Raw genomic sequence first — 41,785 nt, 5'->3', positions numbered from 1 at the left:
TTGAACACATTTTCTATGGAAAAGTTAAAAAATCTTACATTTTTCCCTTATATTAAAAATGCTTTATTGGGGTAATTTTATAATGGTTTTGGTATAAGATAATTACTTCCATTCTTATCACCTATAAAGGTTTTTAATTTTATTAAATCACAAAGTTAGTAATTACTAATTTAAAGAATATTTCTTTGATAAAAGCCATTTTCCTCAGAAAGAATACCTTTTAGTGTTAGCATAAATAAAATCTGCATAACTTCTTCATAAGGAATTTCTGCCTTTTGGACTATCTCTTCAATATGCATAGGATTTTTTATAATATCTAAAATCTTTTTCTCTTTATCTGATAAATCGGTAAAATCAATATTCTTATAACCGGAAAATAAAAATGGTATATGCTCTTTGAAATCCTTCGGAGATAATAATATAGAAGCACCTTCTTTAATAAGCTCATTATTTCCAACAGATGAAGGATTATTAATATTAGCCGGAACTGTTAAAACTACTCTTCCATAATCATTTGCATATCCAGCAGTTATTAAACTCCCTGATTTAGAAGGAGCTTCTACTACAAAAACAGCCATAGATAAACCTGCAATTAATCTATTTCTTTGAGGAAATGTATATTTAGTTGGTTTTGTTCCAAGTGGAAATTCGGATATAACTGCTCCATTTTCAATAATTTTAAAAAAGAGATTTCTATTTTCCGGAGGAAATATAATATCTAAACCATTACCGAGAACTGCAGTAGTAAAACCTCCATTTTCAATACAAACTTTATGGGCTATCGTATCTATACCGGTAGCCATTCCTGAAACTATATTGATACCATTTTCTGCAAGATATTTACAAAAATGTTCTGCCACAAATTTGCCATATTGGGAATATTTTCTTGTTCCTACTACTGCTACTGCATTTTCCGGAATAGGCAATATGCCTTTATGATATATATATAAAGGAGCATCCGGTATCTCTTTTAAATTTCTCGGATATCTATCATCGGTAATAGGAATAATATTTATTTTATTCTTATCTGCTTTTCCAACCTCTTTTTCAGCCTCTTCTTTCAACAACTTAAAATCAGAATTTATAATATTATCTGCTACTACTTTACCAAATTTATCTACTATCTCGTTATAAGAGCTTTCAAATAAATAAGTTATATTTTCATATTTTTGAATAATCTCTCTTGCCCTTATATTTCCAATGCCTTTAATCTTTGAAAGAATGATAAAATCTACAATATCCATAAAAAATATTATAAACTAAAATTTATGATAAAATAATATTTTCAGTTACTTTGAGGTAAAAAATCATGAGAGGCAAAATATTAATTGAGGCACTACTAAAAAATTATTTTTCAGATGAGGAAATAGACCGGATAAATCATTTTAAAGTAGATGAAGAAAAAATAAAGCATTTGGAAAAGATAATAGATAAAATATTAGAAAAGTATGCTAACAAAGTTAAAATAAAAGAAAATCTGAAAGAAAATATAAAAAATTTATTTATAAAAATAATGGTAAATCCTATAACTCCTGCATCTACAAGATTTGTTCATTTAACCGGTGGAAGATTTTTTTATGAAAAAATACCGGATATTTTTATAGCAAATTTATATAAAGATATAAAATACGAGCTATATTCTATTTTTAAAGATGAAAATCATTTATTTTTAAAAAAATTAGATTTTTATTTTCTTGTTTTAATGAAACATTATATAGATTTTATGATAAAAGATGAAATGTCTAAACTTAAATTTTCAGAGTACTCAAAAACATCAATAATAAATTCCTTAAAGGAAGCAAGAGATGAACATATAAAATTTACATCTTCTGTTATAAGGGATTTAATAGAAAAAGGGTACATTAAAAAGATAAATCCGGAAGAATGTTCATTTGGGAAATGGCTTTATTTGGAAGAAAAGAATATCTTAGGTGAAAATTTTAATTTAATAGAAGAGATGCATAATGATTTTCATAATAAAATAAATGCTTTGATAGATATAAAGAACAACACAGATAGTATTGATTTTTATCTTGCAATAAAAGATTTAAAACTGGATTCTCTACAGCTTATCAATACAATAGATAAAATAATATCTGATATATCTACAAAAATGATGATGTTAGACAGCCTTACAGAAATACTAAATAGAACATTTCTTAATATTATATTAGAAAAAGAAATAAAAAAAGCCCAAAGATATGCAATAGATTACTCTATCTTAATGCTTGATATAGATGATTTTAAAAAAATTAATGATACTTACGGACATCTTGTAGGTGATATAGTTTTAAAAGAGGTTGCAAAAGCTATAAAATCCATATTAAGAGAGTCGGATTATATATTTAGATATGGTGGTGAAGAAATTCTTATTTTACTTCCATATATTGATATAGAAAAAGCAAAAATTGTAGCAGAAAAAATTTTAAATAAAATAAGGGAAATAAATATTTCTTCTATTCCAAATCTAAAAATTACAGCAAGTATAGGTATTGCAAAATTAGAAAATTATGAAAATCCATGGCAAGATATAGATAAAGCTGACATAGCTTTATATCAGGCTAAAAGAGCAGGAAAAGATAGGTATATGGTTTATAATATATAATATGGAAAAAATTTTAAAATCTCCGGCAAAAATAAATTTGGGTTTATGGGTCATAAATAAAAGGATTGATGGGTATCACAATATATTTACTCTTATGCATACAATAGATTTATATGATAGGATTTATATAAAACCATCTGCTGTATTAAAAGTTAGCAGTAGCAATCCTTTTATAAAACAGGAAGACAATATTGTATATAAAACTATTAAATTGTTTGAAGATTACACAGATATAGAAGTTAATTATGATATTTATATTGAAAAAAATATACCGGTAGGAGCAGGTCTTGGTGGTGGTAGTTCCAATGCTGCTACAATACTTAAATTTTTAAATAAAGAGTATTCTTATCCTTTATCTGAAGAAAAAATGATAGAGATATTATCCAAGATTGGTTCTGATACCGTTTTCTTTTTAAAAGGTGGTTTTGCAGTAGTAGAAGGAAAAGGTGAAAAAGTAAATTATTTAGATATTTCTTTTGATAGAGATATATTTATCATCTACCCAAATATAAATGTTTCTACCAAAGAAATCTATAGCAGAGTAACCGACAGAGACTTGACAAAATATGAAGAGCTGGATATAATATTTAATCTGTTAAGGGATTTTGATAAATTAATTGATAATATCCAGAATAAGCTGGGAGATATAGCTGAGGAGCTTTATCCTCAGATAAAAGAAGTTAAGAATACATTAAATTATTTAGGATATAAAGCTTTTGTAACTGGCTCTGGAAGTGCTGTTGTGGCAATAGGACAGCCTTCTGAAAAGGTTGAAACAATTTGTAAATTAAAAAATTGGAAATTAATAAAAACAAAGCTCTCTAACACTGGGGAGTAGTTCAGCTGGCAGAACATCGGTCTTTGGAACCGAGTGTCGGAGGTTCGAGTCCTCCCTCCCCAGCTAATATCAAAACTTTTTTCTTAATCCGGAGGTTTCTCAAGTGGCTAAACATCTTAAAATTATCAGCGGAAATGCAAATCCATCTCTTTCTAAGGAAATTGCAGAATATCTTCAAGTGCCTTTAGTTGATACCTTAGTTACAAGATTTAGTGATGGAGAAGTAAGAGTTCAGATAAATGAAAATGTAAGAGGAGCAGATGTATTTGTAATTCAATCATTAACTTCTCCGGTAAATGATAATATAATGGAATTATTACTTTTATTAGATGCATTAAAACGTTCTTCTACCCATAGAATAACAGCCGTAATTCCTTACTTTGCTTATGCAAGACAGGATAGAAAAGATAAACCGAGAGTTCCTATAAGTGCAAAATTATTGGCAGATATAATTCAAAAAGCCGGTGCAAATAGGGTTTTAACGGTTGATTTACATTCTGCCCAAATACAAGGTTTTTTTGATTGTCCTGTTGATAATATTTATGCATTACCGGTAATTTATGAGTATATAAAAGCTAAAAATATAGAAGATTTAGTTATAGTATCTCCTGATGCAGGTGGTGTTGAAAGGGCAAGAATGCTTGCAAATAGACTCGGCTGTGGAATAGGTATTGTTTATAAAAAAAGACCTGCTCCTAATGTTGTAGAAACCTTAGATGTTATAGGAAATATAGAAGGGAAAAATGCAATAATAATAGATGATATTATAGATACAGCAGGAACAATAGTGGCTGCTGCCCAGATGCTTAAATCAAAAGGAGCAAAATCTGTAATAGCAGCCTGCACCCATCCGATATTATCAGGACCGGCAGTAGAAAGATTAAAAAATTCAGAGATAGAAGAAGTAATAGTAACAAACACTATTCCTACAGAAGGAAAAGAGTTTGAAAAATTAACCGTATTATCAATAGCAGATTTACTCGGAGAAGCGATAAAAAGAATAAATATAGAAAGTTCAGTAAGTTCTCTATTTTTATGATATAATTATTGTTTCTAAAATTGTAGGAGGTTGTGTGAAAGATGATTCAGACAATAGAGTGGAAAGCTATTCCAAGAACAATAGGTAAAAAAAGTGAAGTAAAAGAATTTAGAAAAAAAGGTTATCTTCCAACAGAAGTTTATGGAAAAGGACATGAAAATATCCATGTTTATATTCCAAAAAAATTATTATTATCAAGACCTCACGGAAACTTCCTTATTAATTTAGTTATAGAAGGTGAGCAAGAACCCAAAATATGTGTTTTAAAAGATATCCAATATAACTATCTTGGAGATGAACCTATACATGTAGATTTATATGAAGTTTCTATGGGTGTTGAGCTTGATGTTGAAGTTCCAATAGATTTAATCGGAAGACCTGTAGGTTTAGAAAAAGGTGGATTATTAGAGCATCATTTACATACAATAATGGTTAGAACTGTTCCAAGAAATATACCTGAAAAAATAGAAGTTGATATATCTAATCTTGATGTTGGGGATGTTTTACACGTAAGAGATATACCTGTACCAGAAGGTGTAAAAATATTAACACCTGCAGATGAAGTTGTTGTTGTTATATCTGAACCTGAAGTAGAAGAAGTAGCAGAAGAAGAAACAGCTGCATAATAAATGATAAAAGCTTTGATAGGACTGGGTAATCCAGGAGAAAAATATAAAAATACAAGGCATAACATAGGATTTATGGTGGCTGATGCTGTTGCATCAGCTTTAAAATGTAATAAAAAATATAAAGAAAGGGCATTTTCACATATTTATGAATGTGAAGATTATGATTTAATTATAGCAAAACCTCAAACATATATGAATAACAGCGGAATAGCTGTAAAAAATATAATGGAAGATTATAATATTAAAAATAATGAAATTCTTGTAGTTTATGATGATTTAGATTTGGCACCGGGAGTTGTAAAACTGAGAACAAAAGGCTCCAGCGGTGGACATAAAGGAATACAATCTATTATTAATTATATAAAAACTGAAGAATTTCCAAGATTAAGAATAGGAATAGGAAGACCGGAAAGAAAAGAAGAAGTTGCTGATTATGTTTTATCACCTTTTTCTAAGGATGAAAAATTATTAATTGAAAAGGTGATAGCCCATTCAACAGAATGTATATTAAATGTGTTAAAATATGGTATAGAAAAATCTTTAAATTTTTGCAATAGGAATATAGTTTAATCCTTGCTTCTTGGTAATATCCAAGAGGCTATTATAAAAAAGCCAAAAGGAGGTATCTGTATGAGACATTATGAGCTTGTATTTGTTTTAAAGCCAACTCTTTCTGAAGAGGAAATCTCTTCAAAAGTGGAAGCCGTTAAAAATCTCATTACTCAAAACGGCGGAGAAATTTATAAAGAAACAAAATGGGGAAGAAGAGAGCTTGCCTATCCTATCCAAAAGTTCAATTCCGGTTATTATTTCATTCTCAATTACAAAACAGAAAATTCATCACTTCCGGCAAAAGTTGAGTATAACTTAAGAATTGATGAATCTGTAATTAGATTTTTAAATAGTAAAATTCATGTAAAAGAACCGGCCAATGTTACGGAAGGTGAGTAATTATGCTTAATAAAGTTTTTATTATCGGTAGATTAACAAGGGAGCCTGATATAAGATTTCTTCCTTCCGGAATGCAGATTACTTCATTTACAATTGCAAATAATAGAAGATATAAAGATAGAGATGGAAACTGGAAAGAAGATAGCTATTTTTTTGATATTGAGACATTCGGAGCACTTGCTGAAAGGGTTGGAAGACAACTTGAAAAAGGTACCCAGATACTGATAGAGGGTTCTTTAAGGCAAGATAAATGGGAAAATTCTGCCGGAGAAAAAAGGTCAAGAATCAAAATAGTAGCCGACAGAATATCTATTCTTTCTAAGGTGGCTAAAAAAGAAGAATCTTCCAGTATGGAAGAATCCGTAGAAGAACCAATAGAAGATTTTTCTTCTGATGATGATGTTCCACTTTAATTTAAAAAGGAGGTAATGAAATTGGCAAATCAACAACAGCAAAAATTTTTTGTTCAAAAAAGAAAAAAATATTGCAAATTCTGTGCTGAGAAGAAAGAACCGGATTATAAAGATGTAGAAACATTAAAAGAGTTTATCTCAGAAAGAGGTAAAATAATTCCAAGAAGAATATCCGGAACCTGTGCAAGACACCAAAGAAAATTAACTGTTGCTATAAAGAGAGCAAGACAGTTAGCACTTCTTCCGTATGTAATAATGTAATCAGGAGGTAAGACAGAATGAAGGTTATTTTAGCTAAGGATGTAGAAGGTTGGGGAACAATAGGTGATATTATAGAAGTAAAAAGAGGATTTGCAAGAAATTATCTTATTCCAAGAGGACTTGCTTACGAAGCAACAGAAGAAAATATAAAACATATTCAGGATATATTAAACCAAAAAGCAAGAAAACTTGAAAGGGAAAAACAAAAAGCATTGGAACTTGCTAAAAAATTAGAAGGTGTTGAGATAGAACTTGAAAAAGAAGTTGGAACAACAGGAAAATTATTTGGTTCTGTAACGACTTCTGATATTGCAAATGCATTAAAAGAAAAAGGAATAGAAATAGATAGAAAGAAAATAATGCTCAGAAGTCCAATAAAAGATATAGGAACATTTACAATAAATATTAAATTACATCCACAGGTAAGCTCTTCTATTAAGTTACATGTAAAACCAAAATTATCTTAAAATGGAATCCTTAGACAATCTCCCTCTCCCTCACGACGATGAGATGGAGAGGGCTTTACTTGGTTCAATATTCTTAGAAGAATCAATTTTTGATAGCATACTTAATATCCTAAAACCACAAGATTTTTTTAATCCAAGACATAAAATCATCTATGAATATCTTATAAAATATAATGATGAAGCGGAAGTATTAGACCCAAATCTATTTGTAGATTATCTTGATAAACATTCAGTCTTAGAAAAAGTAGGTGGTAAAAGCTATATAAATCTTATAATAGCCGATGCTACACCGCCATCTACAGCCTTATCTATGGCAAATTCCCTGAAAGAGAAAGCACTTATCAGGGAACTTGTATTAACTGCAAATGAGATTATACAAAAAGCAAAAACAACAAAAAATATAAATATCCTTCTTGAAGAAGTAGAGTCTGCCATATTTAAAATTGCAGAGACAAGACAAATAAGCAGTTATTATTCTATTGGGGAAGTTTTAAAAGAAACATTAAACATTATAAATGAGCTTGCAAAAAAAGAACATGTTGTTACCGGTTTACCTACCGGATTTTATGACCTTGATAGATTAACAACAGGATTTCATAAAGGAGATTTGGTAATTGTTGCAGCAAGACCTGGAATGGGTAAAACCAGTTTTGCCTTATCTATACTATATCATATATCTATGATAGAAAATAGACCTTCTGCCTTTTTCTCCTTAGAGATGTCAAAGGAACAGATAGCAATGAGATTATTATGTGAAGATACCAGAATACCACTAAAAAAAATAAGAAGTGGATTTTTAAATTCAGATGAACTGGGATTGATAGCAGATAGTGCAATAAAAATGATGAAAGCTCCTTTATATATAGATGATACAGCATCTTTAAAAATGCTTGATTTAAAAGCAAAAGCAAGAAAATTAAAAAAAGAAAAAGAGATAGAAGTTTTAGTTATAGATTATCTTCAACTTCTTACAACAGATGGAAAAAGAGAAAATAGACAACAGGAAGTAGCAGAAATATCAAGGGGTTTAAAAGCTCTTGCAAAAGAGCTAAATATTCCAATAATTGCATTAGCACAGTTATCAAGACAGGCAGAAATGAGGGCAGATAAAAGACCACAACTTGCAGATTTGAGAGAAAGTGGTAGTATTGAGCAAGATGCAGATACAGTAATATTTATCCATAGACCTGAATATTACAAAAAAAATCCGGCTCCTCAAGAAGAAGGCATAGCAGAAATTATAATAGCAAAACAAAGAAACGGACCAACCGGAACAATTAATCTTGCATTTGTAAAAGAGATTACAAAATTTGAAAATTTAGCTCAAAATTATGATAATATAGATACATTCGTTGAAGAAGAGGAAGAATTAGAATATTTAGGGGAAGATAACGTTGATACTTAATGGCTTTATAAATTTTATATATCATGTAGGTAATATAACATTATTCTTTTTCAATACATTGCTTTCTATCTTAAAAAAGCCGCCGAAGCTGAAATATATCTTTAAAAATATGGAAGATATTGGTGTAAACGCTGCTTTACTTATTATTTTAACCGGATTTTTTACCGGTGGTGTTCTTGTTGTTGAAACATATCCTACATTTCATAAATTTAATGCAGAATTTTTGATTGGTGCTCTTGTTTCCTTATCTTTAACAAGAGAGTTATCTCCAGTTCTTGTAGCTTTGCTTGTAACTGCAAGGTCTGGCTCTGCTATAGCAGCAAATATCGGGACAATGAGAATAACGGAGCAGATAGATGCTCTTGAAGTTATGGCAGTAAATCCACTTGGGTATCTTGTAGCACCCCGTATTATCGCAGCTTTAATAATGGTTCCGGCATTGACCGTATTATCTATAATTGCCGGTATTATAGGAGGATATGTTGTAGGTGTTTATCTATATCATATAAATCCGTATCTTTTCTGGCAAAAAATGGTAACTCTTACAGAGCTAAAAGATATTTATGGAGGGCTTTTTAAAGCTTCGGTTTTTGGTGTTATATTAGTATTAATTGCTTCTTATTTTGGTTATCATGCAAAGGGTGGGGCTGAAGGAGTTGGCAGAGCTACAACTACTGCCGTTGTTGTTGCTTCTGTTACAATATTAATTCTTGATTATTTCTTAACAGCTCTTATTTATTAATCTTTTTGCAATTTTTACAGCATATAAAAAAGAAGATTCATCTGCTATGCCTTTTCCTGCAATATCATATCCGGTGCCGTGGTCAGGAGATGTTCTTATAAATGGAAGTCCAAAGGTCATATTTACAGCTTTTCTAAAACAAAGCATTTTCAAAGGTATTAATCCCTGGTCATGATACATCGCAATATATATATCAAAATCTTTTCTATTTATAAATGCAGTATCCGGAGATAAAGGACCTATCAGATTTATTCCTTCATTTTTTAACTGATTTATAGCCGGTATTATAATTTTTTCTTCTTCATCTCCTATATTTGAGTTATCGGAAGCATGAGGATTAAGTCCAAGAACTGCAATTTTTGGATTTTTTATACAAAATTTCTGTTTTAATTCTTCATTTATCAATCTTATTTTTGATATAATTTTTTCTTTTGATATGTTTTTTGGAACATCTTTAAGAGGAATATGGGTTGTTATCAATCCTACCTTTAATTTATTACAAAATAAAATCATTGCATATTCTTTTATATTTGATACATCTGCTAAATAATCTGTATGACCGGCATATTTAAATCCTGCTTTCATTATCCATTCTTTTGATATAGGCATAGTTACCAATGCATTCAGCTTTTTATCTAAAATATCTCTTACTGCATTTTGTAAAAATAAAACAGAAGCTTTACCGGATTTAACAGATGGTTTTCCAAACTGGATATCTTCATCAAAAAGGTCTATTATATAAAATCCTTCTTTTTTTGCTTCTTCCGGTTTATTTATCTGAATTAAATCAAACTTTTCATTTAAAAGAGTTTGGGCTTTTTGGATAGCTTTTGATGAACCGTAAATTATATATATAGCTTTTGGTAATTTTTTTACAGATTTAACTAAAATTTCTGAAGATATACCGGCTAAATCCCCGTGGGAAATACCTATCTTTACCATACAACTACTTTGTTTGCTTTTTCTATAATATCAATAATATCCGAGTAATCTATTAGTTTATCTTTGGGGATTTTTATTCCTCTTGCTATTACATCTTCTTTGCAGGCATACCATTTGTATGTAGATGGCTGTCTTAAAATCCCATCTTGAATAAGAATAATAATATCATTTTCATTTATTAAATCTGCTGCCGGAAAATCTGCCGGTTTTCTCACTATCCATACTGTATTTACCATGTAATTACAACCTCTGCATTGGATATAATTTCCGAAATCTTTTCTTTTGGCTCAATGAAAATTTTTGTAGGAAGTTGTTTTAATATAATTCCTCTTTCTCTTACAGATTCTTCTTCCACTACTATTTTTGCTTCAAGCATGCCAAGGGCTTCTATGGATTTATCTGAAGAAGGAATTCCAATCATTGGAAGATTATTTTCTGTAAAAAGATAAACAGCATCTTTTATAAAGATAACAGTTACCTTATGGTCCATAGCCATTCCGACAGCTTGTCTTAAAGCTTCAAATGTTTTCCAGCTAAATGCTGATGATTTTATGATAGAAACTACATTTTTCTTTGCCATTTTTCTTCCTTATGTTAAAGATATAACTTTATCTGCTTCTGCTATCAGCTTAGATAATCCATACATACTGCTACTTTCTGCCCAGCTTTCAACTTTTATCTTTCTTTGCTCTGCATTATGGGCACAATAATATATTTTGGCTCCTTTCTCTGCCAATTGTTTAATTTCATCTCTTAATAAGCACCATTCTCCATTTGACATAAAAAATATTGATAATTTATGATTTTTCTCCAACGCTGTATTTGATAATTTTATCAATGTATTAAAATCCGCAGAGTAAGGATTACTTGACATTAATATCAATAATTTCATTTTACTTTTCTCACTATAACTTCCCAAAGATTGTTATCTAACTGATTTACAGCTATAACTTCCTGTCCTTCTTCTTTCATACTTTTTGGCACATTATCAACAGATGGTTTATAATCAAGGATTATTTTTAATATTTCTCCTTTATTCATCTGTTCTAAAATTAATTTACTTTTTACAAATGTAAATGGACAAACTTCTCCTTTTAAATCAAGTTCTCTTGTTATTTCCATTAGAAATGCACCTCACAGGATTGTTCGTATTCTATAAGCTCTTTAATTGTTGGATTTTCTCCACAGAGATTACATTTTTTATCTTTTCTTAATTTTACGGTTCTAAATTCTGTAGTAAGTGCATCAAAAACGAGCAATTTACCAACAAGTGGCTCTCCTATATCAAGAATAAGTTTTAAAGCTTCATTTGCCTGTAATGTTCCCATTATACCACCTACTACACCGAGTAATCCGGCTTCTTGACAGCTTGGGACAAGTCCCGGTGGTGGCGGTTCAGGAAATAAACATCTATAACAAGGTGAATTTTCTTTATTTCTGTAATCAAATGTTGTTAACTGCCCTTCAAATCTAAGTATTGCTGCAGATACAAGAGGTTTTCCGAGCATAAAGCATGCATCATTAATTAAAAATCTTGTAGGGAAATTATCAGAACCATCTAAAACAATATCATAATCTTTTATTATATCTAAAACATTTGATTTATCTATTTTTTGGTTGTAGGTTATAACTTTAACATCCGGATTTAATGCTTCAATAGTCATTTTTGCAGATTCTACTTTTGGAACACCAACCCTTGAAGTGTTATGTAAAATCTGTCTTTGTAAGTTAGAATAATCAACGACATCAAAATCAACTATTCCGATAGTTCCTACACCGGCAGCAGCAAGATAATATAATGAAGGAGAGCCAAGCCCACCGGCTCCTATAACTAAAACCTTAGCATTTAATAATTTTTGTTGTCCTACTCCACCAACTTCCGGTAGAATTATATGTCTACTGTATCTTTTAATCTGTTCTTCTGTAAATTGAAAAGACATCACTCACCTCTCAAAGAAAATATTAAAAATATATGATATATAATTTTATAACTTTTTGCAATAAGAAATTTGTTGGAATATTTGACATTATTGAAACTATAATTTTTTCTTAAAAGCCTTTAAGCAACTATTTATATATCAAGTATTAGCAGGTTTTTAAACAGCCTTTACAAAGCATTGATAAATTTATTCACCGGATATATACTATTTTTAACTCTTAAAAAATAAAGGAAAGCATAGTGTATAATCTATCTATTGATGAAGTTAGTTTTGCAGTTATAGATATAGAGACAACCGGATTAAAACCAACTACCGGAGAGATAATAGAAGTTGCCGCAATAAAGGTAGAAGGTGGAGTTATAACTTCCAAATTTTCTTCACTTGTAAAACCCGATATACAAATCATACCACCACATATAACCCAGCTAACAGGCATAACAACTGCTATGGTAATAGATAAACCAAAAATAGAAGAAATTTTTGATAAATATATGGATTTTATAGGAGATTCAATTATCGTAGCCCACAATGCTTCTTTTGATTTATCTTTTCTAAATCTTGTAAATAACAGATTATATGGAAAAAATATACAAAATCCTACAATCTGCACATTAAAACTTGCAAGGAGAATATTTCCGGAACTTCAAAGCAAATCTTTATCAAATTTAGCATACCATTTTAATTTATCTTTTCAACAAAGACACAGAGCATTATCAGATGCTTATGCCACTTATGAGATATTTAAAAGAATAATTGATATTTTACAAGATTATAAAATAAATAAAGTTTTAGATATAATAAAACTTGCTAATGGAAAAGAGATAAACCTTATAAATAAAAGGAGAAGATATGTTTAGAGTAGGGATAATAGGCACCGGAAATATGGGAGAAGCACTTATTAAAGGTATAATTGAAAAAACAGATATAAAAAGCACCCAAATAATAGCCTATGATATAAATAAAGAAAAGTTAGATTCTATAGTAGATAAATACAACATAGCCGGTGCATCAGATAGTAAAAAAGTTGTAAAACTTTCTGAATATATAATATTAGCAGTAAAACCAAAAGATTTAAAAGAAACCCTACAACCTTTAAAAGATTTATTTAATGAAGATAAAGTTATTATATCTATATTAGCCGGAGTAAAAATAGCAAAAATTAAAGAGATTTTAGCAAAAAATATACCAGTTGTTAGAATTATGCCAAATACACCGGCATTAATAGGAGAAGGAACCATAGGAATATCCTTTGATGATATTATTAAAGATGATAAAAAATTATTTATTACAGAGCTATTTTCCATAATGGGAGAAGTATTTATAAAAGATGAAAATTATATGGATATAATTACCGGACTTGCCGGAAGTGGTCCTGCTTATGTTTATATATTTATTGATGCCCTTGCACAGGGTGGTGTAAAAATGGGATTATCTTATGAAGAAGCTTTACAAATGGCTATACAGACAGTTATAGGTTCGGCAAAATTATTAAAAGAAACAGGGCTTCATCCGATGGTAGCAAGGGATAAAGTCACATCTCCGGCAGGGACAACAATTTACGGAATAGCTACCCTTGAAGAAGAAGGATTTAGAAATGCTGTTATAAAAGCAGTAGAAAATGCTACCAAACGAAGCAAAGAGCTTTCAGATTAATTTTGAAACAATATAATTTATAACCATTAGACCCTTTCTTGTCAAAATAGCCCTATTATTTTTTATATAAAGTAAATTCTCTTTTTCTAAATCTTTTAGTATCTCCATTTTATCTTTTAAAATATCCAAGCTAACACCTTCTTTAAGCCTAAAACCAAGAAAAATTTCTTCTTCTTTTATCTTTTCTTCATCTAAAATTTCTTCATATTTTCCTATTCCTTTTCCTTCAATATATTCATTTAAATTTTTTGTATTTCCAAATCTTCTATTTCCGACAAACGACCAAGCAGAAACACCTATTCCTATATACTCTTTTCTTTGCCAATATAAAAGATTATGCTTAGACTCAGCCCCTTCTTTTGCCCAGTTTGACAATTCATATCTTAAAAATCCTTTATTCTCTAAATATTCATCAATTATATAGAACATTTTAGTAGCTAAATCTTCGGAAATTTCATTATATTTGTTTTCATTTACAAGATTTGCAAGAGCTGTTCCTTCATAAACCGTAAGCATATAAGCAGATATATGTAAAATAGGCAAAGATGTGTATATTTTTAAATCTTCCTCTAAATCTTTTATTGTTTGGGAAGAAATTCCATAAATCAAATCAAGATTGATATTATTTATTCCGGCTTTTAATGCCGATTCTATGGTTTTATATGTATCTTCCGGAGAATGATTTCTCCCAAGTATTTTCAGATTTTTTTGTAGAAATGATTGGTTGCCTATGCTTACCCTATTGACACCAATATCTTTTAATATTTTAAACTCTTCATATTTATAAGTTTTTGGATTTACTTCAATTGTTATCTCTTCTATATTTTTATGATTATTTTTTACAAATTCAATCAGCTTTACTATATATTTTGGATTTAAAACAGAAGGGGTCCCACCACCAAAATAAACCGTCTTTAAATTCCAGTCTAAATCTTTGTAAAGGTTTAACTCTTCAAACAATCTATCAATATATCTTTTATGTATATCTTCATCTAATATTGTTATAGATGTAAAATCACAATACGGGCATTTTATACTACAAAAAGGAATATGAATATATAATCCTTCAACCATAAAAATCTCCTTTTTAATAATTTATGCTTGAAAAATTTTTTTCACTATTTAATATTACATTATATGATAAAAATCATTTTTATTAATATTAAGAATCGTTATTATTAAGTTGTAAATAAATTTATTAAGGAGGTAGTAAAAATGGAAGAAGTAAAAGAGCTTCAAAGTTTACCAAGAATTGGAGACCAAGCTCCATCTTTTCAAGCAATGACCACTTTCGGGCCTATTTCTTTTCCTGATGATTTTAAAGGTAAATGGATAGTGTTTTTCTCTCATCCTGCTGATTTTACTCCGGTTTGCAGCACAGAGTTTCTTGCCTTTGCAAAATTAAAAGATGAATTTGACAAAAGAAATGTTCAACTTCTTGGACTAAGTATTGATAGCAATTTTTCACATATTGCTTGGGTAATGAATTTAAAAGAAAAAACGGGAGTAGATATTTCTTTCCCAATTGTTGCAGATGCAGATGGAAAAGTTGCAAAATTATACGGAATGCTTCATCCTAATGCAAGCTCTACTGCTACAGTTAGAGCAGTTTTTATCATTGACCCTGAAGGAAAAATTAGAGCTATAATTTATTATCCTTTAAGCAATGGAAGAAATATGCGTGAAATTTTAAGATTAGTTGATGCATTACAAACAACTGACAAGCATGGGGTTGCAACTCCTGCAAACTGGGTACCTGAGCCACAAACTTGGGAATTTACCGAAGAAAATACTAAGGTAATAGTGCCTCCTCCAGCAACTTATGAAGATGCATTAAAAAGACTCCAAGAAGGATATGAATGCATTGATTGGTATTTCTGTAAAAAGCCAATTAAATAATAATATTTAAAATAAATCTATCAAGGAGGTAGTAAAAATGGAAGAAAAAGTAATCTTAGTTGGTCAGCAAGTTCCTGATTTTGAAATGGAAACTTACGACCCATCAACAGGAAAATTTGGAAAGTTTTCATTAGCAGATGCTAAAAAAGAAGGAAAATGGACAATTTTATTCTTCTATCCGGCAGACTTCACATTTGTATGTCCAACAGAATTAGCTGATTTGGCAGAAAAATACGAAGAACTTAAAAACCTCGGAGCAGAGGTTATATCTGTATCTACTGATACCAAATTTGTCCATCTTGCATGGCAAAGAGATGAAAAACTTCTTGAAAATGTAAACTATCCAATGGGTGCAGACCCAACAGGAAAAATTTCAAGAATGTTTGGAGTTTATGACTGCAACACAGGACTTGCATTAAGAGGAACATTTATAATTAATCCTGAAGGAAAACTTGTTTCTTCAGAAGTTAATTTCTACAATGTAGGAAGAAATGCTGATGAGCTTGTTAGAAAAATGAAAGCCAATGCATACTTAATGTCTCACCCTGATGAAGCTTGCCCTGCTAAATGGGAACCAGGAAAGAAAACATTAAAACCTTCTGAAGAACTTGTAGGATACGTTTACGAAGCTTTAAAAGAGTAATATAAAAAAAGCCCTCACCCAAAATGGTGGGGGCTAATAATTTCTCTTTCCGAATATAGCAGTACCTATTCTAACAATAGTAGCACCTTCTTCTATTGCAACTTCAAAATCATGGGACATTCCCATTGAAAGATGTTTTAGTTTTTTATTAAATTTATTTTCTAACTCTTCTTTTAACTGTCTTAACATAATAAAATATTTTCTTGAATCTTCCGGATTTTCAGAATAAGGAGGAATACACATCAGACCTTGAATATCAAGATTTTCTTTTGTTAAACAGTATTCATAAAGATTAAATAAATCTTTTGGTTTAACGCCATATTTTGTTTCTTCTTCTCCAACATTTACTTCTATTAAAACCGGCATAATTTTATTTTCTTTTTTTGCCCTTTTATCAAGCTCATCTGATAACTCTTTTCTATCAACAGAATGAATCATCTCAAAATATTTAACTGCATATTTTGCTTTATTTGTTTGAAGTCCACCTATCAAATGCCAATGAATATCTTTTATATCTTTTAAAGCTTCTATTTTAGATATTCCTTCTTGAACTTTATTTTCTCCAAAATATCTTATACCAGCTTCATAAGCCTTTAATATCTTTTCTATTGGCTGAGTTTTAGATGCTGCTAAAATTATAATATCTTCAAATTTTCTTCCGGATTTTTCAGCAGATATTTTTACTTTTTCAAATATTTTTAAAACATTCTCTTTTATCATACAAAAATCTCCTTACAAAAACTTGACATTTAAAAGTTATTAATTAATAATTATATTGTTAATGTAAAGCCAATTGCAAGATTTTATTAAAGCAAATAATTGTAAAAGTTATTTTTAATAAGCAAACCTGCTCTGCATAGAAAAACTATCTATGCTGACAGGGATTAGTAGTTATTGTAGTGGTTTAAATGCAGAAATATATATTTCTGCATACCATAATAGATTTTAGAAAAGTTTACAAACACTGTCAAGGAGGCTAAAGAAGAATGCAAGAATACAATGTAGTAGAAGGTTTATATTACACAAAAGAGCATGTATGGGTAAAAATAGAAGATGATTTAGCAACCATAGGAATAACAGATTATGGACAGCATCAACTTGGAGATATTGTATTTGTTGATTTACCGGAAAAAGATGCAGATGTAGAATCCGGAGATGTTATAGCTTCTGTAGAATCTGTTAAAGCAGTTTCAGAGGTATATTCTCCATTAACCGGTAAAATAATAGAAGTTAATGAAGAGCTTAATAATGACCCCGGATTAATAAATAGAGACCCTTATGGAGATGGATGGATAGCCCAAATAAAAATGTCAGACCCTACCGAAATAGAAGACCTGATGACAGACGAAGATTATAAAGCATACTTAGAGGAGATAGAAAAAGAGGAAGAGGAGTTATGAATTATTTTGTTATAACAGCAGTAGGGGAAGATAAACCGGGAATAGTTGCAAAAGTAACAAAAATATTATATGAAAATGGATTTAATATAGAAGATTCAACAATGACAAGATTAAATAATGAGTTTTGCATAATGCTTGTAGTAAAAGGAGAAAAAGGGGAAAAAGAGATAGAGGATAGTTTTTCATCTATAAAAGATAAGGATTTATCAATCTGGATAAAACAAATTCCGGAAGATGTTATAAATAAAAAGAAAGAAGTAGCTTCTTTGTATAACATTATAGTTTTTGGAGCTGATAAACCCGGAATAGTATTTAATGTATCCAAAATATTGGCAGACCATAATGTAAATATATCAGATTTAAGAACAGAAAAAAATAATGATTTATATCTTATGTTTATACAGGCAGAAGTCCCATCATCTACAAATCAGGAAGATTTGGAAAATGCTATAAAAAAGGTTTCAAAAGATATGAATATAGATATCTCCTTAGAAAAAGTAGAAGAACCGGCAGAGTTATAAATGGAAAAATTAGAGATATTAAAATATCCTGATGAAAGATTAAAGATACCATCTATTGAAGTTGTGGATTTTGGAAAAGAATTTAAAGAATTTGTAGATAAATTAATTTATACAATGTATAACTCTCCCGGTGGAGTAGGAATAGCAGCACCACAGGTAAATAAACATATAAAAACAATAATTATAGATAGTTCTAAATCTACCCATAAAGAAAATAAAATATCCCATGGACTTATGGTTCTTTCTAATCCAAAGATAATAGCCAAAGATGGAGAAATTATTATAAGAGAAGGATGTATGAGTGTTCCGGATTATACCGGAAATGTAAAAAGAGCTTACTGGATAAAGGTAGAAGCTCAGGATATAAATGGAAATCTAATAACATTTGATACAGAAGGATTTGAAGCAGTTGTTATCCAGCACGAATTAGACCATCTTGAAGGAAAGGTATTCTTAGAAAGAATAATATCTCCTAAAGACTTATTTAAAAGAAAAGTTTATAAATGAAAGAAAGGCTTGATAAATTACTTGTAGATAGGAAAATAGTAGAAACAAGAGAAAAAGCCCAAGCTCTCATAATGAGCGGGGTTGTTTTTGTAAATAACCAGAAAATAACAAAAGCCGGAACAAAAGTTCCGATAGATGCCAACATCTACATAAAAGAAAAAATGCCGTATGTATCAAGAGGAGGATTTAAACTACAAAAAGCACTACAGGTTTTTAATCTTGATGTAAAAGATAAAATCTGTCTTGATATAGGAGCATCTACCGGTGGATTTACAGATTGCTTATTACAATATGGAGCAAAAAAGGTTTATGCAGTAGATGTAGGAACCCACCAACTACACGAAAAATTAAGAAATGACCCAAGGGTTATTTCCATAGAACAATTTAATGCTAAATACCTTTCAGAAAAAGAAATACCTGAAAAAATAGATATATTTGTCTGTGATGTATCTTTTATATCTGTTTTAAAAATATTTCCCAATATATGTAATCTCCTTAAAGATGAAGCAAAAGGTGTAATACTGATTAAACCACAATTTGAGCTGTCAAAAGAAGAGGTAAAAGGAGGAGTAGTTAAAGATAAGAATTTACATATTAAAGCTATAAAAAAGGTAATTGAAGGATTAAATGAAAGCTGTTATTGTGTATTAGATATAGATTTTTCAGAAACTTGGGGACCTGAAGGTAATATAGAGTTCCTATCATTGGTAGAAAAGAAAAAAGATAGTTGTAAAGAGATAGATATGGAAAAAATTATAAAAGTAGTAGAAGAAGCCCATAAGAAAAAAGGAGAAAAATAGATTGGAAGTTTTAGATTATCATAAATTAAAAATTTTTAAAACAGTTGCAGACCTTGAAAGTTTTTCAAAAGCAGCCACAGTCTTATTTCTATCCCAGCCTACAATCACACTTCAAATAAAAAAAATTGAAAATTATCTTGGAACAACTTTATTTATCAGAGAAAAAAATAAAGTAAAACTGACACCGGAAGGTGAAATTTTATATAAATATGCCCAAAAAATTTTAGAAGATTATGCAAATATGGAAAATGATATAAATATATTGAAAAATTATAAAGGAAATTTTCTTATAATCGGGGCAAGTAGCACCATAGGAGATTATTTACTTCCTCAGATAATAGCAAAATTTAGCAGAGAAAATCCAGAGATTAAGATTAATCTTTTTGTAGGTAATTCAAAAGAGGTTATAGATTCCATTATGTCTAAGATATTTAATATCGGCATAATAGAAGAAGAAGCTGACTCTAATAAATTATTTAACAAAAAAATATATGAAGATGAAATTGTGCTTATTGCTTCAAAAAATAATCCGATAAAATCAAAAATAGATAAATCTTTTCTTCTTAGTCAGAAAATAATTTTAAGGGAATGTGGCTCCGGAACGAGAAAAGTTATAGAAAAATCACTTGATATTTTATTTAAACCGGTTATGGAGATATCAAGTAGTAAAGCAATTATAGATATTGTGGCAAATTCTGATTATTTAGCTTTTGTGTCAAAATTAATAGCCATGGAATTTATTGATAGGATTAAAATAATAGATATAGACGGGATAAAAATATCCCGCCCTTTTTCTCTTATAACCCAAAAAGATATTAGATTATCTTCCATTGAAAATAGATTTATATCTTTTTTGAAAAACAATATTAACCATTTAACATAAAATCTTCAGGCTTTACTTTTTCTAAGAATTCTTTTAATTTTTTCATCTCTTCATCTTCTAAGCTTTCATTTACTGTGGCAGTTTGTGTTTCTACCTTAGGTTGTTCTTGTTTAACTTCTTCCGGTTGTTTATTTTCTTCAACTTTTTCTGGTTGTTTTAATTCTTCCGGTTCTATTTTTTTGACTACTTCCTCATTTAGATATATAGGAGCACCAAATCTTAAAGCCAAATTAATAGCATCGCTTGGTCTTGAATCTATCTCTAAGATTTTTCCATTTTGCTCTATATAAACCCTTGCTATATATGCATTCTCTACCATATCTATAATTGCTACCTCTTTTACAACACCACCAAGTTCCAATATTATATTTTTCATCAAATCATAAGTTAATGGTCTTGGTGTTTTTATACCGGCTTGATTTATTACTATTCCCTCTGCTTCTGCTGTTCCTATCCATATTGGATAAATAGCTTTCTCATCATTTATATCTTCAAGTAATACTATAGAAGCTCCTGTTAATGGGTCTATTGCTATATTTTTAACTTTTACCTGTATCATAGCACACCTCTCAAAAATTTTATATCATTAGTGTTAAGTTTCTTAATATAAATATACTCAATTTTGGAAATTTTGCAATATAAAATTTTGTTTAAATTGATTTTTTCTTTTCTTGTTTTATATTTTTTAATGATTTATAATAATCTTACCAAAAATTCTAAGAATATCGGAGGTAGTAACTTTTGGATTATAAGGATACTTTAAATTTACCACAGACAGATTTTCCGATGAAAGGTAATCTGCCACAAAAAGAGCCACAAATACTTAAAAAATGGGAAGAGTTAAATATTTATCATAAATTGAGAGAAGAAAGGAAAAGAAAAGAAAAATATATTCTTCACGATGGGCCACCTTATGCAAATGGGCATATCCATATAGGACATGCTTTAAACAAAATATTAAAAGATATTCTTGTTAAATTTGAATCTATGCAAGGAAAAGATGCTCCATTTGTTCCCGGATGGGATTGTCATGGACTTCCAATAGAACAACAAGTAGAAAAAGAGTTAAAAGAAAAAAAGATAAGAAAAGAGGATTTGTCTAAATCTGAATTTAGGAAATTATGCAGAGAATATGCCCAAAAATTTGTAAATATCCAAGCTGAGGAGTTTAAAAGACTTGGAATTATTGGAAATTGGGATAAACCTTATCTTACAATGAGACCATCTTATCAGGCACAGGAAGTAAGAGAGCTTGGAAGAATTTTTCAAAAAGGAGTAGCATATAGAGGGAAAAAACCAGTTTATTGGTGTATTTATGATAAAACTGCCGAAGCAGAGGCAGAAGTAGAGTATGCAGACAAAAAAGACCCTTCTATCTATGTAAAATTTAAATTATTAGATGAAGAAAATACATATGCAGTTATATGGACAACTACTCCTTGGACACTTCCGGCAAACCTTGGAATAATGGTCAATCCGGAGTTTGATTATGTATACTTTAAAACAGAAAAAGGAATATTAATAATAGCAAAAGAACTTTTGGAAGAGTTTAAAGAAAAAACTAAGCTAAATGGAGAGATAATAAAGCAGGTAAAAGGAAGAGAAGTTGAATTTAAAGAATATTATCATCCTTTCATAGATAGGGTTTCAAAAATATATCTTTCTGAATTTGTAGAACTTGGAACCGGAACAGGACTTGTTCACATGGCACCGGGACACGGACAGGAAGACTATATAATAGGACAAAGATATGGAGTTGAAGCATTTGCACCGGTAGATGATGAAGGAAGATTTACAGAAGAAGCACCGGAGTGGCTCAGAGGTATCAGAGTTTTTGATGCAAATGAGCTGATTATAAATAAACTTGAAGAAGTAGGAGCTTTACTTCATAAAGAGATTATTTCCCACTCTTATCCACATTGTTGGAGATGTAAAAATCCGGTTATATTCAGAGCAACTCCCCAATGGTTTATCTCAATGGATGCCATCTTATCAAATGGCAATACTTTAAGAGGAGAAGCAATTAAAGAGATAGAAAGGGTAAAATGGATACCTTCTTATGGTATAAACAGAATAAAAAGTATGGTAGAAAATAGACCGGATTGGTGTATATCAAGACAAAGAAGCTGGGGGGTCCCGATAGCAGTATTTTATTGTGAAAAATGCGGAGAAATAGTAAAAGATGAAGAAGTTTTTGAACATATTGCAAATCTAATAGAAAATAATGAATACGGAGCTGATATTTGGTTTGAAAAATCTGCAAAAGAACTTCTTCCGGAAGGATATAAATGTAAAAAATGTGGTAGCACAGAGTTTAAAAAAGAGGAAGATATATTAGATGTTTGGTTTGATTCCGGAGTATCCCATGCTGCAGTATTAAAAACAGGATTTTGGGAAGAGTTAAGATGGCCGGCAGATATGTATCTTGAAGGTTCAGACCAGCATAGAGGATGGTTCCAATCTTCTTTACTTGAAAGTGTAGCAAGCTATGATAGAGCACCTTACAATGCTGTTCTTACCCATGGATTTACCCTTGATGAAAAAGGCAGAAAAATGTCAAAATCCGCCGGAAATGTAGTTCCACCGGAAAAAGTTATAAATGAATACGGAGCTGATATTTTAAGGCTTTGGGTTGTTTCAGAAGATTATACAGAAGATATAAAAATAGGATTTAACTTAATAAAAAGAATAGCCGAAGATTACAGAAAAATAAGAAATACATTCAGATATTTCCTTGGAAATCTATATGATTTTAATCCAAGCACAGATTATGTTCCATACAAGCAACTACTTGAAATAGACAGATGGATGCTTTCTAAGCTTCAAAATATTATAGATATATCATTAAAAGCATATTCTGAATATAAATTTCACAGAATATATCACACCGTTAAAAATTTCTTTATTGTTGATTTATCAGCAATATATCTTGATATTCTAAAAGATAGACTTTATGTCTATGCACCTAAATCAGTAGAAAGACGCTCTGCCCAAACAGTTTTATGGGAGCTTTTAGTATCTCTAACAAAATTATTTGCACCTATATTATCTTTTACAACAGAAGAAGTTTGGGAATATACTAAAAAAATAGATAACTCTTTAAAAGAAAGTATTCATCTTGAAATTATGCCAAAACCAAAATCTGAATGGATAAATAAAGAGCTTGAAAATATCTATCAAAAATTATTAAATGTAAGAGATGATGTATTAAAAGCCCTTGAAGAAGCAAGAAAAAAAGATTTAATAAGACATCCTTATGAAGCAAAAGTTATTTTAAATTTACCAAATGAAGAAAAAAATCTTGTAAATGATAGAATAGATTGGATAAAATATTTCTTTACGGTTAGTCAGGTAGAGTTGAGTAATAATGTGGAAGCAGATGTGGTGATAGAAGGAGAGACTGTAAAAGGTTCTATCATTGGAGTAAAAAAAGCAGAAGGCGAAAAATGCCCGAGATGCTGGATTTATGATATATCTGTTGGAAAAAATGGTCAGGAAATATGTGATAGATGTAAAGAACAATTAAAAAATTATGAAGGAGTGATAAGATGAGAAAATCTGACATTGTTTTAAAATTAAAAAGAAAATTTCCAGATATTGAAAAACCGGAAATAAAAAAAGTAGTAGATGAGATATTTAATGTAATGATTGATGCATTGGCAAGAGGAGAGAATATAGAGATTAGAGAAATTGGAAGCTTTAAAGTAAAAGAAAGAAAGAAAATAGAGCCATTTAAGAAAACAAAAAATAATGAAAAAACAAAATTTATATTATTTAGACCGAGTAAGGTATTAAAAAGAATTTATAGAGAAATTTCTGAAAAAGGAGAGACAAGATGAAAATAAAGGTAAGTAGCGGAAAATTAGAAAAAGCAAAAACCAATGCAGTAGTTAGCTTTTTATACAAAGAAGATAAAAACTTCCCTGAAAGTGTAGAGCAGTTAAATGAAGCTTTAAAAGATAAGATAAGAAAGCTTTATAAATCTCAAAAATTTTCAGCAGAAGAAAATAGCTTCTTGGTGGTGCCAACTTTCGGAGAGATTAAATCAGATTTTGTGATATTAACCGGTCTTGGCTCAAAGAAAAAAGCAGAACTTGACACAATAAGAAGAGCCGGAGCCTACATAATAAGAAAAGCAAAAGAGTTAAAGATAAAAAGTTTAACTATTGATTTAAAGGAAGTTATACTTGATGAATTTGAACAAAGCTATATGGCACAGGCTTTAGTAGAAGGTATAATCCTTGGAGATTATTCTTTTGATAAATATTTCACAAAGAAAGAAAAATTTGAAGTAGAAGAGATACAGATAAATGTTGAAAGAAAATATCTAAAAGAAGCGGAAGAAGCAGTAAGGGTAGGAAAAATTCTTGCAGAAGCCCAAAACTTTACAAGGGATTTGGTAAATGAACCGGCAAATGTTATAAACACAATCCAATTTGCAAAAATAGCAGAAGATTTAGCAAAAGAGTATGGATTTGAAATAAAAATATATGATGAAAACGAGATAGAAAAAATGGGGATGGGTGCCTATCTTGCAGTTGCAAAAGGAAGTGAGAACCCACCAAGATTTATCCATTTAACATATAGACCTAAAAACTCAAAAGGTGAAATTGCCCTTGTTGGAAAAGGTTTAATGTTTGATAGTGGTGGTCTTAATATCAAAACAGGTGATTTTATGAGATGGATGAAATCTGATAAATCCGGTGCCTGTGCAGTTTTAGGTATATTTAAAGCCATTGGGGAATTAAAACCTGATATAACTGTCCATGGTATTGTTGCAGCAGCAGAAAATATGCCAAGCGGTAAAGCATACAGACCGGATGATATATTAAAAGCTAAAAATGGTGTTACAATAGAAGTAGGAAATACAGATGCAGAAGGAAGACTTACCCTTGCAGATGCATTATCTTATGCCTGCGAATTAAAACCTGATATGATAATAGATATGGCTACATTAACCGGAGCATGTGTAGTAGCCCTTGGAGAATTTACAGCAGGAGTGATGGGAAATAACCAAAAAGCAATAGATAAAGTATTAAGAATATCAAAATATACCGGTGAATGGATGTGGCAACTTCCATTTAATGATAAATTGAGAGAACAGATAAAAGCTCCCCATGCAGATGTTTATAATATTTCTACATCAAGATATGGTGGGGCAATAACAGCCGGATTATTCTTAGAAAAATTTGTTGACCCAAAAATTCCTTGGGTTCATATAGATATTGCAGGACCTGCCCATAACACAGCCGGATGGTATTATCATCCAAAAGGTGCAACAGGATTTCCTGTTAGAACAATTGTTAATTTGATATTAGAAGAATCTAAATAATTTAAATCACGGGAGCTTAAGCTCCCGTCATATTTTTAATTAATTTTCAGAAGGAACATCATGAACAACAACATTTTTGCCAGCCCATAATGCCTGTATATTACAAGCGACCTGAACTCCTGAACCGGCAGCACAAGCAAACATAGTGCTAACTCCTGCAACTAATCCTGCTACATATAAACCATCTTTTACTTTTTGGTCTTCATCTGTCTTTATCATAATTTTGCCGGGTCTTGGAGATTTTTTATTTTCTACAACTTCAACACCATCAACCTGAATATTAAATTCATGAAATCCGGTAGCTAACACTACAATATCAGCTTCATAATAGGTATTATCTTCAAGATAAACTTTAAAGTTGCCTTTTTCACCTTCTATTTTTACAACTCTACCATTTTTAAATTCCACATCATCGCCATAACTTCTTATCTGATTTCTAATATCTTCAAGAAGATTTTTTCCAAGAGTTCCTTGTTTTACTCCCGGAACATTATTAAGCATAGCTTTTAACAAATCAGAGCTTTGATTGTCAATTACCAAATATCTTCTTCCGTTAGCCCAATCAAATTTACCTTTTGCAGATACCAAAGTTAAAGCACAGGACAAACCTGAAACACCTCCACCAACAATTAAAACATCATACTTCATCAACACACCTCTTTAACAAGATTTTGTATAATAATATTATAAAGGAATAGACATAATCAAATTTATGATAGAGGTCATAACAAATGATAGATAAAAAACTATTGGAAAAATGGGATAAAGAATATTTTTGGCATCCATTTACACAGATGAAAGTATATGCAGAAGAAGATAATGTTATAGTAGAAAGAGGAGAAGGCAATTATATATATGATATATATGGAAATAAATATTTAGATGGTGTTGCTTCTTTATGGTGCAATGTCCATGGACATAATCATCCAAAATTAAACAAAGCCATTATAGACCAACTTAATAAGATTGCACATTTTACTACTCTTGGAGCTTCTAATATTCCGGCTATACTTCTTGCAAAAAAATTGGTTGAGATAACACCTTCAAAACTTGAAAAGGTATTTTATAGTGAAGATGGCTCAGAAGCAATGGAAATAGCTATAAAAATAGCATATCATTATTGGCACAATATCGGAGAAAAAGAAAAAACAAAATTCGTTACTTTAAATGAAGCCTATCACGGAGACACCCTCGGAAGTGTGAGTGTAGGTGGTATAAATATATTCCATGAAAAATATAAACCTCTTCTATTTGATGTTTATAAACTTCCATCTCCTTATTTAAAAGCTATTCAGATAGCCGGAAGGGAAAAAGCATTGGAAGAAGAAACTACAAAAAAATTAATAGAGGAAGTTGAAGAATTTATATTCCAGAACCATCAAAGGATAGCCGGATTTGTTGTTGAAGGTGGGGTTCAGGGAGCGGCAGGAATATTACCTTTTCCAAAAGGATATTTAAAAGAAATAAGAAGAATATGCACAGAATATAACATATTATTAATCGTTGATGAAGTAGCAGTAGGATTTGGTAGAACCGGTTATATGTTTGCATCAGAGAAAGAAGGAATTGAGCCAGATATTTTAGCCCTTGGTAAAGGTATTACAGGAGGATACTTGCCACTTGCAGCAACATTAACAACAAAAGAGATATTTGATGCATTTTGGGGAGAGTTTGGAGAAGCAAAACATTTTTATCACGGACATACTTATACAGGAAATCCATTAGCCTGTAATGTAGCATTAGCCAATATAGAGCTATTTGATGAAGAAAAAAGACTAAAAAATGTAAAAGAAAGAATAAAACAACTTGAAAGCAGATTGCCGGAATTCCTACAGCTAAAATATGTAGGAGATGTAAGAAATTACGGATTAATGGCAGGAGTTGAACTTGTAAAAGATAAAAAAACAAAAGAGCCTTTTCCATATGGAGAAAGAACCGGTTTCAAAGTAGCAAAAAATATGCTAAAAAGAGGTATTTGGGTAAGACCCTTAGGTGATGTAATGGTTATTATGCCTCCTTTATCCATCACAGCTGAAGAACTTGATTACTTTATAGATTCTTTAAAAGATTCAATAAACGAGATTTAAAATTTTAATCTCAGCTTTTGGTTAAAAATTGCAAAAACCCCTTGACAAAATCATATTTTCTGATATAAATTAAGAATATCAACTTTCTTCTATGGGAAGTTGATAAAAACTAATTTTTATAGGAGGGTTCATTATGACAAAAGCAGAACTCGTTTCAAAAGTTGCTGCAGAGGCAGGACTTACAAAAGCAGCAGCTGAAAGAGCTGTTAATGCAGGTATCAAAGCTCTTGCAGAAGCTCTTGCAAAAGGCGAGAGAGTAGCTCTTCCTGGTCTTGGTGTTTTCCATGTTAGAGAAAGAAAAGCAAGAAAAGGAAGAAACCCAAGAACAGGAAAAGAGATTACAATTCCTGCAAGAAAAGCTGTTGTATTCTCTGCTGCTAAATCTTTGAAAGATGCATTAAACCAAAGCAAAAAGGAATAATTTGCTAAGAAGGGGGGCTTTCCCCCTATCTTTTAAAAGGAGATAAATATTAGATTAGATAAATTCTTATCATCTATAGGACTTGGTTCAAGGTCAGAAGTTCAAAAATTAATAAAAAAAGGTTTAGTTTCATTAAACGGAGAAATAATAAAAAATCCGGCTACACATATAGATTTAGAAAAAGATATAGTAGAATTTGAAGGGGAAATTTTATCTTTTAAGAAAGATTATTATTTTATGTTTAATAAACCGGCAGGATGTATAACTGCAACTTACGATGAAAATTTTCCTACTGTGATGGATTATTTTTCAGATTACCATTTTTCTGATAAATTATTTCCGGTTGGAAGGCTTGATATTGATACAGAAGGATTATTAATAATTACAACAGATGGATTATTGGCACACAGATTAGCCCATCCAAAATGGAAGATAGAAAAAGAATATTATGCAGTTGTTGAAGGTAATGCCTTTGATATAGATACAGAAAAGATAAAAAAAGGAATTAAATTAAAAGATGGTTATCAAACAAAACCATTTGAAATCAAAGTTTTATCCGAGTCTGAAATATTAATCACAATAACAGAAGGAAAATATCATATAGTAAAAAGAATAATGGAAACATTATCCCATCCTGTTAAATATCTTAAAAGAATAAGAATAGGCAATTTAAAATTAGATGAAAATCTATCTACCGGTGAATTTAGAGAACTAACAGAAGAAGAGATAAAATCCTTAAAATCTCTTGTTTCCATAAAAGAATGAAAAAATTTTTATCTTTTGCATTATTTGATACAGGCGAAACAATATTAAGTGCTTTAATTTATTCAACATTTTTTCCTTTGTATATCACAAAATTTATAGATACAAAAATTTATAGCATTAGTTATGCCTTTGCATTTTTAATATCTTTCTTTTTTGCTATAATCCTTGGGAAATTTGCTGATAGTAAAGGTTTAAGAAAACAATTTTTTATTTTATTTACTATTTTAACAGCTTTATCTACATTTTTTTTATTCTTTAGTTATCCATTTCCTTTTTTATCTTTAGTAATTTTTTTATTAATGGCTATTTTTCATCAGCAAGCTTTCGTGTTTTATAACTCTTTACTTTTAAATTTTGAAAGTAAAGGATTTGTTTCCGGTCTTGGTGTATCTTTTGGTTATATAGGCTCTGCTATTGCTTTAATTTTCCTTGCTAAATATCTAAAACTCCCTGAAGCATATATTTTTGTAGCTTTTATTTTTTTAATTCTTTCATTACCTTCTTTCTTATTTTTAAAAAATCCGGATTTTAAAGAAAAGATAAATTTAAAAGATATTTTTAAAGATAAATATTTTATTTTTACAATCGTATCTATTTTATCTTTAACAGAAGTAGCAAATACTCTAATTGCAATGATGAGTATATATCTTAAAAAAGTTTATAACTTTGAAGATATATTTATATATAAAGTGATAGGCTTATCAGCTATTGGTGGTATTATAGGTGGCATTTTTTGGGGATATATAACAGATAGATTTTCTGCAAAAAAGGTTTTTCCTATTGGATTTATATTATGGAGTTTATTTTTAGTTATTTTACCTATAACTCCAAATTATTTTGTTTTAATGGTTGGATTTCTTGCAGGATTTTCTCTTGCACATCTTTGGAGTGTTTCCCGTATATTTATTTTAGAAAATTTTCCACCATCCCAATCTTCTGTAAGATTATCTTTTTTATCTTTAACAGAAAGAATTGCTTCTACTACCGGTTTATTAACTTGGTCTTTATTTTTATTTATAACAAATGATAATTATAAATTATCTGCTTTTCTTATGATTATTTTTCCGATTATAGGTTTTTTATTTTATATTAAGGGAAGAAAATATTAAATTAATCATAGGATTTTTTGCTTAAAATATTTAGAATATTAAAAAAATAAAAAGGTGAAAAGATGGAAGAAGGAAAAAATTTTCAAGAAGTTGTTGATATAGTAGCAAAACTTAGAAAAGAATGCCCTTGGGATAGAGAACAAACAAACCAATCTATAAAAAATAATCTTATAGAAGAAGCTTATGAACTTTTTGAAGCAATAGAAGAAAATGATGATAAAAAAATGATAGAAGAGCTTGGAGATGTTTTGCTTCAAGTGGTTTTTCATTCACAGATTAAAAAAGATGAAGGAAAATTTGATATAAATGATGTTTTGGTAAATTTAAAAAATAAATTAATAAAGAGACATCCACATGTTTTTGGCGATTCTATGGCAAAAACAGCAGAAGAAGTTTTAAAACAATGGCATCAAATAAAACAGGAAGAAAAAAATTCTATCCTTGAAGGAATACCAAAAAGAATGCCGGCATTGATAAGAGCAGTAAAAGTTCAAAACAGAATGGCAAAAGTTGGTTTTGAATGGGAAAGTATAGATGAAGTATGGAAAAAAGTAGAAGAAGAACTAAATGAATTAAAAGAAGCAAAAACCGATGAAGAAAAAAAACATGAGCTTGGAGATTTGCTTATAGCAATTACTAATTTAGCAAGATTTATGAATATTGACCCGGAAGAAGCCCTACATCTATCAATAGATAGAACAATTAACAGATTTTCTTATATAGAACAAAAAGCAAAAGAACAAAATAAAAAAGTTGAAGAAATGAGCTTAAAGGAGATGGATATGTATTGGAATGAAGCAAAACAAAAAGAAGAAATGGCAAAAAGATTTGATATGGTTGCAAATAAATATGACACACCGGATAAAGAAGAAAGGTCAAGAATTTTTGTTGAAAAAATATTATCTCTCATACCGGTAACAAAAGATTGGAAAGTTTTAGACCTTGGAGCCGGCACAGGAACAACAGATATATATTTATCACCTTATGTTAAAGAGATAGTAGCTTTTGATTTATCCGAAGGAATGCTTTCTGTATTTAAGGAAAAAATTGAAAAAAATAATATTCAAAATATAAGAATTTACAAAAAAGATATATTCCAGGGAGATTTTGAAGAAAAAGATTTTGATATGATTATAAGCACAATGGCTTTTCATCATTTAGACAATCCAAAAGAAGCAATCAATTTTCTAAAAAATTATCTAAAAAAAGGCGGTTATCTTGTTATTGTTGATTTAGATAAAGAAGATGGCTCTTTCCATTCAGATAATACAGATGTTAAACATTTTGGATTTAGCAGGGATGAAGTTATAAAATGGTTTGATGAAAATGAATTTGAAATAAAATTTCTTGATATAATTTATAATATTGATAAAGAAAAAGATGGTATGACTAAAAGTTATCCGGTATTTATGGTAATAGCCAAGAGGAGGTAAAAAAGATGTCAGTATTGGTTGATTTTAGTATGTTTCCAACAGATAAAGGAGAAAGCGTTAGCCCTTATGTAAGTAGAATTATAAAAATGATTGATGAAAGTGGTATAGATTATAAATTATCTCCTATGGGAACAACTTTTGAAGTGGCAACAATGGAAGAAGCCCTTGAAATAATAAACAAAGCTTATAAACTTCTTGAACCGGATTGCAACAGAGTTTATTCTGTTGTTAAATTTGATATAAGAAAAGGCAAAGATAACAGATTAAAACAAAAGATAGAATCGGTAGAGAGAAATATTGGGAAAGAAGTTAAAAAATGATAAATATTTTCTTGATTTAGCCTATAAAGAAGCAGAAAAAGCATATAAAAAAGGAGAAGTGCCGGTAGGAGCAGTTGTTGTTTGCAATGGAAAAGTTATATCAAAAGCTCATAATTTAAGACAAACGAAAAAAAATCCTTTATATCATGCCGAAATATTAGCAATTCAAAAAGCATCAAAAAAATTAAAATCTTGGCGATTAGATGATTGTATTTTATATATTACCCTTGAACCTTGCTTAATGTGTGCCGGTGTAATAATGCAATCAAGGATAAAAAAAGTAATATTTTCAGCAGAAGATAAAAAAGCAGGTGTAGTATTAAACAATTTTAAAGTATTTGACGAAAAAAATTTACCATTTAAAATAGAATATAGTTTTATTTCCGACGAAAAAGCTATTAATATATTAAAGAATTTTTTCAAGGAGAAGAGAAATGAAAAAAATAATAATATTGATAATGATATTAATACCATTTTTTATACAAGCAAAAGAGATAAAAAATCATAAAAAAATAACAAAAAATCATAATGTATATAAAAAAACAACCAAAAAAAAGATAAAAAAAGTGTCTGCTGATTATGAAGATTTTGATATATATAAGACAAAAGCATATTTAGTTAAGGTGAATGGAAAAGTTATTTTAGAAAAAAATGCAGATGAACCTCTTCCTATGGCAAGTTTAACTAAAATAATGACTGCATTAATCGTTTTAGAAAAAATAAAACCAGAAGAATTTTTAATCGTATCAAAAAATGCAGCAAATGAAACAGGACATAGGGTTGATATAAAAGAAGGAGAAATTTATAAAGTGTATGATTTACTTAAAGCTGCTCTTATATCTTCCGGAAATGATGCATGCTATGCTATTGCAGAATATACCGGAGGAACAGAAGAAAATTTTGTCAGAATGATGAATAAAAAAGCAAGAGAACTCGGATTAAAAAATACACATTTTACAAATCCTTGTGGACATCATGATGATATGCATTACTCTACTGCAGAAGATTTAGCAAAATTAACAGAAATAGCAATGAAAAACGAGGTATTTAGAAATATAGTAAGAATAAAAGAAACCCAAATAGAAACCATGGATGGAAAAAGAATAATAACATTAAAAAACACAAATGAAATGCTAAGAAAAGATGAAGATGTTTATGGTGTAAAAACAGGATATACTCCCCAAGCCGGTAAATGTCTTATACTAAAAGCAAAAAAAGAAGGTAAAGATATATTAGTAGTCCTACTTAACTCAAAAGATAGGTGGAATGTAGCAGAAAAAATACTTAATGATATAAATAGTTTTGCTCAAATTGATAAAAAGATAGAAATTAATAATTGATTAATTTATTAGACAATTCTTATCATGTTATAATTATGGATAATGATAGAGAAAAAGCAATCAAGAAGGTTATTGAGTTTTTTAAAGAAGTTATTGTAGAGGGATAATGTTTGAAAAAAATATTTATTCTTACCTTGATTTTAATTTGTTATATACAAAATAGCAAAGGTGATGAGGTTTTTAATCTATTTGAAAAAGCTAAAAAAAATCTACAATTTCAAGAAAATATTTATCTAAATCAGGAATATTATAATCAAAAAGATGAGGCTCTAAGAAAAAGTAGATTTTTAGATTTAAATTCTAATATTTCTTATTCAAGAATAAAAGCTACAAAATTACAAAATTTTTATGATATATCAACAATAAATATATCAAATAATATTGATATTTTTAATAAAACAAAATACGATTTGAAAATAAATGAATTTGAAAAAGAAAAAGCCGAATTTTTAATACAAAAAGAACAACAACAGCTTTTTAAAAATATATTGGATTTATACACATCTTTATTGCTGTATAATCAGTTGATAAATCTACAACAAGAAAATATTGAATGGATACAAAAAAATTTAAAATTTACAAAAGATGCAATTCAACATGAATTATTCCCTCCTGTAGAAGAAGATAAATGGAAATCAAAACTTTTAACAGAAGAAGAAAAACTTATTAATTATAAGGAAAATAAAGATTTAATTGAAAAAAATCTCAAAATTTTAACCGGAGTTAACGATATTAAATTAGAAGAAATAAATATTCCGGAAAAGATAGAAGATTTGGAAAATATACAAAATAAAATTTTAGAAAGATATCCGGATTTAAAAATTTTAAATTTAGATAAATTTATCTTGGAAACAGATTACCAAAAAGAAAAGAATTATTGGTATCCAAACCTATCTATTTTTTATGAATACCAAATAAATAAAGACCCTACCGGAAATGGCAATCAAAACCTTATAGGAACATCCATTAACTTTAAAATATTAAACGGTGCAACAAAATATAATTTACTAAGCATAAAAACAAAAGAAAAAAGTATAGATATATTACAACAAAGAGAAAAGTTAAGAATAATTCAAGAAATAAACTCTATATATAGCTCTTTATCAGATGGATTAAAAAGACTTCCTTTAATTCAGCAAAAATATTCAATCTTAAAAGAAATACTTGATAAATATCAAAAAGCATACCAGATGAGACTTGTTGATTTTATAATGCTTGATAACTATTATAAAGATTATCTTTCAGCGAAGGAAAATTATATTCAAACTCAATTTAAGATATACTCCAATTATCAATTACTTAAATATTTAGCAACGGGGGAAATTTACAAATGAGAAGTTTAATCTATATATTTTTATTTTTTATTATATCTAACATTTACGCAGAAGATTTTGAAAATAAAACAGATAAAGTTGCTGTTCCTGTGAAAATTTCTAAACCTATGGAAAAAATTTCCTATTTAACAATAGAAGTTCCGGCAGTTGTAAATATTGATAATTTTTGCACAATAAATTCTAAAACAGAAGGATATATAACAACTTTAATAGGTAGAGGAGATTTTGTAAAAAAAGGAATGAAAATTGCCGAAGTTAAAAATGAGTTTTTAAAAACAAATATAGCCTCATTAAAGAATAAAATAAATCTTTCGGAAGAAGAATTAAATAATCTAAACAAAAAGTTAAAAAATTATGAAGAATTATACAAGTTAGGTCTATTATCAAAAAATGATTTATCAGATTTAAAAAACACAGTTATTGCAAAAAATTTAGAACTTGAAAATTTAAAAAATCAATTAAAACTTTCAAAAATACAGGAAGTTAATTCAAAAATATTGTCAACATGTGAAGGATACATAGTAGAAATAATTCCAAATCAATCATATATTCAGCTTGGTTCACAAATAGCAAAAGTATACAATCCTAAGAAAAATTTTTTATCTTTATACATTCCAATTGAATATCTTACCCAAATGAAAGTAAACCAAAATATAAAAATAAAAGTTTTACAAAAATGGTATACTGCTAAAATTAAGGAAATTATTCCTGTCTCCGAAGCAAATTTAATAGAAGTAAAAGTCTATCCTGTTAATGATTTTTCATTACCATTAAATTATAAATTTACTGCACAGGTAGAAATAAATGAAACAAAGGGATTTTCTATTCCAAAAGAAGCAATAATAATAAAAGATAATAAACCTTTTATCTTTGTTGTAGTAGGAAATAAAGCAAAAATTAGACCGGTAAATATTTTAAAAGATTTAGGCAATGAAGTGTTAGTTTCAGGAAATTTATCTCTTAACGACCAAATAATTATTCAAAATGCTTACAGGCTTGAAGATGGAACAGAGGTAATAATAAAATGAATGGAAAAAATTTTTTCTTATTTTTAATCCAAAGAAAATTTGCAATCTTATTAGCTTTATTATTACTTTCTTATATTGGTTATATCTCTTCTAAGGATATTCCAAGAGATGTTTTCCCGAATGTTTTTTTTCCAAGGATAGAAGTATCAATTGAAAATGGTTTTGCACCAGTAGAACAAATGCTTTTAGAAGTTACAAAACCTGCTGAAGAATCTTTAAAAACGATACAGAATGTAGAAAAAATAGTATCATCAACATCTGTTGGTTCTACTGATATTAATATGTATTTTGATTGGAATATTGACCCATATTTAGCTTTACAATTTGTTCAGGCAAGAGTTGCAGAATTAAAAAATAGATTACCATCAAATTCAAATATTGTAGTAAGACAGGCAACTCCAAGTATGTATCCAATAGCAATATATGGAATATGTTCAAATTCTGTACCAAAAGAGAAATTGACAGAAATTCTTTATTATCAAATAAAACCAATTCTTTTATCTGTAAATGGAGTTTACGATATAGAGTTAAAAGCTCCTCAATGGCAAGAATATCATATCATTTTAGATTTAAACAAAATTGAAAATTATAATGTTGATATAAATAATCTCATTTCATATTTGAAAGAACAGACAAAAATTGATTTTATCGGTCAGTTAGACTCTTTCCATAAACAATATATTATATCTTTATATCAAAAACCAACAGATATTTATAAATTTTTGCAGCTAAAAATTCCTGTTTCAAATGGAAGATTTATCAGCCTTTCAGATATAGCTATAATTGTTAGTTCTACAAATCCAATAAAATCAATATCTGGATTTTCCGGTTATGAAAATGCAGTAGTATTTAATCTCTTACGACAACCAAATGCAAATGCCGTTGAAGTAGTAAAAAATGTTGATGATACTATTGAAAATATAAATCAGAAATTGAAAACACAAGGAATAATAATAAAAAAATCCTATGATTCAACTGCTTTTGTAGAAATGGCAATAAAAAGTGTTAAAGATGCAATAATACTTGGAAGTGTAATTGCTGTATTTATTATATTTCTATTTTTAAGAAAAATAAAATTATCATTAATAACTTTGTTTATTATTCCGGTAATATTTTTTATAACAATTATAGGTATTAAAATCACCAATTTAGATTTTAACTTATTTTCTCTTGGAGGATTAGCAGCTGCAATAGGTGGATTAATAGACCATATAATTATAGTTATAGAAAATATAGAAAGACATCTAAGACAAGGAAAAGATAAATTAAATGCAGTAATTGATGGCTCAAAAGAGATAATTCCTTTAATGAGTATAGCTACTTTTATATCTATTATTGTCTTTATACCTTTACTTTTGGTTTCCGGAATTGTTGGAGTTTTCTTTAAACAATTAGCATTAGTTTTAGTTGCAACATATCTAATATCACAACTTTTAGCTATATTTTTTGTTCCTGTTGTTGCTTATATACTTTTACCACAAAAAGAAGAGAAAAAAATTGATATTATAGATAAATTTAAAGAAAAATATATCAATTTTTTAAAGAAATCTTTTAAGTATGATTATATTTCTGTTCCAATTATTATTATAGGAATGATAACAACTTTTTTTCTTTATAAAACATTACCTTCAACATTTTTACCAAAATGGGATGAAGGAAATTTAGTATTAGATTTTAAATTTCCAACCGGAACATCCTTAGAAGAAAGTTATAAAGAAGCTATGAATATTGGGGAAATTATAAATAGCATTCCGGAAGTTGAAAGCTGGACATTAAGAATAGGAACATCCTTAGGAAATATAATCACTCAACCTAATATCGGAGATTTCCTTGTTGTTTTAAAAAATGATAGACAAAGGGATATTTTTCAAATAAAAGAAGAGTTAAGAGAAAAAATAAATTCTAGATTTCCTAATTTAGAAGAGTTTGATTTGCCTCAGGTTTTAGAAGATAGACTGGCGGATATAATGGGAGAAGAAGCTCCAATTTCCGTAATTTTATATGGTTCTGACCCAGAAAAACTTATAAAAACAGGACAATCAATAGAAAATATGTTAAGACAACAACCAATTTTAGAAGAAGTAAACCTTAAAACAAATTATGTTTCTCCTTCTATTAAAATAACTTTAAAACCGGATGCAGAAGCTATTTACGGTATAACCATAAATGATATTTACAACCAAATTTATAACATATATTGGGGAAATGTTATAGGAAATATAATGCAGGGAGAAAAAATATTTAATATTCGGATTTTAACTACACAAAAAAAGGATTTTTTTGAAATCAATGATTTAAAAATATATTCTAACAAATTAGGTAAATTAATACCTATCTCTTATGTTGCCGATATAAAAATAAAAGATAAAGAAGCTGAAGTAACCCATTATAATCTTTCTCCTGTTGCAATAATAACCGTAAGATTTAAAGGAAACGATATGTCAAAAGCCATTCAAGAAGTGAAGGAAACCTTAAGAAAAGCTCAAATTCCACGGGATATTTCGCCTATTATATCCGGATTTTACAAAGAACAACAAAAATCATTCAAAGAGATGTTTATAGTTATAATAATTTCTATAATTGTCATCTTAATAGCATTAATGTTTCAATTTAAAAATCTTAATATATCAATCTCAATACTATTGGCTCTTATTTTAACTCTTTTAGGAGTTTTTATAGGCTTATTTTTAACTAAAAAACCTATTGATATAACAGCTTTAATGGGAATGTTAATAGTTTTAAGCATTGTTATTAATAATAATATTCTTATATTTGATTTTTATGAGAAAAACCAGCAAAACAATATAACTGAAACAGAAAAAATTTTAAATGCAATATCTGTAAGATTTAGACCTATAATGATGACTATGTTATCAAACTCTTTTGCTATGTTACCTATTGCCTTAGCTATTGGAACAGGAACTCAAATAATTCAAAATTTAGCAATAGCAATGATTGGTGGTTTAATATTTGCAATTATTGTCAATTTATATATTATTCCTTTATTTTTTCATTACTTAAAAAGAAAGTTGCAATTTTAAAAAAAATTATTTATAATATATATCTCTCTTGGGAAAGTGGCGGAACTGGCAGACGCGAGGGACTTAAAATCCCTTGGGGGCAACCCCGTGAGGGTTCGATTCCCTCCTTTCCCACCATATAAAAATCTCACATCTTCCTAAAATCTGTGATATAATATTCTTTTGAAGAAAAATTTTTGTAGGAGGCTTATTGTATGTCAATAACTGTAGAAAAAAAACAGGAATTAATTAAAAAATTTGCATTACATGAGAAAGATACTGGTTCTCCAGAAGTACAAATTGCAATTTTAACAGAAAGAATTAATAATTTAACAGAGCATATCAAAGCAAATAAAAAAGACCTTCATTCAAGAAGAGGATTAATAGGTCTTGTTAATAAAAGAAGAAAACTTTTAAATTATTTAAAAAGAGAAAGTGAAGAAAGATATAAAAAGATAGTAGAGGAACTTGGATTAAGAGAATCAGCTGGGAGCAAATAATGGAAGGATTTAAAGTAGAAACCATTATAAATAATGCTCCTTATATTATTGAAACCGGATATTTTGCAAAACAAGCAAATGGTGCAGTAATAGTAAGGCAAGGGGACACAGCAGTTTTAGTAACTGCTGTAATTTCTGAAGAAGCAATAGCGGATATAGATTTTTTACCACTTACCGTTGATTATAGAGAAAGAAGTTATGCTTATGGTAGAATACCAGGTGGATTTGTAAAAAGAGAAGGAAAACCAACAGATAGGGAGATATTAATATCAAGAAATATAGATAGACCTATCAGACCATTATTTCCAAAAGGCTTTTATAATGATGTAATAATTTCTGCAATCACATTATCTGCAGATGACCAATTTGACCCAGATGTTTTAGCAATGGTTGGGGCTTCTGCTGCTTTAACAATTTCAGAAGCTCCTTTTGAAGGACCTATTGGAGCAGTTAGAGTATGTAGAGTAAATGGACAATTTATAGTAAATCCAACATATAGAGAAATTGCCCAGTCTGATTTAGAAATTGTGATGGCCGGAACAAAAGATGCAATAGTAATGGTAGAAGGTGGAGCAAAAGAAGTTCCGGAAGAAGAAATATTAGAAGCAATAATGTTTGGACATAATGAACTTAAAAAATTAATAGATATTCAAGAAGAATTAAAAGCAAAATGCGGTAAAGAAAAAATAAAAATTGCAGTAGAAGAAGATTTAGATATAAAAGAAAAATTAAAAAAAGCAACTTATGAAAAATTAAAAGAAGCATTTAATATATTAGATAAAAAAGAAAGAAACAAAAGAATTTCAGAAATTTTTGAAGAAGCTATAATAGTTCTACAAATTCCAGAAGAAAAGAAAAAAAGAGCTTCATTGTTCTATAAAGAGATTGTAAGTAATGTAATGAGAGAAAAAGTTGCAAAAGAAAAAATTCGTATAGATGGAAGAAAACCTGATGAAATAAGACCAATTTGGATAAAAACCGGAGTATTCCCAAGAATTCATGGTTCTGCGATCTTTACAAGAGGACAAACACAGGCATTTGTAGCAGTTACACTTGGAGCTCCTGGGGAAGAACAGATAGAAGAAAGTATAGAGCTTGGAGAAGTAACTAAAAGATTTATGCTCCATTATAACTTTCCACCATTTAGCACCGGTGAAGCTAAGCCAATGAGACCACCTTCAAGAAGGGAAATTGGACACGGGAATTTAGCAGAAAGAGCTTTAGAACCTTTAATACCTTCTGAAGAAGAATTTCCTTATGTTATAAGAGTTGTGTCAGATATTCTTGAATCAAATGGTTCTACATCTATGGCTACCGTTTGTGGTGGTTCCCTTGCATTATTTGATGCCGGTGTACCTATGAAGAAACATGTAGCCGGTATAGCAATGGGATTATTAAAAGAAGAAGATAGTTTCGTAATTCTTACAGACATACTCGGCGATGAAGACCATCTTGGAGATATGGATTTTAAAGTAGCAGGCACAAGAGATGGTGTTACTTCTATTCAGATGGATATAAAAATAAAAGGCTTAACAAGAGAAATTTTAGAAGAAGCTCTAAAAAAAGCAAGAGAAGGAAGATTATATATTTTAGATTTAATGTATCAAGCTATTCCTGAGCCAAGAAAAGAGTTATCTCCTTATGCTCCTTCTGTTGTTAAACTTAGAGTTTTACCTGAAAAAATACCTGTAATAATAGGTCCAGCAGGTAAGAATATTAAGAAAATAATAGAAGAAACCGGCGTAAAAATAGATATAGAACCGGATGGATTAATAAAAATATACTCAGTTCATAAAGCAAATGCAGAAAAAGCAATAGAAATGATAAATGAGCTTACTATGGATATAGAAGTAGGGGAAGTTTATCTTGGAAAAGTTACAAGGGTAGAAGATTACGGAGCATTTTTAGAGCTTTTACCTGGTAAATTATCTTTATTACATGTTTCTCAAATTAGTGATAAAAGATTAAAATCTGCAAAAGATGCAGTTAAAGTTGGAGATATTATAAAAGTAAAAGTTACAGAAATAGATGATCAAGGTAGAATAAAAGTATCTGCCAAAGATGTAAAAGAATCTGACGAACCAAAAAATAAATTAATAGAATAAAAAATCAAATAAGCCTTCCTATCACGGAAGGTTTTTCTTTATAAGAAAATTATTAATTTTATAAATTTTTATTGTTTCCATCTTTATTGTCTTTATTCTTGTACTTTAATTGAATTTGTGATAGCTTGCAAGATTTAGAATTAAATTTATTTACAATAAATGAAATTTATTATTGGTTGCGGGGGCAGGATTTGATACCAATTTGAAATCTGCATATCAAAAACGGGATAGAATTTTTATTCAAACTTAATTTTACGTATTGATTATAAAGGAACTTTTCAAGGAGTTTTAAGATGAGAGTAATACCAAAGCATAAGTTTGAAAAAGGCTTTATTTATCTCGGCAGGGGATACAAAATATACCAAAACCGAAAAGGAATGATAATTATATCACATTAAAAGCCTCCTTAATATAAGGATAAAAAGTTAAACTCTTAAGATGGTTTTCTGATAA

At 29.2% G+C, this 41,785-nt stretch carries 47 protein-coding genes, 2 tRNA genes and 1 pseudogene; 39 read left to right on the top strand and 11 right to left on the bottom strand.

Annotation, left to right across the window (positions count from 1 at the left end):
* Positions 1-170 precede the first annotated feature (170 nt).
* Complete coding sequence (gene dprA / locus QOR43_RS06415) at positions 171-1,244, bottom strand: DNA-processing protein DprA (protein WP_265134597.1); 1,074 nt, start codon at positions 1,242-1,244, stop codon at positions 171-173.
* 65 nt (positions 1,245-1,309) lie between these two features.
* Between dprA and QOR43_RS06410 the strand changes: the two genes are divergently transcribed.
* The 12 genes from QOR43_RS06410 to QOR43_RS06355 all read left to right on the top strand — a co-directional run bounded on the left by QOR43_RS06410 (position 1,310) and on the right by QOR43_RS06355 (position 9,350).
* Positions 1,310-2,605, top strand: a complete 1,296-nt coding sequence (locus QOR43_RS06410) for a sensor domain-containing diguanylate cyclase (protein ID WP_265134596.1) — start codon at positions 1,310-1,312, stop codon at positions 2,603-2,605.
* A 1-nt stretch (position 2,606) separates the two neighbouring features.
* Entirely contained in the window at positions 2,607-3,443 is an 837-nt protein-coding gene (locus QOR43_RS06405) for a 4-(cytidine 5'-diphospho)-2-C-methyl-D-erythritol kinase (protein ID WP_265134595.1), read from the top strand.
* A tRNA-Gln gene (locus QOR43_RS06400) sits at positions 3,434-3,506 on the top strand. Before QOR43_RS06405 ends, QOR43_RS06400 begins: the two co-directional genes overlap by 10 nt.
* 40 nt (positions 3,507-3,546) lie before the next feature.
* Positions 3,547-4,482: a ribose-phosphate diphosphokinase gene (locus QOR43_RS06395; protein WP_265134594.1), complete on the top strand. Its 936-nt coding sequence runs from the start codon at positions 3,547-3,549 to the stop codon at positions 4,480-4,482.
* Positions 4,483-4,523: 41 nt separating this feature from the next.
* The gene (locus QOR43_RS06390; protein WP_265134593.1) at positions 4,524-5,108 is read left to right on the top strand and encodes a 50S ribosomal protein L25/general stress protein Ctc; all 585 of its coding nucleotides are present in this window, start codon (positions 4,524-4,526) and stop codon (positions 5,106-5,108) included.
* Positions 5,109-5,111: 3 nt separating this feature from the next.
* Positions 5,112-5,681 carry an aminoacyl-tRNA hydrolase gene (gene pth / locus QOR43_RS06385; protein WP_265134592.1) on the top strand — a complete coding sequence of 190 codons (570 nt, stop codon included), beginning with the start codon at positions 5,112-5,114 and terminating at the stop codon, positions 5,679-5,681.
* Between the two features lie 60 nt (positions 5,682-5,741).
* Positions 5,742-6,062, top strand: coding sequence for a 30S ribosomal protein S6 (rpsF, locus tag QOR43_RS06380; protein WP_265134591.1), 321 nt, complete (start codon positions 5,742-5,744; stop codon positions 6,060-6,062).
* Between the two features lie 2 nt (positions 6,063-6,064).
* Positions 6,065-6,475, top strand: coding sequence for a single-stranded DNA-binding protein (locus QOR43_RS06375; RefSeq protein ID WP_265134590.1), 411 nt, complete (start codon positions 6,065-6,067; stop codon positions 6,473-6,475).
* A 21-nt stretch (positions 6,476-6,496) separates the two neighbouring features.
* On the top strand, positions 6,497-6,736 hold the full coding sequence (gene rpsR / locus QOR43_RS06370; RefSeq protein ID WP_265134589.1) for a 30S ribosomal protein S18: 240 nt from the start codon (positions 6,497-6,499) through the stop codon (positions 6,734-6,736).
* Between the two features lie 17 nt (positions 6,737-6,753).
* Positions 6,754-7,203, top strand: a complete 450-nt coding sequence (gene rplI, locus QOR43_RS06365) for a 50S ribosomal protein L9 (protein WP_265134588.1) — start codon at positions 6,754-6,756, stop codon at positions 7,201-7,203.
* 1 nt (position 7,204) lies between these two features.
* Positions 7,205-8,608, top strand: a complete 1,404-nt coding sequence (gene dnaB, locus QOR43_RS06360) for a replicative DNA helicase (RefSeq protein WP_265134587.1) — start codon at positions 7,205-7,207, stop codon at positions 8,606-8,608.
* Positions 8,598-9,350 carry an MlaE family ABC transporter permease gene (locus QOR43_RS06355; RefSeq protein ID WP_265134586.1) on the top strand — a complete coding sequence of 251 codons (753 nt, stop codon included), beginning with the start codon at positions 8,598-8,600 and terminating at the stop codon, positions 9,348-9,350. Before dnaB ends, QOR43_RS06355 begins: the two co-directional genes overlap by 11 nt.
* Here the strand turns inward: QOR43_RS06355 and pdxA are convergent.
* Genes pdxA through moeB form a run of 6 tightly spaced genes read right to left on the bottom strand, consistent with a single transcriptional unit; the run spans position 9,330 to position 12,232 of the window.
* Positions 9,330-10,292 (bottom strand): 4-hydroxythreonine-4-phosphate dehydrogenase PdxA, encoded by a 963-nt coding sequence (gene pdxA, locus QOR43_RS06350; RefSeq protein ID WP_265134585.1) that lies wholly within the window; start codon positions 10,290-10,292, stop codon positions 9,330-9,332. The genes QOR43_RS06355 and pdxA overlap by 21 nt on opposite strands.
* Complete coding sequence (locus QOR43_RS06345; RefSeq protein ID WP_265134584.1) at positions 10,286-10,528, bottom strand: DsrH/TusB family sulfur relay protein; 243 nt, start codon at positions 10,526-10,528, stop codon at positions 10,286-10,288. Before QOR43_RS06345 ends, pdxA begins: the two co-directional genes overlap by 7 nt.
* Complete coding sequence (locus QOR43_RS06340) at positions 10,522-10,872, bottom strand: DsrE family protein (protein WP_265134583.1); 351 nt, start codon at positions 10,870-10,872, stop codon at positions 10,522-10,524. Before QOR43_RS06340 ends, QOR43_RS06345 begins: the two co-directional genes overlap by 7 nt.
* A gap of 9 nt (positions 10,873-10,881) precedes the next feature.
* A complete protein-coding gene (locus QOR43_RS06335) occupies positions 10,882-11,184 on the bottom strand; it encodes a DsrE family protein (protein ID WP_265134582.1) in 303 nt (100 codons plus the stop codon).
* Positions 11,181-11,414, bottom strand: coding sequence for a sulfurtransferase TusA family protein (locus QOR43_RS06330; protein WP_265134581.1), 234 nt, complete (start codon positions 11,412-11,414; stop codon positions 11,181-11,183). The genes QOR43_RS06335 and QOR43_RS06330 overlap by 4 nt, the downstream gene beginning before the upstream one ends.
* Entirely contained in the window at positions 11,414-12,232 is an 819-nt protein-coding gene (gene moeB, locus QOR43_RS06325; protein WP_265134580.1) for a molybdopterin-synthase adenylyltransferase MoeB, read from the bottom strand. Before moeB ends, QOR43_RS06330 begins: the two co-directional genes overlap by 1 nt.
* A 239-nt stretch (positions 12,233-12,471) precedes the next feature.
* On the opposite strand from moeB, the gene QOR43_RS06320 reads away from it, so the two are divergent.
* Both QOR43_RS06320 and proC read left to right on the top strand, forming a co-directional pair.
* Complete coding sequence (locus QOR43_RS06320) at positions 12,472-13,089, top strand: 3'-5' exonuclease (protein ID WP_265134579.1); 618 nt, start codon at positions 12,472-12,474, stop codon at positions 13,087-13,089.
* Complete coding sequence (proC, locus tag QOR43_RS06315; RefSeq protein ID WP_265134578.1) at positions 13,082-13,885, top strand: pyrroline-5-carboxylate reductase; 804 nt, start codon at positions 13,082-13,084, stop codon at positions 13,883-13,885. Before QOR43_RS06320 ends, proC begins: the two co-directional genes overlap by 8 nt.
* Here proC and hemW read toward each other — a convergent pair.
* Positions 13,877-14,959: a radical SAM family heme chaperone HemW gene (gene hemW / locus QOR43_RS06310; protein ID WP_265134577.1), complete on the bottom strand. Its 1,083-nt coding sequence runs from the start codon at positions 14,957-14,959 to the stop codon at positions 13,877-13,879. The genes proC and hemW overlap by 9 nt on opposite strands.
* Positions 14,960-15,100: 141 nt before the next feature.
* Between hemW and QOR43_RS06305 the strand changes: the two genes are divergently transcribed.
* Both QOR43_RS06305 and QOR43_RS06300 read left to right on the top strand, forming a co-directional pair.
* Positions 15,101-15,784 carry a peroxiredoxin gene (locus QOR43_RS06305; protein ID WP_265134575.1) on the top strand — a complete coding sequence of 228 codons (684 nt, stop codon included), beginning with the start codon at positions 15,101-15,103 and terminating at the stop codon, positions 15,782-15,784.
* Between the two features lie 37 nt (positions 15,785-15,821).
* A complete protein-coding gene (locus QOR43_RS06300; protein WP_265134574.1) occupies positions 15,822-16,427 on the top strand; it encodes a peroxiredoxin in 606 nt (201 codons plus the stop codon).
* A gap of 33 nt (positions 16,428-16,460) precedes the next feature.
* Here the strand turns inward: QOR43_RS06300 and QOR43_RS06295 are convergent, their stop codons facing one another.
* Complete coding sequence (locus QOR43_RS06295) at positions 16,461-17,147, bottom strand: YggS family pyridoxal phosphate-dependent enzyme (RefSeq protein WP_265134573.1); 687 nt, start codon at positions 17,145-17,147, stop codon at positions 16,461-16,463.
* A gap of 266 nt (positions 17,148-17,413) precedes the next feature.
* Here QOR43_RS06295 and gcvH point away from each other — a divergent pair, with 266 nt between their 5' ends.
* Genes gcvH through QOR43_RS06270 form a run of 5 tightly spaced genes read left to right on the top strand, consistent with a single transcriptional unit; the run spans position 17,414 to position 20,538 of the window.
* Complete coding sequence (gcvH, locus tag QOR43_RS06290; protein WP_265134572.1) at positions 17,414-17,827, top strand: glycine cleavage system protein GcvH; 414 nt, start codon at positions 17,414-17,416, stop codon at positions 17,825-17,827.
* Positions 17,824-18,348 carry a glycine cleavage system transcriptional repressor gene (locus tag QOR43_RS06285; protein WP_265134571.1) on the top strand — a complete coding sequence of 175 codons (525 nt, stop codon included), beginning with the start codon at positions 17,824-17,826 and terminating at the stop codon, positions 18,346-18,348. The genes gcvH and QOR43_RS06285 overlap by 4 nt, the downstream gene beginning before the upstream one ends.
* Positions 18,349-18,855: a peptide deformylase gene (def, locus tag QOR43_RS06280; RefSeq protein WP_265134570.1), complete on the top strand. Its 507-nt coding sequence runs from the start codon at positions 18,349-18,351 to the stop codon at positions 18,853-18,855. It abuts the gene before it with no gap.
* Positions 18,852-19,655: a TlyA family RNA methyltransferase gene (locus QOR43_RS06275; protein WP_265134569.1), complete on the top strand. Its 804-nt coding sequence runs from the start codon at positions 18,852-18,854 to the stop codon at positions 19,653-19,655. The genes def and QOR43_RS06275 overlap by 4 nt, the downstream gene beginning before the upstream one ends.
* A 1-nt stretch (position 19,656) precedes the next feature.
* Positions 19,657-20,538, top strand: a complete 882-nt coding sequence (locus QOR43_RS06270) for a LysR family transcriptional regulator (protein ID WP_265134568.1) — start codon at positions 19,657-19,659, stop codon at positions 20,536-20,538.
* Here the strand turns inward: QOR43_RS06270 and QOR43_RS06265 are convergent.
* Complete coding sequence (locus QOR43_RS06265; protein ID WP_265134567.1) at positions 20,522-21,097, bottom strand: bifunctional nuclease family protein; 576 nt, start codon at positions 21,095-21,097, stop codon at positions 20,522-20,524. The two genes, QOR43_RS06270 and QOR43_RS06265, sit on opposite strands and share 17 nt — an antisense overlap.
* Positions 21,098-21,279: 182 nt before the next feature.
* Between QOR43_RS06265 and ileS the strand changes: the two genes are divergently transcribed.
* Genes ileS through QOR43_RS06250 form a run of 3 tightly spaced genes read left to right on the top strand, consistent with a single transcriptional unit; the run spans position 21,280 to position 25,870 of the window.
* On the top strand, positions 21,280-24,090 hold the full coding sequence (ileS, locus tag QOR43_RS06260; RefSeq protein WP_265134565.1) for an isoleucine--tRNA ligase: 2,811 nt from the start codon (positions 21,280-21,282) through the stop codon (positions 24,088-24,090).
* Positions 24,087-24,377, top strand: a complete 291-nt coding sequence (locus tag QOR43_RS06255) for an HU family DNA-binding protein (protein ID WP_265134564.1) — start codon at positions 24,087-24,089, stop codon at positions 24,375-24,377. Before ileS ends, QOR43_RS06255 begins: the two co-directional genes overlap by 4 nt.
* Positions 24,374-25,870: a leucyl aminopeptidase gene (locus QOR43_RS06250; protein WP_265134563.1), complete on the top strand. Its 1,497-nt coding sequence runs from the start codon at positions 24,374-24,376 to the stop codon at positions 25,868-25,870. Before QOR43_RS06255 ends, QOR43_RS06250 begins: the two co-directional genes overlap by 4 nt.
* 39 nt (positions 25,871-25,909) lie before the next feature.
* Here the strand turns inward: QOR43_RS06250 and QOR43_RS06245 are convergent, their stop codons facing one another.
* Positions 25,910-26,518, bottom strand: a complete 609-nt coding sequence (locus QOR43_RS06245) for an FAD-dependent oxidoreductase (RefSeq protein ID WP_265134562.1) — start codon at positions 26,516-26,518, stop codon at positions 25,910-25,912.
* Between the two features lie 83 nt (positions 26,519-26,601).
* On the opposite strand from QOR43_RS06245, the gene bioA reads away from it, so the two are divergent.
* The 15 genes and pseudogenes from bioA to QOR43_RS06165 all read left to right on the top strand — a co-directional run bounded on the left by bioA (position 26,602) and on the right by QOR43_RS06165 (position 41,332).
* Entirely contained in the window at positions 26,602-27,957 is a 1,356-nt protein-coding gene (bioA, locus tag QOR43_RS06240; RefSeq protein ID WP_265134561.1) for an adenosylmethionine--8-amino-7-oxononanoate transaminase, read from the top strand.
* Between the two features lie 133 nt (positions 27,958-28,090).
* Entirely contained in the window at positions 28,091-28,378 is a 288-nt protein-coding gene (locus QOR43_RS06235) for an HU family DNA-binding protein (protein ID WP_265134560.1), read from the top strand.
* Positions 28,379-28,420: 42 nt separating this feature from the next.
* A pseudogene (locus QOR43_RS06230) lies at positions 28,421-28,546 on the top strand (S4 domain-containing protein); the annotation flags it as partial.
* Positions 28,547-28,615: 69 nt separating this feature from the next.
* A complete protein-coding gene (locus QOR43_RS06225; RefSeq protein ID WP_265134559.1) occupies positions 28,616-29,143 on the top strand; it encodes a 16S rRNA pseudouridine(516) synthase in 528 nt (175 codons plus the stop codon).
* On the top strand, positions 29,140-30,252 hold the full coding sequence (locus QOR43_RS06220; RefSeq protein ID WP_265134558.1) for an MFS transporter: 1,113 nt from the start codon (positions 29,140-29,142) through the stop codon (positions 30,250-30,252). Before QOR43_RS06225 ends, QOR43_RS06220 begins: the two co-directional genes overlap by 4 nt.
* Before the next feature lie 62 nt (positions 30,253-30,314).
* Positions 30,315-31,685, top strand: coding sequence for a nucleoside triphosphate pyrophosphohydrolase (mazG, locus tag QOR43_RS08570; protein WP_345782857.1), 1,371 nt, complete (start codon positions 30,315-30,317; stop codon positions 31,683-31,685).
* 5 nt (positions 31,686-31,690) lie between these two features.
* A complete protein-coding gene (locus tag QOR43_RS06205; RefSeq protein ID WP_265134557.1) occupies positions 31,691-32,005 on the top strand; it encodes an MTH1187 family thiamine-binding protein in 315 nt (104 codons plus the stop codon).
* Complete coding sequence (locus tag QOR43_RS06200) at positions 31,983-32,513, top strand: nucleoside deaminase (RefSeq protein WP_265134555.1); 531 nt, start codon at positions 31,983-31,985, stop codon at positions 32,511-32,513. Before QOR43_RS06205 ends, QOR43_RS06200 begins: the two co-directional genes overlap by 23 nt.
* Positions 32,440-33,345: a D-alanyl-D-alanine carboxypeptidase family protein gene (locus tag QOR43_RS06195; RefSeq protein WP_265134554.1), complete on the top strand. Its 906-nt coding sequence runs from the start codon at positions 32,440-32,442 to the stop codon at positions 33,343-33,345. The genes QOR43_RS06200 and QOR43_RS06195 overlap by 74 nt, the downstream gene beginning before the upstream one ends.
* 110 nt (positions 33,346-33,455) lie before the next feature.
* Positions 33,456-34,679, top strand: coding sequence for a TolC family protein (locus tag QOR43_RS06190; protein ID WP_265134553.1), 1,224 nt, complete (start codon positions 33,456-33,458; stop codon positions 34,677-34,679).
* The gene (locus QOR43_RS06185) at positions 34,676-35,707 is read left to right on the top strand and encodes an efflux RND transporter periplasmic adaptor subunit (RefSeq protein ID WP_265134552.1); all 1,032 of its coding nucleotides are present in this window, start codon (positions 34,676-34,678) and stop codon (positions 35,705-35,707) included. Before QOR43_RS06190 ends, QOR43_RS06185 begins: the two co-directional genes overlap by 4 nt.
* Positions 35,704-38,748 (top strand): efflux RND transporter permease subunit, encoded by a 3,045-nt coding sequence (locus tag QOR43_RS06180; protein WP_265134551.1) that lies wholly within the window; start codon positions 35,704-35,706, stop codon positions 38,746-38,748. Before QOR43_RS06185 ends, QOR43_RS06180 begins: the two co-directional genes overlap by 4 nt.
* Positions 38,749-38,778: 30 nt before the next feature.
* Positions 38,779-38,865 (top strand) — tRNA-Leu (locus tag QOR43_RS06175).
* A gap of 77 nt (positions 38,866-38,942) precedes the next feature.
* Positions 38,943-39,227, top strand: a complete 285-nt coding sequence (gene rpsO, locus QOR43_RS06170; protein ID WP_265134550.1) for a 30S ribosomal protein S15 — start codon at positions 38,943-38,945, stop codon at positions 39,225-39,227.
* Positions 39,227-41,332, top strand: a complete 2,106-nt coding sequence (locus tag QOR43_RS06165) for a polyribonucleotide nucleotidyltransferase (protein WP_265134549.1) — start codon at positions 39,227-39,229, stop codon at positions 41,330-41,332. Before rpsO ends, QOR43_RS06165 begins: the two co-directional genes overlap by 1 nt.
* Positions 41,333-41,785 lie beyond the last annotated feature (453 nt).

The organism is Venenivibrio stagnispumantis (genome assembly GCF_900182795.1).
Taxonomy (GTDB): domain Bacteria; phylum Aquificota; class Aquificia; order Aquificales; family Hydrogenothermaceae; genus Venenivibrio; species Venenivibrio stagnispumantis.
This window is presented reverse-complemented; position numbering and strand designations above follow the sequence as displayed.

Bases quoted from the DNA above. Each gene is read 5' to 3' on its own strand.
- hemW (WP_265134577.1), bottom strand. From the start codon at position 14,959: ATGGTTGAAGGATTATATATTCATATTCCTTTTTGTAGTATAAAATGC.
- gcvH (WP_265134572.1), top strand. From the start codon at position 17,414: ATGCAAGAATACAATGTAGTAGAAGGTTTATATTACACAAAAGAGCAT.
- rplI (WP_265134588.1), top strand. From the start codon at position 6,754: ATGAAGGTTATTTTAGCTAAGGATGTAGAAGGTTGGGGAACAATAGGT.
- QOR43_RS06195 (WP_265134554.1), top strand. From the start codon at position 32,440: ATGAAAAAAATAATAATATTGATAATGATATTAATACCATTTTTTATA.
- QOR43_RS06305 (WP_265134575.1), top strand. From the start codon at position 15,101: ATGGAAGAAGTAAAAGAGCTTCAAAGTTTACCAAGAATTGGAGACCAA.
- QOR43_RS06335 (WP_265134582.1), bottom strand. From the start codon at position 11,184: ATGAAATTATTGATATTAATGTCAAGTAATCCTTACTCTGCGGATTTT.
- dprA (WP_265134597.1), bottom strand. From the start codon at position 1,244: ATGGATATTGTAGATTTTATCATTCTTTCAAAGATTAAAGGCATTGGA.
- pth (WP_265134592.1), top strand. From the start codon at position 5,112: ATGATAAAAGCTTTGATAGGACTGGGTAATCCAGGAGAAAAATATAAA.
- QOR43_RS06265 (WP_265134567.1), bottom strand. From the start codon at position 21,097: ATGATACAGGTAAAAGTTAAAAATATAGCAATAGACCCATTAACAGGA.
- QOR43_RS06285 (WP_265134571.1), top strand. From the start codon at position 17,824: ATGAATTATTTTGTTATAACAGCAGTAGGGGAAGATAAACCGGGAATA.
- QOR43_RS06165 (WP_265134549.1), top strand. From the start codon at position 39,227: ATGGAAGGATTTAAAGTAGAAACCATTATAAATAATGCTCCTTATATT.
- QOR43_RS06275 (WP_265134569.1), top strand. From the start codon at position 18,852: ATGAAAGAAAGGCTTGATAAATTACTTGTAGATAGGAAAATAGTAGAA.
- QOR43_RS06300 (WP_265134574.1), top strand. From the start codon at position 15,822: ATGGAAGAAAAAGTAATCTTAGTTGGTCAGCAAGTTCCTGATTTTGAA.
- QOR43_RS06185 (WP_265134552.1), top strand. From the start codon at position 34,676: ATGAGAAGTTTAATCTATATATTTTTATTTTTTATTATATCTAACATT.
- QOR43_RS06405 (WP_265134595.1), top strand. From the start codon at position 2,607: ATGGAAAAAATTTTAAAATCTCCGGCAAAAATAAATTTGGGTTTATGG.
- QOR43_RS06345 (WP_265134584.1), bottom strand. From the start codon at position 10,528: ATGGTAAATACAGTATGGATAGTGAGAAAACCGGCAGATTTTCCGGCA.
- QOR43_RS06180 (WP_265134551.1), top strand. From the start codon at position 35,704: ATGAATGGAAAAAATTTTTTCTTATTTTTAATCCAAAGAAAATTTGCA.
- QOR43_RS06205 (WP_265134557.1), top strand. From the start codon at position 31,691: ATGTCAGTATTGGTTGATTTTAGTATGTTTCCAACAGATAAAGGAGAA.
- QOR43_RS06295 (WP_265134573.1), bottom strand. From the start codon at position 17,147: ATGATAAAAGAGAATGTTTTAAAAATATTTGAAAAAGTAAAAATATCT.
- dnaB (WP_265134587.1), top strand. From the start codon at position 7,205: ATGGAATCCTTAGACAATCTCCCTCTCCCTCACGACGATGAGATGGAG.
- QOR43_RS06220 (WP_265134558.1), top strand. From the start codon at position 29,140: ATGAAAAAATTTTTATCTTTTGCATTATTTGATACAGGCGAAACAATA.
- bioA (WP_265134561.1), top strand. From the start codon at position 26,602: ATGATAGATAAAAAACTATTGGAAAAATGGGATAAAGAATATTTTTGG.
- QOR43_RS06410 (WP_265134596.1), top strand. From the start codon at position 1,310: ATGAGAGGCAAAATATTAATTGAGGCACTACTAAAAAATTATTTTTCA.
- QOR43_RS06235 (WP_265134560.1), top strand. From the start codon at position 28,091: ATGACAAAAGCAGAACTCGTTTCAAAAGTTGCTGCAGAGGCAGGACTT.
- QOR43_RS06375 (WP_265134590.1), top strand. From the start codon at position 6,065: ATGCTTAATAAAGTTTTTATTATCGGTAGATTAACAAGGGAGCCTGAT.
- rpsF (WP_265134591.1), top strand. From the start codon at position 5,742: ATGAGACATTATGAGCTTGTATTTGTTTTAAAGCCAACTCTTTCTGAA.
- QOR43_RS06225 (WP_265134559.1), top strand. From the start codon at position 28,616: ATGTTTAATAAACCGGCAGGATGTATAACTGCAACTTACGATGAAAAT.
- proC (WP_265134578.1), top strand. From the start codon at position 13,082: ATGTTTAGAGTAGGGATAATAGGCACCGGAAATATGGGAGAAGCACTT.
- QOR43_RS06330 (WP_265134581.1), bottom strand. From the start codon at position 11,414: ATGGAAATAACAAGAGAACTTGATTTAAAAGGAGAAGTTTGTCCATTT.
- pdxA (WP_265134585.1), bottom strand. From the start codon at position 10,292: ATGGTAAAGATAGGTATTTCCCACGGGGATTTAGCCGGTATATCTTCA.
- QOR43_RS06390 (WP_265134593.1), top strand. From the start codon at position 4,524: ATGATTCAGACAATAGAGTGGAAAGCTATTCCAAGAACAATAGGTAAA.
- QOR43_RS06245 (WP_265134562.1), bottom strand. From the start codon at position 26,518: ATGAAGTATGATGTTTTAATTGTTGGTGGAGGTGTTTCAGGTTTGTCC.
- moeB (WP_265134580.1), bottom strand. From the start codon at position 12,232: ATGTCTTTTCAATTTACAGAAGAACAGATTAAAAGATACAGTAGACAT.
- QOR43_RS06340 (WP_265134583.1), bottom strand. From the start codon at position 10,872: ATGGCAAAGAAAAATGTAGTTTCTATCATAAAATCATCAGCATTTAGC.
- QOR43_RS06255 (WP_265134564.1), top strand. From the start codon at position 24,087: ATGAGAAAATCTGACATTGTTTTAAAATTAAAAAGAAAATTTCCAGAT.
- rpsO (WP_265134550.1), top strand. From the start codon at position 38,943: ATGTCAATAACTGTAGAAAAAAAACAGGAATTAATTAAAAAATTTGCA.
- mazG (WP_345782857.1), top strand. From the start codon at position 30,315: ATGGAAGAAGGAAAAAATTTTCAAGAAGTTGTTGATATAGTAGCAAAA.
- QOR43_RS06250 (WP_265134563.1), top strand. From the start codon at position 24,374: ATGAAAATAAAGGTAAGTAGCGGAAAATTAGAAAAAGCAAAAACCAAT.
- def (WP_265134570.1), top strand. From the start codon at position 18,349: ATGGAAAAATTAGAGATATTAAAATATCCTGATGAAAGATTAAAGATA.